The following is a 55272-nucleotide window of genomic DNA, read 5'->3' as shown; positions in this document are numbered from 1 at the left end:
CTATTCCAAGCTCGACCAGATCAACGCCAGCAACGTCAAGCAACTCCAGGTCGCCTGGACGTTCTCGACCGGCGTGCTGCGCGGCCATGAGGGCTCCCCGCTCGTCGTCGGCAACATGATGTACGTCCACACCCCCTTCCCGAACATCGTCTACGCCCTCGACCTCGACAAGGAAGGCGTGATCGTCTGGAAGTACGAGCCGAAGCAGGACCCGTCGGTCATTCCGGTCATGTGCTGTGACACGGTCAACCGTGGTCTCGCCTACGCCGATGGCAACATCATCCTGCACCAGGCCGACACCACCGTCGTCTCGCTCGACGCCAAGTCCGGCAAGGTGAACTGGTCCGTCGTCAACGGCGACCCCAAGAAGGGTGAGACCAACACCGCCACCGTTCTGCCCGTGAAGGACAAGATCATCGTCGGCATCTCCGGCGGCGAGTTCGGCGTGCAGTGCCACGTCACGGCCTACGATGCCAAGACCGGCAAGAAGGCCTGGCGCGGTTACTCCGTCGGCCCCGACGATCAGCTGATCGTCGATCCCGAGAAGACCACCTCGCTCGGCAAGCCGGTCGGCAAGGATTCCTCGCTGAAGAGCTGGGAAGGCGACCAGTGGAAGACCGGCGGCGGCTGCACCTGGGGCTGGTTCTCCTACGATCCGAAGCTGGACCTCGTTTACTACGGCTCGGGCAACCCCTCGACCTGGAACCCCAAGCAGCGTCCGGGCGACAACAAGTGGTCCATGACCATCTGGGCACGTAACCCGGATACCGGCATGACCAAGTGGGTCTACCAGATGACCCCGCACGACGAGTGGGACTACGACGGCATCAACGAGATGATCCTCACGGATCAGAAGGTCGACGGCAAGGATCGTCCGCTCCTCACCCACTTCGACCGTAACGGCTTCGGCTACACCCTCGATCGCGCCACCGGCGAGCTCCTTGTCGCCGAGAAGTTCGATCCGGTGGTGAACTGGGCCTCCAAGGTCGACATGGACAAGGGCTCGAAGACCTACGGTCGTCCGCTCGTCCAGGCCAAGTACTCCACCGAGCAGAACGGTGAGGATACCAACTCCAAGGGTATCTGCCCCGCCGCTCTCGGCACCAAGGACCAGCAGCCTGCGGCGTTCTCGCCGAAGACCCAGCTGTTCTACGTGCCCACCAACCACGTCTGCATGGACTACGAGCCGTTCCGGGTGTCCTACACCCCCGGTCAGCCCTACGTCGGCGCGACGCTGGCCATGTACCCGGCCCCCAACAGCCACGGCGGCATGGGCAACTTCATCGCCTGGGACAACATCGCGGGTAAGATCAAGTGGTCGAACTCCGAGCAGTTCTCGGTCTGGTCTGGCGCTCTTGCCACCGCCGGTGACGTGGTGTTCTACGGCACCCTCGAGGGCTACCTGAAGGCCGTCGACGCCAAGACCGGCAAGGAGCTCTACAAGTTCAAGACCCCGTCGGGCATCATCGGCAACGTGATGACCTACCAGCACAAGGGCAAGCAGTTCGTCGGCATCCTGTCGGGTGTCGGTGGCTGGGCTGGCATCGGCCTCGCGGCCGGCCTGACCGACCCGAACGCCGGTCTCGGCGCGGTGGGTGGCTACGCCGCCCTCTCGAACTACACCAACCTCGGCGGTCAGCTGACCGTGTTCGCGCTCCCGAACTAATCGGTCGCACGAAGCTTTGAAGGTTAGGGTGCCGGCGCGGGTTTCCGCGCCGGCACCTTTATGATTAGGTCATTATCAAGAACAATTCGAACATCGGTCGAACGGGCCGATGGATGCTCCTGGGAGAAACGTCGTTGCAGTACCAAAGCAAAGCCGCCATCCGTCCGCTCGTGGCCGCCCTCGTTCTCGCGCTCGCATCCACTGCCGCCGTCCAGGCGCAGGACGCCAAGCCGGCTGATGCCAAGACCGCGGACGCCAAGACCGCGGACGCCAAGCCCACCGATGCGGCCCTGGTCAACCAACTCGATCCCAATGCGCCCGAGAAGGACGCCAAGCTGCTCGACAAGTATCAGGCGGTGAAGGTCGAGGACGGCAAGTATTTCGACAAGGACGGCGCTCCGACCTATCACATCAGCAACGATGGCAAGAAGTTCGACTGGTACGCCTATTCCGGCTACCGCCGCTATCACGCCGAGTGCCACGTCTGCCACGGCCCCGACGCCATGGGCTCGACCTACGCGCCCGCCCTCAAGGACTCGCTCAAGCGCCTGTCGTACGAGGAGTTCATCGGCGTCATCGCTGGCGGCAAACAGGATGTCAGCGCGGCCGGCACCAACGTCATGCCTGCCTTCGGCGACAACAAGAACGTCATGTGCTACGCCGACGATCTCTACACCTACCTGAAGGCCCGTGCCTCCGGCGCCATGCCGCGCGTCCGCCCGACGGACAAGGAAGAGAAGCCCGAGGCCGCCAAGAAGGCCGAGAAGGAGTGCCTGGGCGGCTGATGACCCGCACAGGCTCGACCACCGGCCTCGTCCTCGCGCTCCTGCTCGCCGCAGCAGGGGCGCGACCCGCGTTGGCGCAATCGCTGCCCGACCTCGTCACCACGGACACCCTTCGGGTCTGCGGCGATCCAGGCAACATGCCGTTCTCCCAGCGCAAGGAGGACGGGTTCGAGAACCGTATCGCGGCGATCATCGCCGAGGAGCTGAAGGTCAAGGTCCGCTACTACTGGCTGACGCAGGGACCCGGCTTCGTGCGCAACACCCTGGGCACCGGCCTGTGCGACCTCATCATGGGGTCGGCGTCCGGCGGCGAACTCGTGCAGCACACCAACCCGTACTACCGCTCGGCCTACACCCTGGTCACCCGCAAGGGCGACCTCGACGGGGTGACGCGCCTCGACGATCCGCGCCTCAAGGGCAAGGCCATCGGCGTCATCGGCGGCACGCCCCCGGTGAACCGCATGGGTGAACTCGGCCTCGTCAGCACCATGAAGGCCTACGCGCCCTACCAGCTCGACCCGGCGCGCAAACACCAGACCATCGCGGCCGAGGTGATCGCGGATCTCGCCGAGAAGCGGATCGACGCGGCGATCCTGTGGGGGCCGGCCGCCGGCTGGCTGGCGAAACAGAGCGGCGTGCCCATGGCGGTGGTGCCGCTGCTGGAAGAGCCCGACCGGCCACCGCTCACCTTCCGCATCGCCCTCGGCGTGCGGATGGAGGAGAACGACTGGAAGCGCAGCCTCAACACCATCCTGCGCAAGCGGCGCACCGACATCGAGAAGGTCCTGCGGGACTTCGACGTGCCGCTGCTGGAGGAAGAGGGCAACAAGCTCCTCGCCCCGGCATCCCCTTGAGATGACGGACGCACGTCCGCCCCGGACCCGGCGATGGTGGCTCGCCGCCGCCGTCGTCGTGGGTCTCGGGACGGTCGCCGTCGTCGCAGACCGGCAGCAATGGACTCGCGTCGAGCCGGACCTCGTGCCAGTCTCGGACCGGGCCGACGCCGTCCTCGTCGAGAAGGCCGCGCGGCGCCTGACCCTCCTGCGGGAGGGACGGGTGCTCGCCACTTATCCGGTCTCCCTCGGCTTCGCGCCCGTCGGCCAGAAGGCCCGCGAGGGCGATGGGCGCACGCCGGAGGGGCTCTATGCGATCGCGTATCGCAACCCGCGCAGCGTCGCCTACCTGTCGCTCAAGGTGTCCTATCCGACGCCGGAGCAGGCGGCCGTGGCGGCGGCGGAGGGCCGGGAGCCCGGCGGCGATATCATGATCCACGGCCTGCTCAACGGCTTCTCGTGGTTCGGCCCCCTGCACCGCTTCGTCGACTGGACCAACGGCTGCGTCGGCGTGACCAATGGCGAGATGGCGGACATCTACGCCCGGGTCGATGTCGGCACGCCCGTGGAGATCCGTCCCTGATCAGACCGGCTCGATGCCCGCGGTGTCGAGCTTGGCGAGCGCCTGCGCCACGGTCTCGGGGCCGATGACCAGGTCGGGGGCGATCTCGGCCAGCGGCACGAGCACGAAGGCGCGCTCGCGGACGAACCGGTGCGGCAGGACCAAGCGGGCGTCGTCGATGGTGGCGCCGGCATAGTGCAGCACGTCGATGTCGATGACCCGCGGCCCCCAGCGGCGCTCGCGCACCCGGCCCATGGCGGTCTCGATGGCGAGGCCCGCCTCCAAGAGGTCGTGCGGCGACAGGCTCGTCTCCAGCCCCAGGGCCGCGTTGAGGAACCAGTCCTGATCGGTGTCGCCCCAGGGCGGGGTGCGGTAATCGGCCGAGCGCGCGGTGATGCGGATGCCCGGCGTCACGGCGAGGCGCGCCACCGCCTCGGCGAGGGTCGCGGCCTTGTCGCCGATGTTGGAGCCGAGGCCGAGATAGGCGGCGTTCACGACGCGTCTCCGGCCCGGTGGCGGACGATCTCGATGGCGACGCCCTCGATCACCGCCGGTACCGGCGCGCTCGGCTTGTCGACCCGCACGCTCACGGACCGGATGGGTTCGTGCGCCGACAGGATCTCGGCCGCGATGGCCTCGGCCAGGGCCTCGATGAGGGCGAAGCGCCGCTGGGTCGCGATCCGGGTGACGATCTCGGTGAGGTCCGCGTAGCTCACCGTGTGGGCGACCTCGTCGGAGCGGCCCGCCGGCGCCAGGTCGAGGCGGCATTCGAGGGAGATGTAGAAGCGCTGGCCGAGGCGCGCCTCTTCCTCGAGGAGCCCGTGATAGGCGAAGACCGCGATGCGCTGGACGAGGATGCGGTCGCCGGGATGGGGCAGGGTCATCGCTCCGGCCTCATCACGGCATCCACCACCCGGAGGGCATCGACATGGGGCGCGACGTCGTGGACGCGCACGATCCCGGCGCCGAGGGTCGCGGCCAGCACGTGGCTCGCCAGCGAGCCGAACAGGCGGTCGACGGGCTTCGTCTCGGTGTTGTGCAGGCGCCCCAGCAGGGACTTTCGCGAGACGCCGACGAGGACGGGAAAGCCGAGGGCGACGATCTCGGGCAGCCGCCGCAGGGCGTCCAGGTGCTGCTCCCAGCTCTTGCCGAAGCCGATGCCCGGATCGAGGACGATGTCGGCGTCGCGGATGCCGGCCTGCCGAGCGATGGCGAGGGAGCGCTCGAAGAAGCGCAGCATGTCGGCGACGATGTCGATCCCGGGCTCGATGGTCTCGCGGTTGTGCATCACCATCACGGGCGCGCCGTGATCGGCGGCGACGTGGGCGATGTCGGGCTCGCGCTGCAGGCCCCAGACGTCGTTGACGATGCGCGCACCCGCCTCCAGGGCGACACGGGCGGTGGCGGCCTTGTAGGTGTCGACGGAGATCGGCACGGGCAGGCGGGACGCGAGGTCGCGGATCACCGGCAGGATGCGGGCCTGCTCCTCCTCGGCCGAGACGGGGGTATGCCCCGGCCGGGTCGATTCCCCGCCGATGTCGATCAGCGCCGCCCCCTCGGCCACCAGGGTCTCGGCCTGGGCGCGGGCGGGCCCGGGATCGGCGAAGCGCCCCCCGTCGGAGAACGAATCCGGCGTGACGTTGAGGATGCCCATCACGAGCACGCGTTGCCCGAGATCGGGCAGCAGGGTCTGCAGCTTCGAGGGAGGAGGGGGCACGGGGGCTCTGTCGGATGGGATGACGGTTCGGACTGCTTTGGCGCGATTACGCCCGGGGAGCAACGCCTGCCCGGCCGGTCTGCGTCGCCGTCAAGGCCCGGGGACGAGGAGGCGGGACACCTCGGCCGCGAGATCGCCGGATTCGAAGGGCTTGCGCAGCACCGGCAGGTCGGCCGGGATCGGGATCGCCTCGGCGTGACCCGTGAGGATGAGCACCGGCACGCCGGCCCATCGCGCGCGCACGATGGCGGCGAGTTCGACGCCGGTCATGCCCGGCATGGCCAGATCCGCCACCACGAGGTCGAAGCGGTCCCGTTCCAGCAGGGTCACGGCCGAGGGCCCGTCCGGCGCCTCGCTCTCGGCGTAGCCGAAGGTGGCGAGGAACGAGGCCGTCACGTGACGCACCTCGGGGTCGTCGTCCACCACGAGGATGCGTGCGGCCTGGACGGGCGCCGCCGGGGCCGGCTCGGGTGCGGCCTCCCCCACGATCTCGGCCTCGGTGCGGGGCAGCAGCAGTTCGACGCGGGTGCCCTCGCCGACCTCGCTGGCGATGCGCAGGCGCCCGGCCGATTGCTGGGCGAGGCCGAACACCATGGCGAGGCCGAGCCCCGTGCCCTGGCCGACGGCCTTGGTGGTGAAGAACGGCTCGCACACCCGTTGCAGGATCGCCGGCGGGATGCCGGTGCCGGTGTCCGCAACCTCGATGGCGGCGTAGTCGCCATCCGGCAGGTCGGGATCGTCCCGCAGGGCCAGGATCCGGGTCGAGACGGTGATGCTCCCCCCCTCCGGCATGGCGTCGCGGCTGTTGATGCACAGGTTGAGCACCGCGAGTTCGAGCTGATCGGGATCGACCCGGGCGGCGGGTGCGGCCGGGTCGAGCCGCAGGGTCAGCCCCACGAGGCCGCCGAGGCTCCCCCCCAGCAACTCGCCCATGCCGGCGATGACGTGGTTGAGGTCGACGGCCCGGGGCCGGAGGTCGCGCGAGCGGCTGAAGCCGAGGAGGCGCTTCGTCAGGGTCGCCCCGCGCTGGGCCGCCTGCGTCGCGTTGGTGACGAGGCGCAGCACGCGGGGCTGGTCCGCGATCTTGGGGGTCGCGAGTTCGAGGCTGCCGAGAATCGCCGTGAGGAGGTTGTTGAAGTCGTGGGCGATGCCGCCCGCGAGGGTGCCCAGCGCCTGCATCTTGTCCGATTGGCGCAGGCGCGCTTCGAGAAGCCGGTGCTCGGTCACGTCGCGCTCGATGGTGGCGAGATGCACCACCGCGCCCGAGGCGCCGCGGATCGGCACCCGGGCGACGTGGCTCCAGCGCTCCGCCCCCTCCGGCCCCTCGGTGATCTCGGTCTCCGTCGGCCGGCCCGCCGCGATGGCCTGGGCGTCGGCCTCCGCCGCCCCGTCGGTTTCGGTGCCGGCGTGGTCCGTGCTCGCGGGATCGCCCCGGAGCGCCGCCTCCGTGCGCCCGAGGCACTCGGCGGTCGTTCGCCCGAGGCGCTCGGCCTTGCGGGCATTGAGGCGGACGAACCGGCCCTGTCCGTCCTTGAACGAGATCGCATCCTCGGAGTGATCCAGGAGGCCCATGAGCAGGGCGCGCTCCGTGGCGAGTTCGCGCCCGAGGCGGTGGCGCTCGTAGGCCTGGCGCACGGCGCCGCGCAGGAGATCGGCGTCCCAGGGCTTGGTGGCGTAGCCGGTGATGCCGCCCTGGTTGAGGGCACTGATGACGGCGCTCATGTCGGCGTAGCCCGTGAGCAGGATCGCCTGGGCGTCGTGCAGGCCGCGGGCCTGGGCCAGCATGGCGTCGCCGGTCATCCCCGGCATGCGCTGGTCCGACACGATGACGGCGATGTCGGGCTCGGCCGCCAGGATCTCCAGGGCCTCGGCCGGACGGCTGGTGGTCAGGACCCGGTACTCGTCCTCGAACAGGTCCTCGAGGGCGATGAGGATGTCGGGTTCGTCGTCGACGGCGAGGATCGTAGCTTTGGACATGCTCACCGCGCCTGCCGGGGGATGCCGATGATGAAACAGGCTCCGCCGCCCGGGGCGGCCTCGACCGTGAGCGTGCCGCTATGCGCCTGTACCACCGAGTAGGCAATCGCGAGACCGAGGCCGGTGCCCGCGCCGACAGGTTTCGTCGTGAAGAACGGCTCGAAGATCCGCTCGCGCAATGGTTCGGGAATGCCCGGCCCGGTATCCGAGATGCGGATCTCGTCGATCTCGTCGGTACTGGCGGTGAGGATCGTGATGGTGCCGGCCTCCGGCATGGCATCGGCGGCGTTGCCGAGGATGTTCATCACCACCTGGTTGAGGAGCGCCGGGGTGCAGTGGATTTCCGGCCGGCCGGAAAAGTCGCGCACCACCCCGATCCGGTCGCCGAGCTTGTGCTGGATCAGGGCCAGCACCGTCTCGATGGCGTCGGGCACGTTGACGAGGGCGCGCTCGCCCTCGTCGAGGCGCGAGAATTTTCTCAGATTCAGGACGAGGTCCTGGATCCGGGTCAGGCCCATCCGCATGGCGCCGACGCGGTCGCCGCATTTCTTCAGGAGGCGCGGGGCGTCGGCGGGGGCGGGGTCCGCGACGACCTCGTTCAGCAGGCGCTCCACGGTGCCCTGGTGGGCGAGGATGAAGGCAAGCGGGTTGTTGATCTCGTGGGCGATGCCGGCGACGAGTTCGCCCAGCGAGGCCATCTTGGCGGCCTGCACCAGCTTGGCCTGGGCATCCGTGAGCTTGCGGTTGGCGGTGGCGAGATCCGAATTCGCCTGCTCCAGGGCACCCGCGAGGGCGGCGCGGGCCTCCGCCGCCTCGGCCTCGGCCCGGGCCCGTTCCAGGGCGCGTTCGCGGGCGCCGAACTCGCCGGCGATGCGACGGTTGTCCTCCTCCAGGAGCTTGCGCCGCACCAGGCTGCGCACCCGCATCACCAGCACGTCGCCGTCGACCTTGGACACCACGTCGTCGGCACCGGCCGCGAAGGCCTGGACGAGGAAATCCTTGGCCGGCGTGCTGCCCGCGATGCCGACCACGTGGAAGGTGGGCGTGCCGGCCTCGCGGGCGGCGATGTCGGCGGCCCGGCGGGCGTCGACGGCCCGGCACAGGCCGAGGCCGTCATAGGCGGTGCCGAGGAGATCGATGGTGACGCAGTCGAAGGCGGCGCCGTCGGCGTCGAGGGCGGCGAGGGTGGCCTCGGCGGTGTCGGCGACGCTGACGAGGTGGCCCTCGTGGGCCAGCAGCCCGGCGAGGAAGGTGCGGTAGGTGGCGCTTCCGTCAACGACGAGGACGCGCCCGCGCCGGAACCCCGAGGCGCCGGGCGCCTCCGAGCCGCCGCCCAGGCGCTCGCGCAGGAGGGCGCGGATGCGCAGGATCAGGATGTCGCGGTCGGCGGATTTGGCCACGTAGGCGTCGGCGCCGCTCTCCAAACCCTGGCGCTCGCCGTCGCGCGCCCCCGTCAGCATGAGAAGCGGGAGGGCGCGGGTGCGCAGGGACAGGCGGAGCTGGCGGGCGAACTCGTCGCCGTTCATGCCGGGCAGGTGGTGGTCGGCCACCACGAGGTCGGGCAGGCGGGTGTTGAGGTGGTCGAGGGCCGCTTCCGCGGTGGCGCAGCGCTCGACGGAGAAGCCGTGCCCTTCGAGCAGCAGCCGCAATTCGAGGGCCTGGGTCTCGGAATCCTCGACGAGCAGAAGGCGGGCCGGCTCGCTCACGGCATGCCCCCGCCGGCGACGATCCTGGCGAGATGGGAAGCCACCCGGTCCAGCGGCAGCACCGTGCCGGCGCCTCCCATCCGGATCGCGGCGGCCGGCATGCCGAACACCACCGCGGTGCTCTCGTCCTCCGCGATGGTGGCGCCCCCGGCACGGCGCATGTCGAGGAGCCCGACGGCGCCGTCCTCGCCCATGCCGGTCAGCAGCACGCCGACCCCGCGCGGACCGGCATGGCGGGCGAGGGAGCGGAACAGGGCGGTGGCGGCCGGGCGCTGCCCGCCCACGGGGTCGGCGTCGGTCAGGCGCAGGCCCCCGCCGGGCGCCAGTTCGAGGTGGCGGTCGCCGGGCGCGACGTAGACCCGGCCGGGGGCCGCGCGCTCGCCGTCGCGCGCCACGGCGACGGGCAGGGCGACGACGCCGTTCAGCCAGGCGGCGAAGCCTTCCATGAAGGCCGCACCCATGTGCTGGACCACGAGGACCGGCAGGGGGAAATCTTCGGGCAGCGCCCCGATGACCCGGGCGAGGGCCGGAGGGCCGCCCGTGGACGCCGCGATGGCGACCACGCTCGGTGCCTCGGACGCGATGGCGGGGATCAGGGCACGCAGGTCGCGGGGCCGGCCCGCCCATTCCGCGCCGATGGGCCGGCGGCGGATCACCGGCACGGCGGCCATGATGCGCAGCTGCGTGCAGATCTCCGTGGCCACGGTCTCGTAGCCCGCATGGGTGGTGGCCACCGGCTTCTCCACCACCGAGAGGGCGCCGGCCCGCAGGGCGTTCATGGAAATGCGCAGGGACGAATCCTCGATGGCGTCGGCCACCACCACGATGGGCGTCGGCCGCTCGGCCATGATCCGGCGGGTGGTCTCCAGGCCGTCGATGCCCGGCAGGCGGATGTCCATGGAAATGACGTCGGGCCGGGCGGACGCGAGGGTGGCGAGCGCCTCCTCGCCCGAGGCGACGGCGGCCACGACCTCGAGGCGCGGATCGCGCCCGACGATGTGGATGAGGAGCTGGCGCACGACGAGGGAATCCTCGACGAGCATCACCCGCACGCGGGGCGTGTCGGGGGTCGCGGGTCCGGTCACAGCAATTGCCCGATGGTCTCGAGGAGACGGCGCTGGTCGAAGCTCTGCTTGGTCAGGTAGGCGTCGGCCCCGAGGTCGAGGCCGCGCGCCACGTCCTCGGGATCGCCCCGCGAGGTCATCAGGATGACCGGCAGGCGCGCGACGGATTCCTCCGCCCGGATGGCCTTCAGCAGGCCGAACCCGTCGAGGCGCGGCATCTCGACATCGGCCAGCACCAGCCGGATGGGCTCGATCCCGGCGCGCAGGCGCTCGATGGCGTCCTGCCCGTCGACGCAGACGACGACGCGGTAACCGGCCGCTTCCAAGATGCCCTTCTCCAGGGTGCGGGTGGTGATGGAATCGTCGACGACCAGGATGGTCGCCGGGGTGGCGGCGATGTTGTTCGCGAGGTTGTTCGAACGTGAGGCCGAACCGATCGTTCCGCGCTCCGCCCCTGGGAGGAGCGCGGCATCCGGTCCGGCCTGAAATCCGGCCTCCGCCGCCCGGGCGACGAGGCCGTCCGGTTCGAGGACGAGGACGGGGCGGTCGCCCAGGATCACCGTGCCGGAGACGAGGCGCGGGTCGGCGCCGATGGGCGGCGCCGGCAGGACGAGGTGGGTGCGGACCTCGCGCAGGGTCTCGACGACGAGGACCACGCGCCGGCCCCCGGCCCGCAGGACGACGGCGGCCCCCGCCTCGGGCGACCGGCCGCCGGGACGACCGAGCAGATCGGCCAGCGCCAGGACCGGCAGGGTGGCGCCTGCGCCGCCCTCCGACACGACCCTGAGGACCGGCCGGCCCATGGCCCGGTCGAGGTCGCGCGGATCGAACCGGATCACCCGCTCCACGGCGGCGCTCGGCACGGCGTAGGTCGCCTGCCCCGCTTCGACGAGGAGCATCGCACGCCGCGCCGCCTGCAGGGGCAGGGTCATGGCGAGCTCGGTGCCCCAGGGCGCTCGGGGACTCAGGCGGACCTGGCCGCCGAGGCGGCGGACGGCGTCGGCCACCACGGACAGGCCGATGCCGCGCCCCGACAGGGTGTCGACCTCGGTCGCCGTCGAGAGCCCCGCCTCGAACACCAGGGCGAGGAGCGCCTCGGGATCATCCTCCGTCGCCGCCAGCCCCCGCCGCCGCGCGGCCTCGGCGATGGCACGCAGATCCGGCCCGCGCCCGTCGTCGTGGACCGTGACGACGAGGCGCCCGGTCCGGACGGCGACGTCGAGGCCGATGGCGAGGGCCGGCGGCTTGCCGCTGCGGGCGCGCGCCTCCGGGGCTTCGGCCCCGTGGCTCAGGGCGTTGCGCAGGGCATGCAGCACCGGGTCCTTGAGGGCCTGGAGCATCGAGCGCTCCACCGGAAGATCGAGGCCGGTGGTCTGGACGGCGATCTCCTGCCCGCCCTCGCGGGCGAGTTCGCGCAGGGCGCGGGGAAACCCGCCGAACACCGTCTCGGCCGGCATCAGGGCGAGGCGCTCGGCGTGCTCGGCCACCCGGGCCGCGGCCGCCTCGACGGCGGAGGCGACGGTGAGGCGCACCCGCAACAGGTCGGCGGCCTCGCGGGCCAGGGCGAGCAGACCGGTCTCGAGGTCGCGCAGGGACGTCGCGGCCGTCGCCGTCCCGCGCAACCGCTCGGCCATGAGGCCGAGGTCGCCCGCCCGCCGGGTCAATCGGGCGAGCCCCTCGGCCAGGACCACCTCGCCCCCGAGGGCACTCGCGAGCTCGTGACTCGCCCGGGTCAGGGCATCGATGGCCTCGGCCGGGACGCGCAGCAGCGCGCCGGCCTCGGGCGCCGGATCCGGCGCGGTCGGCGCAGGGGCGGCGGGTGGAACGGCCGGCGGCGCTTCGGCCGACCGGAGCGCCGGATCCGGCGCGGCTGCCACGGGGGATCCGGGGTCGAGGCAGCGGTCGAGGGCCTGCAGCGCATCGTCCGGCATCGGCGCGCCGACCCCGTCGGTAAGACCGCCGACATAGGCCTCGATCCGGTCGAGCGCGAGCTGGACCGCGGCCTCCGCCCCCCGGTCGAGGGTGCCGCCGCCTTCGACGATGCGGTCGAACAGGGTCTCCAACCGATGGGCCACGGCCTCCACCGCGGGCAGGTCGACGGCCCGCGACGCCCCCTTCAGGCTGTGCGCCCGGCGGAACACGTCGTTCCAGTCGCGGGACTCCGCCGCCCCGGCCAGGGCCGCGCGGATGGCGTCGATATGCTCGCGATGTTCGACCTCGAAGGCCGCGAGGAGGAGTTGGCGAATGTCCATCCGGTTCGGCTCGCCGCTCAGGCCCGCTTCCGCAGGTGCGAACGCACGTGCGGAAGCGGGCCCGGGCCCTTCGGGAAGCGGGTTCGTTTCATGGCCTCGGCCTCCCGCGTCTCAGAGTGCCTCACAAAACTCCCGGTCATCATCGGTTCTCGCCTCGAATACGGCGTTGCAGCGGGAGTTTTGTGAGAGACACTCAGTGCCGGTAGCGCTCGGCCAGGGTCATCAGGGCCTGGGCCAGCTCGGTGAGATTGGCCGAGGCGGCCTCGACCTCGCGGGTGCCGGCTGCCGTCTGCTGGCTCGCCTGGCGGATGTTCTGGAGGGCGCCCATCACCTGCTCGATGCCGAGCTGCTGCTGGTTGGTCGAGGCGACGATCTGCTGGAAGGTCTGGACGCTCTCCTCGACCCTCGCGGTGATCTCCTCGATGGTCCGCTGGGTGGTGTCCGAGCGGGCCTTGCCGGCGGCGGCGCGCTTGACCGCCTCCTCGGTCAGCATCACCGAGGTGTTGATGCCGCGCTGGATCTCGCCCAGGATCGTGCGGACCTGCCCCGTCGCCGCCTTGGCCTGATCGGCGAGCAGCTTCATCTCCGAGGCGACGACGGCGAAGCTCCGCCCGCTGTCGCCCGCCGCCGCCGCCTCGATGGCGGCGTTCAGCGCCAGGAGGTGGGTGCGCTCCGAGATGTCGTTGACGGTGGTGATGATGTCGCCGATGGCCTGGGTCTTCTCGGACAGGGCGACGATGTTGCCCGCCACCGCCTCGGCCTGCTCGCGGATCGCCTCCATGGCCTTGGCGGTGTCGGCCACCGCGCGCAGGCCCGCCCGCGAGGTCTGGGCGGTGGATTGCGCCGTGGCGATGACCTCGCCGGCGCGCTTGCCGATCTGGGCGCCCGAATGGGTGATCTCGTCGACGGTGGCGGCGGTCTCCTGGACGGCGGCGAACTGCTCCTCGACGGAGGCCGCCTGCTCCTGGGCCGAGGCACGGATCTCCGCCGCCGCCGCGTTGAGATCCGCCGTCGCGGCGCGGTTGGTGCGCGCCAGATCGGCGAGCCCCGCCACCATGCCGTTGAGGGTGCGCCCGAGCCGGGCGATCTCGTCGTCGCCCTTCGTCGCCAGGGTGCCGGACAGGTCGCCGCCGCCGACGCGTTCGGCGAATTGCATCACGTCCTCCAAGGGCTTGACCACGCCCCGCCGGATGAGGGCGGTGATGAGAATGCTGAGCAGCACGCTGGCGGCCAGGGTCAGGATGACGGACCACAGGCTGCGGTCGTAGATTTCCGCGGCGCGCTGCTGGCCGGCGGCGATCCCGGCGTCGAGGGCCTCGCGGGTGCGCTCGATGTCGGCCAGGAGCACCTCCTGCATCCGGTTGATCGGCTCGTTGCGCGCCTCGATGGCCTCGGCGTCCCTGGCCGCGATGGCGGTGAATTGCGGCTCGCTGACCGCGCGCAACTGCCGGAAGTCGCCGGCCGCCGCCTCGGCGGTCTCGGCGAGTTTCTTCCAGGCCGCGGCGCGCGCCGGAGCCGGCGCCGTGGCGGAATACCCGTTGGCCGTCCGGACCACCTCGCCGAAGAGCGCATCGGCCTCCTGGCCCATGCGCCGCCAGGTCTCGACGATCTGGATCAGCTCCGCCTCCGGGCGGTTGCGCATGAGCGCCGCCATTACGGCGTTGCGCCGCAAGAGCCCCATGTCGCGGGCCTTGTTGCCGAGGTCGTCGAGCTGGCGCGCCACCGTCAGGTCCCGCTTGACGATGGTGTTCATGTTGTCGCGCACGGCGCTGATCTGGTCGAGGGCGTAGAGGCCCAGCGCCACGATCACCACGGTGATGGCGACGAAGCCGAGGAGGATGCGTTTTCCGATGGAGATCGACACAGGCTGGCTCAAGGCTCCACGAAACCGACGCACACCGGGCAGGTGGCGCCGGAGTGCCTTCAGGAACGCCCGATCACCGTCGGCTCTCGTTCCGAGCGCGACGGTGCGGCGGGCGTTCTCCGAGGGACACTCAGGACAGGTAGCGCCTGAGGAGGCGCGGCAGATCGACGGCGACGAAGCCGTCGCCCCCATGGGTTCCCGCCGGGGCATAGCCCGAAACCGCCCCGGGACCCAATCCCGCGACGGCCGGATCGAGGAGGCTTTCGGTGGCGTTCGGAAGGTCCGGGTCGGACGCCGCGATGGCGACGACGCCTTCCACCCGGTCCACGGCCAGGGCCACGGCCGCCGCACCACCGCGCAGGACCACGATATGACCGGCTCCGGGCTCGGCGGCACCGGGGCGTCCCAGCGCACGCGCAAGCCCGAGCAGGCTCACCACCCGGCCCGACAGGGCGACGACGCCGAGGAGGGCATCGGGCGCGTCCGGCACCGCCGTGACGGGGCGAGCGGGCAGGACCTGGGCGACCTGGGCGAGGGGCAGGCCGTAGCGATCCTCGCCGCACGCGCACACGAGGAACGAGCGCAGGGTCACCCGCTGCCCCGCGGCCCGATCCCGCCCCGCGAGGGCGCGCGTGCGGGCCTCCCGCAGGGCCCGTCGGCGGGCGGCTTCGGCAGCTCCGTTCATGGGGTGGCGTTCATGGCGGACGTTCTTGGGATGGCCTTCATTCGGCAAGATCCTCCAGGGTGGAACGCGCAAGGGCCGCGCTCTGCGCCAGTTCCCGCGGGCCGATCCCGTCGGCTTCGGCGAGATGCGCCACGGCCGGCAGGGTCTCGCCGAGGCGGATGGCATTGTCGAGGAACCGGCAGCCCTCCGCCGGCCGCGTCATGGCGATCAGAAGCAGGCCGAGCTGATAATGCGCCATGACGAAGCCGGGATCGAGGTAGAGAGCCCGTCGCAGCGCCGCTTCGGCCTCCGCGTCGCGCCCGAGGGTCCGGGCGAGGAGCCCATCGTAATAGTGCAGGACCGCCGCCATCGGAGCGGCACGAAGGGCCGCCCGGACCTTGCGCCAAGCCTGGCCGGTCTCGCCGGCATCGCTCAGGGTGCGGATCCAAGTGAGATCGTCGTCGAGGGTCTCCGGTGGAGCGGTGTCGTTCCGAGGACGAGCGTCCCGCCCCGCCCCGTCCGCATCTGCCCCCACCTCCAGCGTCCCACCGGTCGGGCAGACCGGCAACGGGTCCGCCACGCTCCGAAGATCGGTTGCGCTCGCCCCTTCGCCGATCCAGGGAAGGGTGGGTTCCCACGGGGCGGAGGGGACGGGCGGCTGCACCATCACCGGCTCGCCGGCCCCCCGGGGGCGGTAGGCCACGGTGCCGGGCAGGTTCACCGGTTCGAGGGTCTGGGCGAAGGCGGGATTGGGCTCGGCGTGGCCGATGAGAAGCCAACCGTCCGGCAGCAGGCGCCGCCCGAGACCGCGCACGATCCCCAGCACGATTTCGGCCTCGAAGTAGATCAGCACGTTGCGGCACAGGATTAGATCGAAGTCGGCGAGGTGCGGCGGCGCGGTGCCGTCGACGAGCTCCATCAGGTTGCGGCGCTCGAAGCGGACCATCCGGCGGTAGTCGGTGCGCAGGGTGTAGGTCCCCTCCCGGCCCGGACCCGGCAGGACCGGGCCGGACGTGAAGTAGCGCAGCCGCTCCTCGGGCGGCAGGGTTCGAAGGGCCCAGCGGCCGTAGAGGCCGGCCCGCGCCGTCGCCAGGGCCGCGGTGCTGATGTCGGTGCCGGTGATGGCGATGCGCCAATCGGGCAGGGCGGGACCGAGGAGCTCGTTGAGGAGAATCGCGAGGGAATACGGCTCGGCCCCCGTCGAGCAGCCGGCGCTCCAGATCTTCAGGGAACGCTCATGCGCCCGCGCCGCGATCAGGCCGGGCAGAATGGTGCCGCGCAGGGCGGCGAACTGCTCGGCGTAGCGGAAGAAGAAGGTCTCGCCGATGGTGATCTCGGCCTCGAGGGCCGCCCATTCGGCCTCGCCCAGGGCCCTGTCGTTCAACAGAGCCGCGTAGGCGGCGCAGTCGGGCAGGCCGTTGGCCTTGAACCGCTTGCGCAGGCGATCCAGCAGGAGGTCGTCCTTGTCGGCGTAGTAGTGGTGGCCGGTTCGCGCGATGATCCGAGCCTTGAGGGCCGGGAAGGCCGGGTCGGATTGCGGACCGAACCGGTCGGGCCGCTTCATGCAGGGATCCGCCCGAATGCGGCGAGGCGTCCGGCCGCGGCGCGGGTGAGGTCGTCCAGGCGCTGGCGCTCTTCGGCGGTGAGCAGACGGGCCAGGTCCAGGACATGCACCATGCGGTCGCCGAGGGTGATCTCGGCCGTGACGCAGCCGTTGAGGGTGCGGGTCTCGGCCACGGTCTGGATCGCCGTGCTCGGAACGACGACGAGATCCTCGACCCGATCCACCAGGAAGGCCGCGGTCGCGTCCGCCGCGAGGACGAGGTGGCGATAGGGGTCGTCCGCTTCCGCGCCGTCCCGGGCCGGGAGGCCGAGGAGACGGGCGAGATCGACCACCGGCACAGGCACGCCGCCGAGGTCGAGGAAGCCCGCCAGTGGACCGCCCGTCGCCGGGGGTGCATGCAGGTCCGGCAGAGGCAGCACCTCGCGCACGGAGGTCCGCACCAGGGCGCAGGGACTTCCGGCGACGTCGAGGAGGAGCAGGGCCGTTGTGGTCGACAGGGAATTTTCCGATGATGGCATCGCGGGCGGGGCGAGGTTCGACGCGCTGGCATTCAGCACGTCCCAGATAGGACGGCCAGGGCCGGGCGGGCAAACACTTCAGGCCCGAGGTCGTGTGTTTTCGAGGTCCCCACGCCCCCGAACGCCACCAGCCTGGAGCCGCGCTCTTTTCCGCCGAACCGGCATCCACTTCGGCGGAGAGCGCCCTAGATGGGTCGTGCGTCGGACGGGGACGCGCTCCCACACCGGACAGGATCTCGCATGCGACGGATCACGCGCCTCACCCTCATGGTGGCCCTCGCCCTCGGCCCCCGCGTCGCCTTCGCGGAGACGCCGGGTGCGGATTGGCTCACGCCGGCACAGACCAAGCAGGCCCTGAAGGCCGCCGGCTATTCGGAGATCATCAAGCTCGAAGCCGACGATGGCCATTGGGACGGCGAGGGCATCAAGGACGGGCGCCGGATGAAGTTCGATGCCGATCCGAGAACCGGCGCCGTCCTGGGCGAAGTTCCTGCCGAGTAGATCCGCGTTGACCCTGAGGGGCGGATCGGCTACGACACGCGACACGAAATTCGATCCGTCGGTTCGGCGGGTGAAGAGATCAGACGGTCATTCCGATGCGTGCCATCCTCATCGTAACGAAAGCGCCACCGACGGGGCGGTCCTGACACCAGGGACCGCGATCCGGATGGTGGCGCATGCAGGGTCCTTCGGGGCCCTTTTTTGTTGCCGCGACGAGAGACGACACGGATTTCAGAACAGAGTTCGAGGAGCAGGACGATGGGCGGCGAGGTCATGACTGGGGCCGAAATGGTCATCCGGGCGTTTCAGGATCAGGGTGTCGACACCCTGTTCGGATATCCCGGCGGCGCGGTGCTGCCGATCTACGACGCGCTCTACCATCAGGACACCCTGAAGCACGTTCTCGTGCGCCACGAGCAGGGCGCGGTCCACGCGGCGGAAGGTTACGCACGCTCGTCCGGCAAGGTCGGGTGCGTCCTCGTCACCTCGGGACCGGGCGCCACCAACATCATCACCGGCCTCACCGACGCCCTGCTGGACTCGATCCCGCTGGTCTGCATCACCGGACAGGTGCCGACGCACCTCATCGGCACCGATGCGTTCCAAGAGTGCGACACGGTCGGCATCACGCGCCACTGCACGAAGCACAACTACCTGGTCAAATCCATCGCCGACCTGCCGCGCATCCTGCACGAGGCGTTCTACGTCGCCTCGCACGGGCGGCCGGGCCCCGTCGTCGTCGACCTGCCGAAGGACATCCAGTTCGCCAGCGGACTCTACGAGCGTCCGACCCAGAACGGCCACAAGACCTACAAGCCCGCCTTCAAGGGTGACGCAGGCCAGATCCAGGCGGCCGTCGAGCTGATGGCGAACGCGCGCCGGCCGATCCTCTATACCGGCGGCGGCGTCATCAACGCCGGCCCGCACGCCTCGACCCTGCTGCGCGAACTCGCGGCCGAGACCGGATTCCCCGTGACCTCGACCCTGATGGGTCTCGGCGCCTTCCCGGCCTCGGACGAGAACTTCCTCGGCATGCTCGGCATGCACGGGACCTACGAGGCCAACCTCGCCATGCACGAGTGCGACGTGATGGTCTGCGTCGGTGCCCGCTTCGACGACCGGATCACCGGGCGCCTGGATGCGTTCTCGCCGTTCTCCAAGAAGATCCACATCGACATCGATGCCTCCTCGATCAACAAGGTCGTCAAGGTCGATGTCGGGATCGTCGGCGATTGCGGCTCGGTGCTGGAAGACATGCTCGCCGCCTGGAAGGCCCTGCCGACCCGGCCGGACCCAGAGCGCTTCGACGCCTGGATGGGCAAGATCCGCACCTGGAAGGCGCGCGACTGCCTCGCCTACTGGCCGTCGGGCACGATCATCAAGCCGCAATACGCGGTGCAGCGTCTCTACGAGGCGTGCAAGGACCGCGAGACCTACGTCACCACCGAGGTCGGCCAGCACCAGATGTGGGCGGCGCAGTACTTCAAGTTCGAGGAGCCGAACCGCTGGATGACCTCGGGCGGCCTTGGCACCATGGGCTACGGCCTGCCCGCCGCCATCGGGACGCAGCTCGCCCATCCGGACGGGCTCGTCATCGACATCGCCGGCGAGGCGTCGATCCTGATGAACATCCAGGAGATGTCCACGGCGGTGCAGTATCGCCTGCCGGTCAAGATCTTCATCCTGAACAACGAGTACATGGGCATGGTGCGCCAGTGGCAGGAGCTGCTGCACGGCTCGCGCTACTCGCAGAGCTACTCCGAGAGCCTGCCGGACTTCGTGAAGCTGGCGGAAGCCTACGGGGCCAAGGGCATCCGCTGCGAGAAGCCCGGCGACCTCGACGCGGCGATCCAGGAGATGCTGGACTACGACGGCCCGGTGATCTTCGACTGCGTCGTCGACAAGAAGGAAAACTGCTTCCCCATGATCCCGTCGGGCAAGGCGCACAACGAGATGATCCTGTCGGATTACCTCGGTGAGACCGGCGCCGAGATCGGCGACATCATCTCGGAAGAGGGCAAGATGCTGGTCTGACCCGCATCCCGCCGGGCGTCTCCCGTGTCCCGGTCCCTAGCGCGGGTCGCCGAGGCGGCGCGCGCTGGACAGGCGGCTGCGCCAGCCCGGCGCGGCCGGACGCGGGGCCGGCCGATCGGACCGAGGGGTGAACGCCGCTCGCTTGGCCGGGGCGAGTCCTTCGCATTTGCGAAGCAGCGCGAAGAACTCGATCTCGCCGGGCTGCGTCGGCGTGAACTCGGCGAAGGCGAACGGCACCAGACCGATGGCGATCACCTCGCCGAGGACGGACACGAAGCTGTCGGGGGTGAAGACACTGCAATGCACATCGATCGTGCCGCCCGCCTCGTGGATACGCCGCGCATGCTCCAGGCCGGCCTCGGGCCCGTGTCCCGTGAACAGGGGGAAGCGGGTTTCGCGTCCCGACCAGACGGCCTTGGCATCCACCTGCACCGCGCGGGAAAAATGCTCGTAGACCTGGGCCGGGCTCGGGCCCGTGGGGCGGGTGAGGGAGGCCCCGACGAGGTCGCCGACGGAGGTGAGCGTGCGGCCGCGATCGAAGGTGAAGCGCATATCCGGGACGGCCAGGAACAGGAGGCCATCCTCGTGCAGGGCCTCGGCGCAATCCCTCAGCCAACCGACGGGGTCGGGCAGATGCTCGATGACGTGCGAGGCGACGATGTAGTCCACGGGACCACGGTCTCCGAGGGCTTGGGCGAGGGTCTGGCGGTCGAGGACGAGATCGACCTCCACCAGGGCGCCGCGGGCCCGCGGGCCGGCGGCGGCATGGCCGGCGTATTTCCGGGCGAGGTCGTCCGTCGAAAGATGGTCGGCGTAGAGGATGTCGCCGTCGCCGCGGTGCACGAGGGGCCGGTCGAGGGGACCGAGTTCGACGCCGGTCCGGCCGTGGGGCCTCACGGCGGCGAGCGTGCGCTGGCGACTGTCCATGGCGGCGCGGTATCATGACGTCTGGAACGGGTCCAGCATGGACCCGGATGGGCGAAGAAGCGAAGAGTTGGAACTGGGGCAAGCCATGAATGCGATGAACACCCACTACCCCGACGCCGGCCGGGTCGAGCCCATCAACCGGCACACCCTCGCGGTCATCGTCGACAACGAGCCCGGCGTGCTCGCCCGCATCTCGGGCATGTTCTCGGGTCGCGGCTACAACATCGAGAGCCTGACCGTCTCGGAGACCGAGGTCGCGCGCCACATCTCGCGCATCACCATCGTCACCACGGGCACCGATGCGGTGATCCAGCAGATCAAGTCACAGCTCGACCGCCTCGTCCCCGTGCACCGCGTGGTCGACCTGACGCTTCAGGGCCAGTCCCTCGAGCGCGAACTCTGCCTCGTGAAGGTGGCCGGGACCGGCGAGCACCGCACGGAATCCCTGACCCTCGCGGCCGCCTTCGGGGCCAAGACCCTCGACGCGACCCTGAATTCCTTCGTGTTCGAGGTCACCGGCACCACCGAGGAAATCGACCGCTTCATCGGCCTGATGACGGTGATCGGCCTCGTCGAGATTTCGCGCACGGGCATCGCCGCCATGGGACGTGGGTCGGAGGCGATGTGAGGCTTTTCTCTCGACGGTGGTACTGTCCTGCCACCGGAGGAAGGGGCTCTCGTCATGAAGGCCAAGCTCAACCAGACAGGGGATGAGTTCGTGATCCGGATTCCCGCGAAGGTGGATCGCGAGAACGGATTGAGCGATGGGCAGATCGTAGAGATCAGCCTACGCGGCCGTGTCCCCACACTCGACGAGATGTTGGCGGAGATGGATCGTCTCGGCCCGACCAATCTGCCGGAGCTGGTTGATTGGGGGCCGGACGTCGGCACGGAGATCATCCATGACGATTGGAGCCGCTGAGGCGGCCCTGCCGGATGCCCGGGATCTCGTCTGGGTCGACCTGCGCCCGACTCTGGGCCGCGAGCAATCCGGTGTGCGGCCGGCGCTCGTTCTCACCAACCGGGGCTTCCACCAGCGAAACGCCACCGCGATCATCTGTGCGGTGACGTCGAATGTGGCTCCCTGGCCGACCAAAGTCATCCTGCCGAACGGACTCGCCGTGAGCGGCGCCGTGTTGTGCGATCAGATCCGTTGCGTGGATCGCACGATGCGTGGCTTCCGACCGATCGGGAAAGTCCCCGCGGATGTCCTGAAGGATGTCCGAGGCACGGTCGCAAACCTTCTTGGTCTGCACCTCGATCTCTGAATGCGTGGAAACGAACATCGGCATGACCACCCTCTACTACGCCCCCGGCGCCTGCTCGCTGGCCTCGCACATCGCCCTGGAGGAGACCGGCACGCCGTTCGAGACCGTTCGGCTCGATCTGGCCAAGGGCGATCAGCGTGCGGCGGAGTACCTCGCCGTCAACGAGCGCGGGCGCGTGCCGGCCCTCGTGCAGGGGGGCTTGCAAGGGGGCTTGCAGGAGGGCTGGGTGCTGACCGAGAACACGGCGATCCTGCGCCACGTCGCGCGCCTCCATCCGGAGGCGGGCCTATGGCCGGAGGATTCGCGCGATCAGGCACGCGCCGACGAATGGCTCGCATGGCTCTCGACGAACCATCACATCGCCTACGCCCATGTCCGGCGGCCGGAGCGCTACACCGCCGACGAGGATGCGTTTCCGGCCATCGCGGCCAAGGGCGCCGATACGTGTGGCGACCTGTTCACCATGACGGACGTGAAGCTCTCGAACGGCGGCTGGGCCTTGGGGCACCGCTACAGCGTGGTCGATCCCTACCTGCTGCTGTTCTGGACCTGGGGCCGTGGCCCGGCCCTCGGCTTCGACATGGCGGAGCGCTTTCCCCACTGGACGGCGCATGCCCGCGCCATGGCGGCGCGCCCCGCCGTGCGGGCCGTCTTTGCCCGCGAAGGTCTGCGCCTGCCCGCGTAAAGAGCTGCGCCTGCCCGCGTAAGGCCCGTAGAACGCCGCTCGGATGACGATTCCCCTTTCGTCAAGGGAATCGTCTCGCTAAAAGCTGCCCGGATCGCACGGCCGCGCGGATGCTGTTTCAGATGAGGGCGCCGGAGCGCACTCATGCTCAATCGAGAGAAAAGAGAAGGTACCGCCATGCGGGTCTATTACGATCGTGACGCCGACCTGAACCTGATCAAGGGCAAGAAGGTCGTCATCGTCGGCTACGGCAGCCAGGGCCATGCCCACGCGCTCAACCTGCGCGATTCCGGCGTGCAGGGCATCGTCATCGCCCTGCGCGAGGGCTCGGCCACCGCCAAGAAGGCGGAGCACGAGGGCTTCACGGTGATGAACGTCGCCGACGCCGCCAAGCAGGCCGACGTCGTCATGATGCTCACCCCGGACGAACTCCAGGGCGACATCTACAAGGAGTCCCTGGAGCCGAACATGAAGCAGGGCGCCGCCCTCCTGTTCGCCCACGGCCTCAACGTGCACTTCAACCTCATCGAGCCCCGCAAGGACCTCGACGTGCTCATGGTCGCCCCCAAGGGCCCCGGCCACACCGTGCGCGGCGAGTACCTCAAGGGCGGCGGCGTGCCGACCCTGATCGCCATCGCGCAGGACGCCTCCGGCAACGCCCACGACCTCGGCCTGTCCTATGCCTCGGCCAATGGCGGCGGCCGCGCCGGCATCATCGAGACCACCTTCAAGGAGGAGTGCGAGACCGACCTGTTCGGCGAGCAGGCCGTCCTCTGCGGCGGCCTCGTCGAGCTGATCAAGGCCGGCTTCGAGACCCTGGTCGAGGGCGGCTACGCTCCCGAGATGGCCTATTTCGAGTGCCTCCACGAGGTGAAGCTCATCGTCGACCTCATCTACGAGGGCGGCATCGCCAACATGAACTACTCGATCTCCAACACCGCCGAGTACGGCGAGTACGTCACCGGCCCGCGCATCGTGACGCCGGAGACCAAGGCCGAGATGAAGCGCGTCCTCAACGACATCCAGTCGGGCAAGTTCACCCGCGACTGGATGCTGGAGAACAAGGTCGGCCAGACCTCGTTCAAGGCCACCCGCGCCAAGCTCGCCGCCCACCCCATCGAGGAAGTCGGCGCCAAGCTGCGCGGCATGATGCCGTGGATCTCCGAGAAGGCCCTCGTCGACAAGGCCAAGAACTGATTCTTTTCGGGATGGCGCAGCCGTGCTCTGCTCGGCTGCGCCCCATGTATGAAGCCGGCGTCGCGACAGCGGCGCCGGCTTTTTCGTGCGCGAAACCCTCCCCCCTTCGTGGGGGAGGGTGGTCGCGGAGCGACCGGGAGAGGAGCAGCGCCACGTTCGCCATCGTAGCCCCCCTCGTCCGACCCGCTTCGCGGGCCACCTTCTCCCGCGGAGGGGAGAAGGGCGCGCCCCGCTGTTGTGATCTACCGAAAATCCCGGCAATCATCTCCGTAACGGCCGCCCACCTCGAGAGCGGCCGACACACGGAGGACACCCATGGCATCGCTCTACTACGACGCGCATCGCGCGCTTCAGGAAGAGTACAACACCGTCAAGCTCGCCGAGCGCCTCGACACCGGCTGGGTGCATGACGGGATCGGCAAGGACGAGGCCGCCTTCATCAACAGCCGGGACATGTTCTTCCTATCCACCGTCGATCCGGACGGCATGCCCACCGTTTCCTACAAGGGCGGCAGCCCTGGCTTCGTGAAGGTGCTGGACGACAATACCCTCGTCTTCCCGGGCTTCGACGGAAACGGCATGTGGTACTCAATGGGCAACATCGAGGGTCAGTCCAAGGTCGGCCTGCTGTTCATCGACTTCGAGACCCCGCATCGGGTCCGCGTCCAGGGTCATGCCCGGATGCTGCGCGACGATCCCCTGATGGCCGAGTACACCGAGGCCAAGTATCTCGTGCGGGTCGAGGTCACCAAGGCGTGGGTCAACTGCCCGCGCTACATCCACAAGTACCAGAAGGTGGCACAGAACAAGTACGTGCCGACGCCCGACAAGGAGACGCCGCTGGCCCTCTGGAAGCGCCTCGACATGGTGGCCGACGTGATCCCCGAGGAAGACAAGGCGCGCGTCGCCAAGGAAGGCCAGATCGAGTTGCCGGAATACGAAGCCCGGGTGGCGCGCGGCGAGAGCTGAACCACTCAGGAGAACGCCCCGTGGACCGACTGGTAGGGGTCCACGGGGCGTATCTGGGGGCAGGCTCGCGTTAATGCCCGGGACGGCGGCGATCCCCATGGATGGCGTCGGGTCCGGGCGTTCCCGCTGTGTGGATCGTCAGGCGCCGCCGCGGTAGCAGCGGATCTCGGCCTCGGCCTGCGCCCGGCGGAGCTCGGCGACCTTGTCGTCGAAGACCTTGGTCGACTTGAACTCGTTGGCGCGCTGACCGATGCCCTGACGCATGGACAGCACGGTGCTGGCCTGGACGTAACGGTCGTAGGGCAGGATCGACGCCAGGGCATCGAGGGAGCACGAGCAGCGCGACAGGGATTCGCGGGACTGCCCGTTCGCCGCCATGCAGCCGAAGATGTAATCGGCCCGGGTCTCAGTCGGATAGTCGTTCTCTAGCTCCGCCGCCTGCAACGGACCGGCGAGGCCGGCGACGAGAAGGGCGGGGAGGGCGAGACGCTCAACCAGCGTTCGGAACATAGGTCAGGTTCTCTTCCAGGAGTTCGCCACCCTCGGCGTTCTTCGACTGCGCCTCGATGGAGACGAGTTCGCCGGGCACGGAATCGGACGTCACGAAAGTATAGCGGATGTTCTCCATCCCGCGCATGCGCTCCTTCATCCGATCGTCCAGAAAAGGCTGCGTCTCGATGCGCCAAGCGGACACGGTCCGCCCCTTGTAGTCGATGGTGGTCGGCGTCACCGTCGCGTTGTCGCGAAGCCCCTTGCGGATGGCATTCTTGATGTAGCGGGGGTTGGCCGAAAGCACCCGTGCCATGTCGATGAGGTGATGCTCCAGGAACAGGGTCATCACGGGGTTGCCCGGCATGTTCTCGAACGGGCCGGCGGGAAAGCGGTTGGCACCCGAGAACATCTCGACCCGGATATCACGGCTGTCCGCGCTCTGTCCGGCCTCGACGCCCAGCTTGATCGTATCGTCCAGGGGCGGCCCGAACGGGCCCTTCGAGATCCCGCTGCGGCGGATGTAGCCGTAGGTGAGCTTCGTGCCGGGGGGCACGTTCTGCATCTGCGGCCGCTCGAACAGCAGGTCGGAGGCGTTCGGAGCGCCCGTGCTGGCCTTGGCGACGGCTGGAGCCTCGGTCGGGGGCGTGCTCTGGGCCAGGGCGGAGGTGGCCGCCAGCATCAGCAGTGCGGCAAGGGTCGCAGACTTCAAAGGGACACGTCCTCGTTGAGCGGCGTACGCACGTTGGGCTGCACGTTACTGCCGATGGTCCGGTAGGTGTAGTCGGGCGGGGTCTCGGCCGCTTCTTCCGTGGCGAGATCACGCACCTTGGCGTGGAGCGGCGAGAGCGAGCAGGCCGGGTCGGTGGCGGCGGCGTCGCCGGCGAGCGCCAACGCCTGGCAGCGGCAGCCGCCCCAATCCTTCTCGCGCCGGTCGCACGAGCGACAGGGCTCCTGCATCCAGTCGGTGCCGCGATAGGCGGTGAAGGCCGGCGAGTTCGCCCAGATGTCGCCGAGCGAGTGGTCGGTGACGTACCAGAACTCGAGCTGCTTGATGGTCTCGGCGGCGTGGCACGGCAGCACCTTGCCGGCCGGCGTCACGTTCATGAGCTTGCGTCCCCAGCCGCCGGCGCAGGCCTTGGGGTACTTCGCGTAGTAGTCCGGCACCACGAGGTCGATGACGAGCTGGCCCTTGAGGCGCTCGCGCGCCGCCTCGACGATGCGGATCGAGCGATCGACCTCGGCCTTGTTCGGCATCAGAGCGGCGCGGTTGACGTAGGCCCAGCCGTAATACTGGGTGTGGGCCACCTCCAGGCGCTTGGCCCCGAGTTTGACGGCGAGATCGATGAAGCCCTCGACCTCGTGGATGTTGCCGCGATGGATGACGGAATTGAGCGTCAGCGGCAGGCCGAGCTGGGTCACCCGCTCGGCGAAGGCGAATTTCTGGGGTTGTGCGTTCTTCAACCCGCCGATCTTCTCGGCATTCGCGGCATCGACGCCCTGCACCGAGAGCTGCACGTGGTCGAGGCCGACGTCGTAGAGCGCGTCGAGCTTGGCAAGCGCGCCGCCGACGCCCGAGGTGATGAGGTTCGAGTACAGGCCGAGCTTCGCGCAGGTCTGGGTGATCTCGACGATGTCGTTGCGGGCCGTCGGCTCGCCGCCGGAGAGGTGGACGTGGAGTACGCCCAAAGCCGCCGCCTCCGTCAGCACGCGCTGCCAGGTTGCCGTATCGAGTTCGCCCGAGCGCCGGTCGAGTTCGAGCGGGTTCGAGCAGTACGGACAGCGCAGGGGGCAGCGATGCGTCAGTTCGGCCAGGAGCCCGACGGGCGCCGGCAGGACGGGGGCGGTCGGCGTGATCGCGTTCATCGCTCAAGAACCCGTTTGGTGGCGAGGTCGTTCAGCATGACGAGGATATCGGCCTCGATTACCGCGCGGTCGGCGGTGAATTTCTCCGCCAGCAGGCCGGCGATGTCGCGCACGGTGCGGGTCCCATCGACGAATTCGAGCACCGCCACGGCGTTGGCATCGAGGTCGAAGGTGCGCTCGGGGGCGAGCAGCACGTGCTCGCCGCGCACGGTGTCGTGGCGCAGGCGCACGCCGCGCGGCAGGCGCGGCACGTCGTGCGGACCCAGCGTGCCGGTACCGGCCGCCTGCGCGGTCACGGTCTCGGGGACGAGACCGGTGCCGGGGGTCCAGGCGTCGGGCGGGGTGAGGCCTGGGGCGACATAGGCGAAATACAGGGCGTCGAGCTGCGTCCACAGAACGTTGCACTTGAAGGTCAGCGCCGCCATCGCCTGTCGCTGCAACTCGGGGGTGGTGGCGTGCTTCTGCACGTAGTCGAGGGCGAAGTCGGCGTCGCGGGGCGCTTGGGTGAGGCGCTTGTCGAAGTAGGCCAGGGTGTCCTTGGTGATGAAGTCGTAGTTCTTCAGCATCCCGGCGACGCGCTCGGAAATGATGGTCGGCGAGAACATCTCGGTGAGCGAGGAGGCGATGGCCTCCAGCAGCGAGCGCTCCTTCACGAAGTGGACGTAGGCGTCCACGGAGAACCGGGTCGCCGAGAGGATGCCTTCGGTCGATTCCACATAGGCTCGCGAAAAACCGACGCCCTCGGCGAGCTTGAGCCAACGCTCGATGCCGCCGTCACCGGGCGCATCACCGTCGTGATCGACGATGCGCTGGCGCCAGATCCGGCGAAGACTCGCATCCTCCATCCGCGCCAGCACGGCCGCGTCCTTGATGGGGATCATGGCTTGGTAATAGTAGCGGTTGAGCGCCCAGGCGCGGACCTGATCCTTGTTCAATTCGCCATCGTGCAGCAGGCGGTGGAACGGATGCAGGTTGTGGTAGCGCTTCGCGCCGATGTCGCGCAGGGCCGCCGCGAGTTCCTCGGAGCTCAGGAGGCGCTGGGTCTCATCGGCGACGGGCGTGGGGAAAGGCGCGGTCATGGGCGTTGTCCGGCTCCAACGGTGGGCGTTTCCTGGGCGCTTCTTCTAGATGGTACCGTGATCCCTGTCAGGCCAACGACACCACGAACGCAATTATATTGCGCACTACATAGGTGCTGGGGTAGTAAATTGCCAGCGTGTCACACTCGACAATCGGTGCGACCGGGTCACGTGAAGGCCGCCGCGGGCCGTCAGAGGGACAGGCTCAGACCGTCGTGGGCCACGGTCCAGCCCTCGACTTCGACGGAGGCGCGCTCGGCCGAATCCTCGACCAGCACCGGATTGGTGTTGTTGATGTGCACGAAGACGCGATGGCCAATTTCGATGTCGGCGAGCGCCGCGATGGAGCCGTTCTCGCCCGTCATCGGCACATGGCCCATGCGCCAGCCGGTCTTGGTGCCGACGCCGGCGCGGATCATGTCGTCGTCGAGCAGAACGGTGCCGTCGAACAACAGGGCCTCGACGCCCGTGATCTGGGCCTTGAGGCGGTCGGTGACGCGGGCGCAGCCGGGAATGTAGGCGAGCCGCTTGCCCCCCGCCTCGATCATCGCGCCGACGGTGGTCTCGGTCTCGGCGCCGAGGTCCACGGTCTCCCCCTCGAGCCAGAGGGGCACCTTGCCGGGCACGGAGAACAGGGTGACGGTGAGCCCGGGCACCGGCTCGAAGGCCGCATCGAGGCCGATGGATTCGCGCGCGACGACCCCGTCGGCCATCACGTCGAACACCCGGTTGGCGTTCACCGAATCGAGGATGCCGGCCGTCCCGTAGAGGGTGAAGGGCTGGCCCTCGCGCAGGGTCAGCAGGCCGGCGACGTGATCGACGTCGCCGTTGGTGAGCAGCACGGCATGGATCGGCGAGTGGCGCAGGCCCTCGCGCGGGTGCAGCACCGGAGTGTCGAACAGCTGCTGGCGGATATCGGGGGAGGCGTTCACCAAGAGCCAGCGATCCCCATCGGGGGACACGGCGATGCTCGACTGGGTCCGCGGCCTCACGCGGGTGGAATCCTCGCGGGCGAGGGAGCAGATGGGGCAGCGGCAATTCCACTGGGGAAGGCCGCCGCCCGCGGCGGAGCCGAGGATGACGACATGCATGGCTGAACCGACGCTGTCCCGCTCCTCAGGCTCGCTCCGACAACCTTAGTTGAAGGTATCGATCTCAGCCGACTCGTAGCTCGTGACTTCCATGCCAACGCAGATCTCGGAAACGACGGGGGCAGCCCAGGTCATGGTGTTTCTCCAGAGTTTCTTTTGAACAGCAGCGCCCCGATCGACCTTAAGAAGATCGTAAGACACTGACGGCGCAGTGGTTTCTGTCGCGGGAGCTATATCGACAATTCCGCCCGGCAGGGCAAGCGTTAAATTGCCGGTTTCTCCCGCTATCCTCTCAGAAAGCGCTTACGCGGCGCGCCCTCAGTGCCGGAAATCCTGTCCCTTGAGGTCCAGCATGAAGCCGCGTCCGCGGACCGTCACGATGACCGGGCCGCCCAAGCGAACGAAGTCCGACAGCTTGGTGCGCAGGTAACCCACGTAGACATCGACGACATTCAGCGACAGGCCACCCTGGCCCGCCCAGAGCTTGTCGAAGATGTCGCCGCGCGACACCGGCTGGTTGGCCTTGTCCATGAGGAGCGCCAGGAGCTCGGCCTCGCGCGGGGTGAGGCGCGCCGTCGCATCCGCAAAGCCGACCTGCCGGATGTTGAGGTCGAGGACGAGGCGGCCGGCGGTGACGATGGTGCGGGGCTCGTCAGATTCCTTGCGGCGCAGGAGATGGGTCTGCAGGCGGGCGAGGAGCTCGTCGAACACGAATGGCTTGACGATGTAGTCGTCGGCGCCCAGCGCCAGGCCTTCGGCGCGGTCGCGGACCTCGTCGCGGGCAGACAGGAACAGGATCGGACCGGGGTAGCCGCCTTCGCGGAGCGAGCGGCAGACATCGTGGCCCGAGCCGTCCGGCAGGGTGATGTCGAGGACGACTGCCTCCGGCGCCGAGTCGCGCGCCGCGATGAGGGCATCGTCGACGCAGCCGGCGACCCCCACGGAGAACCCTTCCGCCTCGAGGCCACGCGCGAGCATGGCGCGAATGTCGCTGTCATCCTCGACGATCAAGACCCGCGTCATGCCGTGGTTTCCTTCTCTGTCCGATGGGAGGCCGACGCTGCTTCGTCGGAAACGGGAAGTGCGAGGGCGACCTGCGCCCCGCGATCCTGAGGCCCGGCCCCCAAGCGGATCGCACCATCATGCCGCTCCACGACCCAGCGCGCCAGGGCCAGGCCGATGCCGAACCCGCTCTCGCCGGACGGGCTTTCGCGGCGGAAACGCTCGAACAGGGCGTCGCCGGTCTCCGGAAAGCCGGGGCCGTCATCCGTGACGGTGACGGTCGCCACGCCGTCGAGGGAAACCGAAAGCGCGAGGGTGACGCGGGTCAGGCCGCGGGCATGCCGCAGCGCGTTGTCGACCAGGCTTTCCAGAACCTGACGGAGCCATTCCCGGTCGGCCAGGAGAACCGCATCGGTGGCGATGGGTTCCAGGACGAGGCCGACGCGGCGGCGGGCCGCCTCGGAGGCCATGCCCTCGACGGCGTCGGCGAGGATCGCCGAGGCGAGGACCGGCCTCCGGTCGAGCTCGATCTGACCGGATTCCGAACGGGCCACCCGGAGCAGATCCTCGACCCGGCGCTGAAGCCGCAGGGCACGCTTGCGGATGGTGGAGAACACCGGCGCGTAGTCGATGCCGGGGCGTCCGGCCGATCGGGCGGCGATGTCGCATTCGCCCAGGATCACGGTGAGCGGCGTGCGCAGCTCGTGGCTGACATCGGCGAAGAACCGCCGGCGCGAACGGTCCACGGCCTCCAGGCGCGCGTTGGCGGCGCGCAGGTCCGTGGTGCGGGCCGCGACCGTATCCTCCAGGGCAGCCCGGTCGGCGGCGAGGCGTCCCTCGCGCCGGGCGAGCCGGGCGGCCATGCGGTTGAAGTTCGCGACGAGCAGGCCGAGCTCGTCCCGGGTCGCGACGGACAGGCGGGTGTCGAGTTCGCCCCGGCCGACGGCGCTCGCCGCCTGACGCACCGCCGCGATGCGCGCGAGCGTCGGGCGCGTCACCGCCCGGTACAGTCCGAACACGATGGCCAGCGCCGCCGCCACCGCCGCCAGGGACGCCACCCGCAGGGTCGCGGACAGGTCGCGCGCGGCATCCGACCCCGCGATCATCGAACGGCGCTCCACTTCGATGAGGAAGGAGAGGGGCTGGCCGGTCATGGCGCCGAAGCCGTTGAGGGCGCCGCGGATCGCGCCCTTGCGCTGCTCGTCCTCGGACCGGCGCAAGATCTGGGCGACCTGCCGGTCAAGGACGGCACGAGCCGAGCGGAGCTGCGCCAGGGGGCGCGAACGGGCGGCGTACTGCGTCCGGTCGAGGGGATCGTCGCTGACCGCGATGCTGCGTCCCAGGGCCTCGTCGACGGCGACCAGGGCGCGATCGACGTTGGTGCGGGCAACCGACAGGCCTTCCGGCTGCGCGTCCGGATTGCTCACCGCCTCCAGGGCGGCGAGACCGTACTGGGTCATGCGGCCCGACAATTCGACCAAGAGTTCGAGACGCCCCTGTGCCGCCAGGGTCCGGTCGATGGTGCGCTCCGCCGCCCCGATCGACCACAGCACGCCGAGGGCCGCCAGGACGACGAGCAGGGCCGTGCTGCCGAGGAGCAGGGCGAACCGAACCTTCAGCGAGCGCATTGTTCGGCCAATTCTTGCCACTTCCTCCCATGCACGACAGATGATCCGCAGATCATCGTCGCGCATGGCGGATGTCTAGGCGCAGAAAGCCAGTTTTCGCAAGTGCAGCGGCTCAGCCGGCGAGGGACGGGGTTCGCGACGCGATCACAGATCGCGCGGAACGGTCCCCCGTACGGCGCAGCGCCAGCGGTTCACCTGCCATTCCGGATGCTCCGCCTGCCATTTGGCCAGCGCGCTCTGGGAGTTGCGCAGACACACGGCTGGGCTGCGGGCCTCGAACGAGAGATCGATCCGGTCCTCGCGGCAACGTGTCGGCTCGGACAGGAGACAGATCGAGAGCAGGATGAGCATCGGCTGCGCCTTGGAATGCGTCGGACTGGACGCGCGGGCCAGCACGATGATGCTTCCCGGCGGGACGGAAAGGTCGCCCGCACGGGAGATTTACGCAATATAGTAGCCCTCGTTCCGGGGTGGAACGACTGTCGCAGCCGCCGTCAGGCGGCCGATACCCAGAGCTCCCCCTTGCCCAGGGTCGCGAGATCGCCCGAGTACCGGGTGAGCGCCCCGGCGGCGAGGTCGGCGTGGGCCGGGCTCAGGGGCCGCAGCGACCGGGCGAGGAGGCGCAGGAACACGAGGTCGTGGGTCCCGGTCTCGACGAAGCTCGGGCTGAGGGCACCGACGCCGCCCGTGAGGATCGTGCCGCGCCGCATGCCGAAGCCCGGGTGGTCGCCCACGGAGGCCGCCGCGATGGTGCCGGCGATCATCCGCGAGCCCGCATGGGCCCCGGCCGCCCCGACGAGGATGAGGCCGCGCCGCATGCGGTCTCCGAGGTGATCCCCCGCCGCGCCCTTGATGATCAGGGTGGCGCCGTCGAGACCGGCCTTGGCGGCGTAGACCGCCCCGCCGGCATGGTCGCCCGCATCGCCCTCGATGGTGATGGTGCCGCCGGTGGCCCCCGACCCCGCGAACGGACCGGCCGAGCCGGTGACCGTGACAGTGCCGTTCCGCATGCCCGCGCCGAGGCGCTGGCCGACATCGCCGACGACCCGGATGCTGCCGCCGTCCAGCGAAGCGCCGACCCGGTCGAGGCGCGACGAACCACCCTCGATGACGAGATCCTCGGAGCCGTCGAGGCTGATGGTGAAGCAGTCGCCGAGGGTCAGGCCCCGGCGGCTGGTGCCGACGGGGAGCTTCGCCGCCTCGGTCTCGCTGAGTCCGCTGAGGGAGAGGGGGGTGACGTGCAGGAAATCGAGCCGCTCCAGCGGCTCCTGGCGCAGGGTGAGGGTGCTCATGCCGCTCCAGCCTCGCTCGCCGGCTCCTTCGAGAGCAGGTCCTTCAAGTGGTAGTGATGGCGGCCGAGATTGCCGCCGTAATTGCCGGCCGTGACCGCCACGAGCCCGTGGGCCGCGCCGGCCTCGGTGGCCGCGTGCAGGGCCGCGCGCATGGATTCGGCGACCCCGTGCGAGGTCAGGGCGTCGATGACGATCTCCAGCACCACGCCGACGTCGGCCGAGAGTTCGGTGCCGGCCCGACCCTTCAGGGTCGGGCAATAGGCGTCGTTGGTCGAGGCCATCATGCCCTTGGTGCGTGCGCCGACCTTCGAGCCCGAGCGGACGATGCCGCCGGGGAAGGGCAGGATCGCGCCCGAGACCGTGCGGGCGGCATCGACGGCGATCTCGGCGACCTTCAGGGTCTCGGCGTGGTTGCGGCCGAGGAACAGCAGGTTGCCGCCGCCGACCGCCCCGTCCACGGCGCGAACGAAGTCCTCGCACAGGAACTCGCCGTCCATGACCGGGATGCGCCAGTAGCGGCGCGACTGGCCGGTGATGGGATCGGGCAGGCGCTTGGCCACGGCGAACCCGTCGCCGAAGTAGCGAATGGCGCCGCCGAGTTTTATTTTCGTGGGGCCGTCGACGCCGGCGTAGCAGGCGGTGCCCGGGCAGGTGAGGATGCACTGGCCGACGCGCTTGAGGAGCTGGTCCTTCAGGCCGTTCGGTTCGAAGCCGAACAGCAGGACGCGCACGCCGGGGCGCCCGTCCGGCGTCTCCTCGGGCGACAGTTCGCAATCGATGCCGGCCTCGGCGCCACAGCCGATCACGGACGTGGCGAACCCCGTCATGGTGACGGCGGCGATCATCGCCCACTTCGCCGTATCGTTGGTGATGATGATCGCCGTGCCGGCGACGTCGAACGCCTCGGCGAAGGTGTCGATCACCGGGATCCCGTTGAGGGTGAGTTCCGTCATGTCAGCCACCGGTCCTCACGCGACGCCCATCCTTCAAGCCGGACATGTCCTTCAAGCCAGACATGCGACCTCCTCGAACACGTCCGCCTTCGGGAAGGCCTCGTCCGGCACCTCGAAGGAGCTCAGGCCCGCGCCGAAGCGGTCCTGCAGGTAGGTCTCCGAGAGGGCGACCATGGCCTTGTCGGACTCGACGGTGAGTTCGAGGGTGTGCCCGGAGGTCCAGGCCACGACCTCGCCGTCCTCGACGATGGTCACCCCGTCCTTGAGCACGTACTTCGCCCGGGCGAACATCGCCGTGCGATCCCGATCGTCGCGATAGATGGCGACGTCGGCCCGCGCGCCCTCGCGCAGGTGGCCGCGATCCGTCAGCCCGAGGAGCTTGGCCGGGCCCGAGCGGGTGAGCTGCGCGATCTCGGAGAAGCTGTACTCGCGCTCGATGGCGCACAGGCCCGAGCGCTCGCCAATGACTTTATGGAGGCCGGCGATCTCGCGGTCGCGCTTCTCCTTGTCCATCAGCAGGTGGATGATGTGCGGGTAATCCGTGAACGGACCGCCATTGGGATGGTCCGTCGTCAGGATCGTGCGCTCCGGCTCCTTGGAGAGCAGCATGAGCTCCAGGCCGATGGCCCATTGCAGGGAGCTGACGGCGCCGCGCGGCTTGTAGAGGAACGGCACGACGCCGCCGCCTTCCGCGTCCCCCGCCGTGAGGATCCATTTCTTCGGATTGGCACCCTTGCGGCCCGCGAACTGGCGCAGGATGTCGAGCGAGATGGTCACGGTCTGGCCGAAGGCGACCTGGCCGACGTCGAAGGTGGCGTTGGGGTGCTTCTCCATCGCCTCGGTGATGCGCTCGGCCGCCGAGCGGAATCCACCGGTGGCCGGATTCTCGGGATCGGCGACGCCGTAGGCGTAGAACTGGGCGTGGGCGAAGTGGATGCGCCGGCCTTCCGCCGCTTCGAGGGTGTCCACGAACGACTCGTCGGCGCCCGGAATGCCGAGGTTGTTGCAATGGACGTGCAGCGGGTGCGGCACGCCGATCTCCTCGACCGCATCGAGCAGGGCCGTCATGATCTTGCGGGTGGACAGGCCGTAGACGGGAATCTCCTCGTCGAGGCTGAGCTTCAGCATCCCGTCCTTGAAGGCCGAGGCGCCGCCCGCGTTGATGCACTTGACGCCCAGCCCCCGCGAGGTGGCGACCGCAAGCGCGACGAGGTCGCGCACCGCCGCCTTGCCCTCGCGCTGGCGCAGGAGCTGGAGCAGGTGGTCGTCGTTGCCCATCACCGTGAGGGCGCCGCGATCGAGCAGCGGAATGTCGGCGAGTTCGAGCTGGGTCGAGAGGGCGCTCGCCGGCGGCATCGCCGGCTCGACCGCGATGGTGTAGCCCATCCGCGCATAGTTCGCGCCGATCCAGGCGGCCGAGCCGCCCGCATGCGCGAAGGGATGGCCCTCGGGGGCCGCCTCGCTGGTGTAGAGCTCCGGCAGGAGCAGGCGGCTCATCACCACGTTGCCGCCGGCTATGTGCGAATGGACCTCGACGCCGCCGGCCATCACCACGCAACCCGTGGCGTCGATGGTCTGGTCGGGCGTGCGCTCGGAGGCGGCGACGACCCGGCCGTTCTCGATCCAGACGTCGCCGACGGCGTCGCGTCCGGCCGTCGGATCGACGACCCGTCCCCCCTGGATGCGGATCAGCATGAGGCGGCCTTCATCTCTACGAGTCGGTCCTGGATGGCGCCGAGCACGCCGGCGGCCGTCAGTTCGGCCGACGGGCCCGTGGGCGGCGCGTACGTGACGGTGGCCCGGCGGTCGTTCCACAGGGCACCGCCGGCGCTCTCGCCCGGCACGCCGACGGCGATGACGATCTCGGCGGCGTCGCCCGTGGCCTCGGGGCTGCCCTCGCCGACGATGGCGATGGCGGGCAGGGTGCCCAGCCAGTCCGGCCGGGGCGCAGGGAGAGAGGCGAGCCACAGGGCGGCATCGGCCTCGCCGGCGGCGATCTGGCGGGCGCTGTCGAAGCGCCAGGGATCGTGCTCGGGCACGTGGCGGCCGAACCCGACGCGGGGGGCCTGGCCAGTGGTCCAGGCCGCGAGCTGGAGGAGGGCGCGGCCCTGGAACGGGTCGGAGACGGGCAGGGCGAAGAAGCGCGTGACCTCGTTGAGGTCCTTGACCATGCCCTGGAGCATCTCGACGCCGAGTTCGCCGAGCTCGGCCGCGTCGTACAGGACGACGCCGTACTGGGCGGCGGCGAGACGCTTGGCGAGATCGCCGTAGGCGGTCTCACCCGCGAGATGCCCCTTCAGGTAGGCGCGCAGATGCGCGACGGAGACCGCGAGACCACCGGCCTCGGCCGGGTAGGCCACGTGCCGGGTAGCGCCGTTGCCCGGACCGCCCAGGGACAGGAGGGTGCGCTCGGCCCCGGCGGCGCGTCCCCGCGTCGGCGCGGATTCGGCGATCTCCCCGACGATGGGCCGGTCCCACGGCGCGTTGCCGACGATGAGGACCGCATCCGCCCGGCCCGTGGTCTCGGCCGGTGTGGTCAGCATCCCGCCGGTCCGGCTCAGGGAGCCCAGTTCGGCGTAGAGGCTCGTGCCCGCCACGGGATCGACGGAAGCGCCGATGGCATCGGCAAGATGATAGGCCGCCCGCGCGGCGCTCAGCTCGGCACAGAGGCCCGCCACGATGGGCGTGCGCGCCGCAGCGAGGAGCGTCGCGGCGGCTTCCACCGCTGCATCCGCATCCGTCGCACCACCCTTCACCCAGGCCGCCATACTTTGCACCTTGGAAAATCGAGAGCCCGGCACACACCACGAAAACAGGGGTCGCGCACGGCGGGACTGAGCCAGTCCAGAACGATCGGGCGGCACGTTTGCATCGGGGCGACGCCCCAAGCAAGTCCCGGGGCCGACGCCGAACCGATTGAGGCTGGAATTTTTTTGGCTTGCCCGAGCTTTGACTTGCCCCAGCACCGAAAGTTCCGACGGACCCCGCGCGATGCAGGCCGGAGGATGGATGCGCTCGCGGCGCTTGCGAGGCGTCCGCGCTCCGTGGGAGAAGCCCGCTGCCGGGCAATCCGCTCCGCAGCGACGCGATTGACCGAGCCGTATGATGCGGCCCGCAGGATCGAGAGGGATCGACGTGACACAGATCCCGGATGGGGCAGGGGACGGGGCAGGGGACGACGTGGATAGGCGGGGCGTGCGGGTGCACGCGCCGGGCCGCCTGCATTTCGGCTTCCTCGACCTACACGGCGGGCTCGGTCGGCGCTTCGGCAGCCTCGGCCTCGCCCTCGACGCCCCGGCCGTCACCCTCACGGCGCGCGCAGCGACCAGCCTGACGGTGACGGGCCCGGAAGCCGCGCGGGCGCACGGCTACGCCCTGGCGGCGGCCGGCCATCTCGGGATCGAGGGCCACGCGGCGCTGACCGTCGAGGAGACGATGCCCGCCCATGCGGGCTTCGGCTCCGGCACGCAACTGGCGCTGGCCGTCGCGGCGGCCCTGGCCCGCCTCGCCCGCCGGGCCTTCGCGCCGGAGGCCTTCGCCGATGCCCTCGACCGGGGCAACCGCTCCGGCGTCGGCCTGGCGGCGTTCACGCAAGGGGGACTCATCGTCGACGGGGGCCGCGACGGCCTCGGCACGCCCCCACCCGTGATCGCGCGGCTCGACTATCCGGAGGCCTGGCGCGTCGTCCTCATCCTCGACACCGGCATGACCGGCGTCCACGGCACCCACGAGACCGAGGCCTTTCGCGATCTGCCGCGCTTTCCCGAGGCTCAGGCCGCCGAGATCTGCCGCCTCGTCCTCATGCAGGTGCTGCCCGCCGCCGCTACCACCGAGCCCGAAGGATTCGGCGCCGGCATCACCCGGATCCAGCGCCTCATCGGCGACCATTTCGCCCCCCACCAGGGGGGGCGCTACGCCAGCCCCGCCGTGGCCGAGGCGCTCTCCGCCGTCGCGGCGCAGGGGATCAGCGGCTATGGGCAGAGTTCGTGGGGTCCGACGGGCTTCGCCCTGGTGCCGTCGGAGGACGTGGCGCGCTGCCTCGTCGCGTCCCTGGAGCGGCCCGGCCCGTTGCGCTTCCTCATCGCACGCGGGCGAAACACCGGCGCCACGGTGACGCCGCTTTAAGGCGGGCGGCCTACTCCGATCCTTGACCGGCGTCGCAACGACCGGCTTTGACATTTCACCACCCCGGCGCACGCTCGGGGCAAGTCTTCTGGAACTGACTGCGACCGCACGGAGGGAAACCCGCCATGGCCCGCTCGATCCTGCACATGATCACGCCCCTCAAGCACATGAGCCCGTTCGACGTGAACATGGCCGTCGATGCCGGGTTCGAGACCATCGCGACCTACACGGGCGCGAGCCTGCCCGACGTCACGTCCCTGGTGCAGGATTCGATCTTTTCGCGCTCGCCCCAGGACGGGACGCGCACGGGCATCTTCATCGCCGGCAAGAACGCCGAGGAGGCCCTCGACATGGTCGACCGGGCCAAGAAGGCCCTGGTGCCGCCGTTCGCCAACCACATCTTCGCCGACCCGGCCGGCTCCTTTACCACTGGGGCGGCCATGGTCGCCGAGGTGACCCGCGCCCTGAAGGCGAAGTTCGACACGGAGCTCGCCGGCAAGCGCATCGTGATCTTCGGCGGGGCCGGCGTCGTCGCCTACGTGGCGGCGGTGATCGGGGCGCTCAACGGCGCCGAGACCACCATCGTCGGCCATGACGGCGAGGAGCGCGTCAGCAAGATCGCCCACACCATGCGCTGGCGCTTCGGCGTCGAGGTCGGGTCCGTGGACGGCTCCACCGTGGAGGCCCGGCGCGCCGCCATCACGAAGGCCGACGTGATCCTCTCGGCCGGCCCCGCCGGGGTCTCGATCCTCACGGCGGAGGATCTCGAATCCGCGCCGAACCTCCTCGTGGCCTCCGACGTCAACGCCGTCCCCCCGGCCGGCATAGCCGGGATCGACGTCAACGCCGTCGACGTGCCCCTGCCGGTGGGCAAGGGCGTCGGCATCGGCGCGCTGGCGGTGGGCAACGTGAAGTACCAGACCCAGTCGCGCCTGTTCCGCCGCATGCTCGAGGCCAAGGAGCCCCTCTGCCTCGATTTTCGCGATGCCTACACGGTGGCCGTCGAGGTCGCGGGCTAACCGGTTCGGCCCGTCCCCATCGGCGAGGCGCGCGCCCTGTCCGGTCCCGCAGGCGCTGCGACGGGCGGCACGCTCCTCGTCGCCGCCCAATCCGGTCGTGCCCTCGCTCAGGCGGCGCGACGGGCGGGGTTTCGCCCGCTGGTCCTCGACCTGTTCGGCGACGACGACACCCTCGACCTCGCCGAGCACCACCGCCGCGCATCGGGCCGGTTCGGCGACGGGCGCCTCGGCGGGCGAGATGTGAGCGCGGACCTCGATGCCCTGTCCGCCCTGGCCGACCGGCCACCGGTCGGGCTCGTCCTCGGCAGCGGTTTCGAGGGTACGCCCGATCTCATGGCCGCCCTCGCGGCGCGCTTCCGCCTCCTCGGCGCAGCGCCCGACACGGTCACGCGCCTCAAGGACCCGCTCGGCTTCGCGGGCCTGTGCGCCCGTCTCGGCGTGCCCCATCCCGCCGTCACCCGCGATCCCGTGCCCGACCGGGCCGGATGGCTCCTGAAGCGGGCCGGCGGCTCGGGCGGCACCCATATCCGGGCGGCGACCGCCGGGCCGGCGCCACCCGGCGCCTATTTCCAGGCCCGCGTACCGGGCCGGGCCCATGCCCTGGCCTTCCTGGCGGACGGCCGGAACATTGCAATCGTCGGCATAACCGAACAGTGGAGCGCGCCGTCGCCCCTGCGCCCGTTCCGCTATGCCGGCGCCGTGGAGCGTGCGCGCCACGAGGGGCCGGCCCTCGCCCCGCGCATGGTCGACCGGATCGCCGAGGCGGTCGAACGCATCGTCTCGGAAACCGGGCTGCGGGGCCTCGCCAGCGCCGACCTGCTCGTGTCCGATGAACACTGGTGGCTCACCGAGATCAACCCGCGCCCCGGCGCCACCCTCGACGTCCTCGACCGGCGCCCGACGCCGCTGCTCGCCCATCACATCGCGGCGAGCCTCGGCCGCCTGCCTGCCGTGGAGGAAGCGCCGGTGGATGCGGCGGCCACGGAAATCTGTTACGCGGCCACCGGCTACGCGCCGATGCCGCCGCTCGACTGGCCGGATTTCGTGCGCGATCGCCCAAGATCCGGCAGCACGGTGGCGCGCGACGCGCCCCTGTGTACCCTGTTCGCAACGGGGACGGACTCGGCCGCCACGAGAGAGATGTTGCGAGGCCGGGCTGCCCGATTGCGGACCCTGCTCGATCTGACGGAGGAACACCCATGACCACGCGTCCGACCGCGCCCAAAAGCCCCTATCCGAGCGTCAATGCGCTCACCGCTCCCCTGGTCGAGCGCCTCGTCGCCGATGCCGGCCTGCTGCGCCTCGCCGTGACCACGCAGGACGGCGCCCGCATGGTCGATGCCGGCGCCTCCGTGCGCGGCTCCATCGAGGCCGGCCGCCGCATCGCCGAGATCTGCCTCGGCGGCCTCGGCACCGTCACCATCGCGCCGTCCGGCCCCGTCGCGGCCTGGCCCTACTCCGTGGTGGTGCACTCGTCCGATCCGGTCATCGCCTGCCTCGGCAGCCAGTATGCGGGCTGGTCGCTCGCCGACGAGACCGGGGATTCCGGCTTCTTCGCCCTCGGCTCCGGCCCAGGCCGCGCCGTCGCCGTGGTGGAGGACCTCTACGCCGAGCTCGGCTACAAGGACACCGCCACCCAGACCGCCCTGGTGCTCGAAGCCGCCGGCGGCCCGCCGGCCTCCGTGATCGCCAAGGTGGCCGAGGCCACGGGCCTCAGCCCGGCGCAGCTCACCTTCATCTACGCCCCGACCCAGAGTCTCGCGGGCGCGACCCAGGTGGTCGCCCGCGTCCTCGAAGTGGCCCTGCACAAGGCTCACACCGTCGGGTTCGACCTGCACAAGATCGTCGACGGCCTCGGCTCGGCGCCGCTGTCGCCCCAGCACCCGGACTTCATCCAGGCCATGGGCCGCACCAACGACGCCATCATCTACGGCGGCCGGGTTCACCTCTACGTCGAGGCCGACGAGGCGGACGCCCGCCAACTCGCCGAGCAGCTGCCGTCGACCACCTCGGCCGACCACGGCGCGCCCTTCGCCGACATCTTCGGCCGGGTGAACGGCGATTTCTACAAGATAGACGGGGCCCTGTTCAGCCCGGCCGAGGTCATCGTCACCTCCGTCACCACGGGCAAGAGTTTTCGCGGCGGGCGGCTGATGCCGGAGCTGGTGGAAGCCTCGTTCGGCTGACGTGGATCACGGGGGCAGGGCGCCTGCCCCCTCTCCCCGCCGGGCGGGGAGAGGGCCGTATGGACCCCGGCGGCCAGCGACGGCGCCAGCCGAAGCGAGGGTGAGGGGGTGTCTCCGGACGAGACTCCTTCGCCGAACGCCCCCTCACCCTCGGCTGCCGCCTCGCCGTGACGACGACAGGATCGGCACGGCCCTCTCCCCGCAAGCGGGGCGAGGGGACTGCGCGGCAGCCCGGCCGGATCAATCCGGATATCGTGTGAGAACAAGACAATGCGGATCGGGCTCGCGGCCGACAACGGCAATTGGCACAAGGCGCGCTTGAAGGCCGCCCTGGAGCATCTCGGTGCGGAGCCGGTGCTGTTCTCCCTGGCCGACGTCGCCATTCGGACGGGCGGACGGGAGCCCCTGCGGGTGCCGGGTTTTCCCGACGCCCTGCCGGACGGCGTCCTGCTGCGGACCGTGGCCGGCGGCACCTTCGAGGCCACCACCATGCGGCTGGGCGTGCTCCACGCCCTCGTCGCCTCGGGCACCACCGTGTGGAACTCGCCCGCTTCCATCGAGCGCTCCGTCGACAAGGCGATGACGAGCCTGCTCATCGACCGCGCCGGCCTGCCGACGCCCGACACCTTCGTGGTCTCCAAGCGCGCGGCGGCGGCCGAGATCGTGGCCCGCGAGGCCGGTCCCGGCCGGCCCCTGGTGCTGAAGCCCCTGTTCGGCTCGCAAGGGGAGGGGCTCCAGCTCATCGAGACCCCCGACGATCTGCCGGGCGAGGACGCGGTGTCCCGGGTCTACTATCTCCAGCGCTACGTCGCCCGCAGCGACGGCCTGTGGCGCGACTACCGGGTGTTCGTCTGCGAGGGCCGCGCCATCGCGGCGATGATCCGCGAGGGCGACGGCTGGATCACCAATGTCCACCGCGGGGGTCGGCCGCTGCCCTGGACCATGCCGCCCGCGGCGGCCGAGCTCGCCGAGCGTGCCGCGGCGGCGGTGGGGGTCGACTACACGGGAATCGATCTCGTCGAGGACGGGGAGGGCGGCTTCCTCGTCCTCGAGGTCAACTCGATGCCGGCCTGGTCGGGCCTGCAGAAGGTCGTCGAGGTCGACATCGCGCTCGCGGTCGCGCGCGGCTTCCTCGCCGCCGTGCGGACGGCGCGGCCCCCGCGCCTCGTCTCGGCCCTGGGATGAGGGCTCCGGGAATAGGGCCGCGCGCATGACCCGCCTCACGGCCATCGGCGAAGCCTACCGGGCGAGCTGCCTCGCCGAGCTCGACGCCCTGAAACCCGGCAACGTCCATGCCTTCGCCGACGGCCATCGCATGGCCACCCGCGATTTCGTCATCAGTGCCGAGGTCTCGGCCCCGCATCTGGCACGAACCGGCACGCGGGTGGGACCACGGGTCCGCACCGCCATGGAGGCGACCCTGGCGGCGGTGGGCCAGAACACCAATCTGGGAATCCTGCTCCTCTGCGCGCCCCTGGCGCTGGCGGCCGAGGCCGGCACGCCGCTGCGCGCCGCCCTGGCCGGGGTGCTCGACGGCCTCGACGGACGGGACGCGGAGGAAGTCTACGCCGCCATCCGGCTGGCCAATCCCGGTGGCCTCGGCACGGTCGAGCGCCACGACGTGACCGGCTCCGGGACCCCGCCCGCCCTGCTGACGGGCATGGCGGAGGCGGCCCCGCGCGACGCCATCGCCCGCGCGTACGTCACCGGGTTCGCCGATCTCTTCGACATCGGCCTGCCGGCCCTGGCGGCGGCGCGGGCACGGGAGCTGTCGGCGCCGTGGACCACGACGGCCGTCTTCCTCGCCTACCTCGCCGGCGTGCCGGACAGTCACGTGGCGCGCAAGCACGGGCTGCCCGTCGCCGAGGCCCTGCGCGCGGAGGCCGTGGATCTCCTCGACCTCGATCTCGCGGTCCTGCCCGTGGACGCCCTGATGGCGAAGGACCGGGCCTGGAAGGCGGCCGGACTCAACCCCGGCACCAGCGCCGATTTCACCGTGGCGACCCTGTTCCTCGATCATCTGCTCGCCTGACCTGCGCCGACGAAACACTGACTGCGGATTCACCAACGTCAGCGTTTGTTCCGGCCCAGATCAAATAATTTGCCGGAAACCACGCTTCGCGCAGGGTTGTTCCGGGCAAACGCCCAGAGTAGGGTCCGCGCCGCGATCCGGGCTAACCGGTCCGCCCTTTCGGGGGCTGGACGCCGTGAACAAGGATAGCTTTCGGCCGCGCTCGTCTTCGAGGGCGGTCACGTCTTTTCAAGACTCCTGGGAGAAACCCCACATGGCGAAGATCAACAAGGTTCTGGTCGGCGAGGCCCTCGTCGGCGATGGCAACGAGGTCGCCCACATCGATCTCATCATCGGACCGCGCGGTTCGCCGGCCGAGACGGCTTTCTGCAACGGCCTCGTGAACAACAAGCACGGCTTCACCAGCCTGCTCGCGGTCATCGCGCCGAACCTGCCCTGCAAGCCGAACACCCTGATGTTCAACAAGGTCACCATCAACGACGCCCGTCAGGCCGTCCAGATGTTCGGCCCCGCCCAGCACGGCGTCGCCAAGGCCGTGCAGGACGCCGTCGCCGAGGGCATCATCCCCGCCGACGAGGCCGACGACCTGTTCATCCTGGTCGGCGTGTTCATTCACTGGGAAGCGGCCGACGACGCCAAGATCCAGAAGTACAACTACGACGCCGTCAAGCTGTCCATCCAGCGCGCCGTCAAGGGCGAGCCCACCGCCGCTCAGGCCACCGAGCAGCGCAACTCGGCTTCGCACCCCTTCGCGTCGAACGCTTAGATTGGGGGCAGTCCTGGGCAGAGTGAGCCTCCGCCCGCACCGCGGGGCCTGATCCAGCGACTGGCATCCATCTTCCTCGGACGATGAACTCTTCGGATGGGGCGGCTTCGGCCGCCCCTTCTTTTTGCACTACGCCCCGAGCGAACCATCGTGGATCGCGGAGGCGACGAGGGCGCCGGCGACGCCGATCCCCGCCAGGGCCGCCACATCCGCCGGACCGCGTACGCCCCCCGCCGCATAGAGGCGGGTCGCCGGGCTCGAAGCCCGCAGGGCGGCGAGCCGGTCGAGATCCGGCCCGGCCCCGGCACCGACCCGGCCCAGGGTCATCACGATCACGTCGCGCGGCCAGTGGGCCGGTTCGTCGTGAAGCGCATCCGGCCCGAGCCGCTCGCTCCCCCGCGTGTCGAGGGAGAACACGGCCCGCCCGCCGAGCGCCCGCACCAAGCCGGCATCCGTCTGGCTCTCGCTGCCGATCACCGGCCGCCCGAGGCCGGCGGCGAGAAACGCGTCCACCCCGGCGGCGTGCGAGAAGCCCGCATCGACCCAGAGCCGCGCATCCGGGCAGGCACACCGGATCGCCTCCAGGCTCGCCCGGTCGGGCGGGGTGCCGTCGATGATCGCATCGAGGTCGGCGACGTAGAGGCGGGTCGCGCGCACCGCTGCCATGAGTCCGCGCGCCACGGCCCCGGGCGACGATTCCTTTGCCAACGGCGTCACGATCGGGGCATAGGAGGCGCGCTCGCCGGCCCGTGCCCGCACCACCTGCCCGTGGCGCAGGTCGATCACCGGAATGATCTCGAATCCGTCCGCCATCCCGCTCTCCGTTCCCAGGCCCGCCTCCGTGTCAGCAGCATCCGCCCCCGCACAAACGCCCGTCATCGGCTGGGATCTCGGCGGGGTCCATGTCAAGGCGGCCCTTGTGTGCGGCGGCCGGGTCGAGACCGTGGTGCAGGCGCCGTGCCGCCTGTGGCGCGGCCTGCCGGCCCTCGACGAGACGTTCGCCCAGCTCCCCGACTGGGCGCGGGCTCCCGCCGACCACGTCGTCACCATGACGGGCGAACTCACCGACTGTTTTTCGGATCGGGCCGACGGCGTGGCGCAACTCGCCGGCTGGGCCGCCGCCCATCTCAAAGGGTCCGTACGGATCTACGGCGGCCGCGCCGGTCTCCTCGCGCCGGAATACGCCCGCACGGCCGCCGCCGACATCGCGTCGGCCAACTGGCACGCCACGGCCGCCCTGGTCGGCCGGCACCACGCCCACGCGCTCCTCGTGGATATCGGCTCCACCACCGCCGACCTGATCCCCGTCGTCGGGGGGACGCCGGCGGCATCGGGCTACAGCGATGCCGAGCGCCTGGAGACGGGCGAACTCGTCTACACGGGGGTGGTGCGCTCCCACCTCATCGCGCTTTGCGACCATGCCCCGTTCCGGGGCCGACGCACCCGGCTCATGGCCGAGACCTTCGCCACGATGGCGGATGTCTACCGCATCACCGGCGACCTGCCCGACGACGCCGATCAGCAGCAGAGCGCCGACGGCAAGGGCAAATCCCTGGCCGAGAGCGAGATCCGGCTGGCCCGCATCATCGGCCGCGACCACGGCGAGGGCGATCCCGCGGACTGGCGGGCGCTCGCCGCCCACTTCGCGGAGGCGCAGCTGCGCCCGCTCCACGATGCGGCGGCGCTGCTGCTGTCGCGCAGCGACCTGCCGGCGGACGCCCCCCTGGTGATCTGCGGCGCCGGGCGGTTCGTCGCCGAGCGTCTGGCGACCCGCCTCGGCCGTCCGGCCGTGGCGCTCACCGACGTCATCGCCGACCGGCTTCCTGCGACGGGGGCCGATTGGGCCTCCACCTGCGGCCCGGCCGTGGCCGTGGCCCTCCTCGTCCGATAACGCCTCACCCCCGGAGATCCCCATGAGCGCCACCCACCGCCTCGCCCGCATCCTCGCCGCCCGTTCGGGCGAGGACATCGAACTCGCCTTCGCGACGCAGGACGGCCAGACCCTCAAGGTCCTGGCGACGCCCGATCAGATCGATCGGCTCGTGGACGAACTCGAGGACATCCTGAATTCGCCGACGGGTCCGGAGGCCGACGAGCCGCCGGCCGTCGCGTAGCGGCGCGTCAGCGCCCCGTGCGCACCCGGGTCCAGGCCCGGGTGACGAAGCGCTGGGTCCGGTCGTCCCAGGCGGTGTTGACGAACAGGCGCTGCAGGGTGGCGTCGTCCGGGTAGATGCCGGGATTGCCCAGGATCTCCGCCTTGACGAACTTCTTCGCGGCCGCGTTGCCGCTGGCATAGGAGACGAAGTTGGTGTTGGCCGCCGCCACCTCGGGCCGCATCATGTAGTCGATGAAGGCGTGGGCCTCCGCCGCATGGGGGGCGTCCTTGGGGATCGCGAACGCGTCGAACCACATGAGCGACCCCTCGCGCGGCACGTAATAGGCGATTTCGACGTCGTTCTTGGCCTCTTCGGCGCGCTTCTTGGCCTGCATCACGTCGCCAGAATAGCCCACCGCGAAGCACAGGTCGCCGTTGGCGAGGCCGTTGATGTATTCCGACGAGTGGAACTTGCGCACGGCGCCGCGCACCTTGAACAGGGCGTCGGTGACCTGGGTGATGTCGTCCCAGCGCCGGGTGTCGGGCTTGAGGCCGTAGGCCGGCAGCAGGCTCGGGATCAGATCCTCGGGCGAATCGAGGAGCATGACCCCGCAATCCTTGAGCTTGTTCAGCAGGCCGCCGTTGAGGACGAGATTCCAGGTGTTGAGGGGCTGGGCCGCACCGAGGCGTTCGCGCACGAGGCCGAGATTCACCCCGATCCCGGTGGTGCCCCACATGTAGTCGACGGCGTAGGCGTTGCCGGGATCGTAGGCGGCGAGCCGTCCCGTGATCTCGGGCCAGGCGTGGACGAGGTTCGGGATCTTGGCCTTGTCGAGGGGCTGGAACACCCCCGCCCGGATCAGGCGCTGCAGGAACGGGCCCGACGGCACCACGAGGTCGTATCCGGAGCGGCCGGCCAGCAGCTTGGTCTCGAGAATCTCGTTGTTGTCGTAGGTGTCGTACACGACCTTGATGCCCGTCTCCTTCGTGAAGGCATCGAGCATCTTCGGGTCGATGTAGTCCGACCAGTTGTAGATGTTGATCACGCGCTCGGGGGGTGCGGTCTGCGCGCGCGCAGGACCGCCCCAGCCCGCCGCCAGGGCCATCAGCGCCCCGGCGACGAGGCTGCGGCGGGTGCGCGCGCGGATCACGCGGCGGCCTTGACGGCGACGACGACGATCTCGACGAGGTATTCGGGGCCGGCGAGGCGGGCTTCCACCGTGGCACGGGCCGGCTTGTCGTCGGGCGAGACCCAGGGCTCCCAGGCCGCGTTCATCTCCGCGAAGGTCGCGATGTCGGAGAGGTAGATCGTCGCCTGCAGGATGCGGCTCTTGTCGCTGCCGGCCAGCGCCAGGAGCCGGTCGATGTTGGAAAGGATCTCCTGGGTCTGCGCGGTGACGCCGGCGCCGACAGTGGTGTTGGCCGTCTGGCCGGCGAGATACACCATGTCGCCGTAGGTGACCGCCTGGCTCATGCGCGGGCCGGATTCGAAGCGCTGGATCGTCATGCTGAGCGAGATGCCTTGGCTGCCGGCCCATCCATCGCGGGCCACGGACCTGCGTTGTGCCGCGTCCCGGGGGCGACCGTAAAGGGGGCGACGGCCTCCGCACGGTCGCGTTGCGACAATCTTGCCACTCCCGGCGCAACCAGTGCTGCGGTGCGGCGTTTCATGATCACAGAACGGCCAAGTCTGGGCGTCGGCGTATCGAGGATCACACCATGGGTATCATCTGGACCATCATCATCGGCTTCGTCGCAGGTGTCGTCGCGAAGTTCATCATGCCGGGCGACAAGGAGCCCGCAGGCTTCATCATGACGACGATCCTCGGCATCGTCGGCGCCTTCGTCGCCACCTTCCTCGGCCAGGCGCTGGGCTGGTACGGCCCGAACCAGGGCGCAGGGTTCATCGGCGCCGTCGTCGGTGCCATCGTGGTGCTCGCCATCTACGGCTTCATCGCCGGCCGCCGCACCACCAACACGTTCTGATATCCGATCCTTACGGACCGGAACGTGGAAGGGGCGCCCTCGGGCGCCCCTTTTTTCGTTCAGGCCGTGTGGCTCAGCTGCTTGACCGGGCAATGGCCCGTGGCCCCACGGATGGCGAGGCCGGCGCCGATGATGAGGGCGGCGAGACTCAGGAACTTGTTCGGGCGCGGCTGGGCCGCGGCGGCGGCGATGCCGAGGCCGAGGACAACGGACACGGCCCGCTCGGTGGTGGTCAGGTTGGCTTCACCTTCGAAGAGGCTCGGGATCATCGGATCGGACATTCTGGAACGTGCTCCTGCGACGTGCTCATGGTGCGTCGCGAGGCGAACGCCGTGTGAGGGCTGGCGTTCCGCGCGAAGCGAATCGCCGTGCCCCGCCCACCCCCGTGCAGGACGCCGCGCCTCCGCGACGGCGCACACCTCCGCGACGGCGATTGTCTCACGCATGCGGCGGCCGGTTCACACGCCTTGATTGCGTCGACCTTGCCGAATTCCCGCCCTACGCCCACAACGTCTCCGCCGCCGGAGAACGCGGCAGGGGAGCGATTTCGATGAAGATCCTGGGCTCGTCCGTGGCGGTGCTGTGCGCCGCGGGCGTCGGCGCGTGCGGAAGCATCACGCGTGGCACCACCGAGAAGATGGCCTTCCTCTCCGAGCCTTCGGGGGCGGCGATGACCACCACCAAGGGCTATGCCTGCCCGGCGACCCCATGCTCCCTCGACGTGGAGCGTTCGGACGAGTTCGACGTCACCTTCGTCAAGCCGGGTTACCGGCCGGCGATGGTCCCCGTGCGGACCAAGGTGGCGGGCGCCGGAGCCGCCGGCATGGCCGGCAACCTCCTGGCCGGCGGCCTCATCGGCGTCGGTGTCGATGCCTATACGGGCGCGGCCATGGACCATACGCCCAACCCCGTCAGCGCGACGCTGGTGCCCGACGCCCTTCCGAGCGCGGAGCGGGTCCGCCGCAGGCGCGGGCAGCCGGGAGTCTGATCCGGGATCGGCCGGCGCAGACGAAAAAGGGCGCGGCTCCCGCTGAAGCCGCGCCCTTCGTTCGGTGACCGGATGCGCCGTGGCGCACCCGGGCGACGCTCGTTTACGCGTCCTGGCGCGGGGCGCGGGCGCGGTCCTGCTCGGCGTTGCGCTCGGCCTTGAGCTTCTCGGTGAGGTCCTCGCCGGTCTCCTGGTCGACGACCTTCATGGACAGGCGGATCTTGCCGCGATCGTCCGCGCCGAGGAACTTGACCTTCACCTTCTGGCCGTCCTTGACCACGTCGGTCACCTTGGCGACCCGCTGGGCGGCGAGCTCCGAGATGTGGACGAGGCCGTCCTTGGCGCCGAAGAAGTTCACGAAGGCACCGAACTCCATGCACTTCACGACGGTGCCGTCATAGATCATGCCGACTTCGGCTTCCGCCACGATCGACCGGATCCAGTTGTAGGCCGCCTTGATGGCCTTGCCGTCGGCGGAGGCGATCTTCACCGTACCGGTGTCGTCGATGTTGATCTTGGCGCCGGTCTTCTCGACGATCTCGCGGATCACCTTGCCGCCGGTGCCGATCACTTCCCGGATCTTGTCGGTGGGGATCTGCATGGTTTCGATGCGCGGCGCGTACTCGCCGAGCTCGGGACGGGCATCGGTCAGGGCCTTGGACATCTCGCTCAGGATGTGGACGCGGCCTTCCTGCGCCTGATGCAGGGCGACCTTCATGATCTCCTCGGTGATGCCCGCGATCTTGATGTCCATCTGCAGCGAGGTGATGCCGGCTTCCGTGCCCGCCACCTTGAAGTCCATGTCGCCCAAGTGATCCTCGTCGCCGAGGATGTCGGACAGCACGGCGTAGCGCTCACCCTCGAGGATGAGGCCCATGGCGATGCCCGCCACCGGACGGCGGAGCGGCACGCCGGCATCCATCAGCGACAGCGAGGCGCCGCAGACGGAGGCCATGGAGGACGAGCCGTTGGACTCGGTGATCTCGGACACGACGCGGATCGTGTACGGGAACTCGTGGGCCGGGGGCAGGATCGGGTGGATGGCGCGCCAGGCGAGCTTGCCGTGGCCGATCTCGCGGCGGCCCGGGGAGCCCATGCGGCCGGTCTCGCCCACCGAGTAGGGAGGGAAGTTGTAGTGCAGCAGGAAGGTCTCCTTGTAGGTGCCTTCCAGCGCGTCGATGAACTGCTCGTCCTCGCCGGTGCCGAGGGTGGCGACCACGAGGGCCTGGGTCTCGCCGCGGGTGAACAGCGACGAACCGTGGGCGCGGGGCAGCACGCCGACCTGGGACTCGATGGGGCGCACGGTGCGCACGTCGCGTCCGTCGATGCGCGAGCCGGTGTCGAGGATGTTCCAGCGCACGACCTTCGACTGCGCTTCCTTGAACGCGGCCTTGACCTTCTCGGGCGCAAACTTCTGCTCGCCGTCCGCCGGGCACAGGGCGGCGATCACCTTCGCCTTCACGGCGTCGACGGCGGCGTAGCGCTCCTGCTTGATGGTGTTCTTGTAGGCCTCGCGCAGCTCGGCCTCGCAGACGCCGAGCACGGCGGCCTCGACATCGCCGTTCTCGGGCGCGGAGAAGTTGCGCGGCTCCTTGGCGGCCTTCTCGGCGAGGCGCACGATGGCCTCGATGACCGGCTGGAAGTGCTTGTGGCCGAACATCACGGCGCCGAGCAGAACCTCTTCGCTCAGCTCCTTGGCCTCGGACTCGACCATCAGGACGGCGTCGGTGGTGCCGGCGACAACGAGGTCGAGGGAGGAGGCCTCGAGATCGGCCACCAGGGGGTTCAGGCTGTACTGGCCGTTGGCGTAGCCGACGCGGGCGGCGCCGATGGGGCCCATGAACGGCACGCCCGAGAGCGTGAGCGCCGCGGACGCCGCCACCATGGCGAGGATGTCGGGATCGTTCTCGAGGTCGTGGGTCAGGACGGTGACCACCACCTGGGTGTCGTTGCGCCAGCCCTCGACGAAGAGGGGGCGGATCGGGCGGTCGATGAGGCGGGAGACCAGGGTCTCCTTCTCGGAGGGCCGGCCCTCGCGCTTGAAGTAGCCGCCGGGAATGCGGCCGGCGGCGTAGGCACGCTCCTGGTAGTTCACGGTGAGCGGCAGGAAGTCGATACCGGCCTTGGGCTCCTTGCCCGAGACGACGGTGGCGAGCACCGAGGTCTCGCCGTACGTCGCCATCACGGCGCCGTCGGCCTGGCGGGCGACCTTGCCCGTCTCGAGGACGAGCTTGCGGTCGCCCCACATCAGCTCTTCGCGTTGTACGTCGAACATTCTTTTGTCCTTGCCATCATGCGGTCGGGCGGACCCGGCGCCGCCAGGGGCAAGATGGCGAGGGGCTTTCTCGGTGTCCGAAAAGCCCCTCGCGATCCTGTCCCCGGCCGGCACGCCTTCAAGTCACCCGGGTTTCGGGGGGCCGGACCCATTCCGGCATCCCGATCTATGGAAACGCGGCCCCGGGCCGGGCCCGGAACCGCGTGGAGAACGCCGGCTTAGCGGCGGATGCCGAGTCGCTCGATGAGGCTGCGGTAGCGGGCCTCGTCCTTGCCCTTGACGTAGTCGAGCAGCGAGCGGCGCTGCGAAACCATCTTCAGGAGGCCGCGGCGGGAATGGTTGTCCTTGCCGTGGGTCTTGAAGTGGCCGGTGAGGTTGGTGATCCGCTCGGTGAGGATCGCCACCTGGACCTCCGGAGATCCGGTGTCCTTGCCGCCGTTCGCGTATTCCTTGATGAGCGCGGTCTTGCGCTCTGCCGTGATCGACATCGCTATCCCTTTCGGTGGGTTTTTCGGATCGTGCGGGCCCCGGCGAACCAGGGGGCCGCGAACACTTGCGGGAGGCCGGTGCCGGGATGTCGTCCAGCACGGTCAGTCCACAAGCAGCTTGTGCCCCGGCCCCGTTCACACGGGTCGAAGCGCGCGCAACATACACGAAAGCGCAGGCCGTGCCACCCCTCGCCATACCCCCTGGATTCCCGACCCTGGCAGGCCACCCCGTGCAGGATGCCATCGTGGCCGCGTCGGGGTTGCGTCGCGCCGTTCCGGCGAGGGGATTCGGCCGCCTGCGCGATGAATACCGAACGAGGATGCCGCCCCCAATCCACTCATGGGAACCGCCCGCCAACAAGCCCGTTGACTGCCAGATTGGATCTGTTCTAATTCTCAACTGCAGGCAGCCACGCTGCCGATTTCGATCAGGAGCGACCGTCATGGCGAACGCCAAGTGTGAGAGCTGCAAGTTCTTCGACGAGCACAAGGTCAATGGCGCGGCTGCGGCCGCCGACGAGGGCCTGTGCCGGTTCAACCCCCCGGTGAGCCAGCCGGAGCCGCAGGGTCACGGCCTGTGGCCGGTGGTGGGCGCCGCCGATTGGTGCGGTCACTTCACCCCCGAGATGAGCGCGGCCGAGTAATACCTGACCTTGATGAGCCTGACTCATCGAGGTCTGTCCGCGCGACGGCGCGGCGGCGGTCGTCCGCCGGACCTCAGTGAGACCGACCTATGGGTCGGTCTCACTGAGAATTGGTATAAGCGACCGACTCGGTACGAGAACGAAGAAGGGCCAGCCGCGAGGCTGGCCCTTCTTCGTTGGCGCGCCTCAGGCCGCGCGTCGGCCGAGGCTCCGGATATCCTGCACGAGGGCGTCGACCCGTTCGGGGTCGGAATCCCAGGCGAACATGAACCGGGCGCCCCCGCCGATGAAGGTGTAGAAGCGCCAGCCCCTGGCGCGCAGCGCCTCCAACCGGTCGGCGGGCGCCCTGAGGAACACCGCGTTGGCCTCGACGGGGAACATCGCGGACCAGTCGGGAAGGCCGGACACCGCGGCGGCCAACCGCTGGGCGCAGACATTGGCGTGCCGGGCATGGACAAGCCAGGCGCCGCCTTCGAGCATCCCGACCCAGGGCGCGGACAGGAACCGCATCTTCGAGGCGAGCTGCCCCGCCTGCTTGCAGCGATAACCGAAATCTTCGGCCAGCACCGGATCGAAGAACAGGATCGCCTCGCCGGCGGCCATGCCGTTCTTGGTGCCGCCGAAGCACAGGAGATCGACGCCCGCCCGCCAGGTCATGTCGGCCGGTGCGCAGCCGAGGCTCGCGCAGGCGTTGGAGAAGCGCGCGCCGTCCATGTGGAGGCGCAGGCCGAGATCCCGGCAGGTGGCCGACAGGGCGCGGATCTCGGGAAGCGTATAGACCTGCCCCGTCTCGGTGGGCTGCGTGATGGTCACCACCCGGACCTTCGGGAAGTGGATGTCCGAGCGGCCGGTGGCGAGCGCACGCACGGCGGCCGGGGTGAGCTTGCCGTTCTCCGTGGGGGCGACGAGAAGCTTCGAGCCGTTCGAGAAGAATTCCGGCGCCCCGCACTCGTCGGTCTCGACATGGGCCGAGGCCGCGCAGATGACGCTGTGATACGACTGGCACAGGGAGGCCAGCGCCAGGGCGTTGGCGGCGGTGCCGTTGAAGGCGAAGAACACCTGGGCATCGGGCTTGTCGAACAAAGTCCGAAACGCGTCCGCCGCGCGGGCCGTCCAGGGGTCCTCGCCATAGGCCGGCATCGAACCGGCATTGGCGGCCTGCGTCGCCGCCCAGGCTTCCGGGCAGATGCCAGCGTAGTTGTCGCTCGCGAATTGCTGGGGCGACGCGGAGGGTGGATCGAGGGGCATCGCTGGATTCGCCTATCGTCGTTGAGGCCGCAGGGTGAGCGGGACGACGACGTGTGGCGAAACCCGTTTGTTGCCGGTCCGGCCACATCCCCTCCCGGATCGGGAGAGCGCCACCTTGCCCGGGAGCAGGTTGGCGTCAGGCGTCGGCCCGACTCTTGATGCGGATCGGAATTTAACAGAGCCGCGACCGCCCCACAACCTGGGCGGGACCTTCCGGCCTGCCCTCGGCCGAACAGCAGAACGGGCCGCACAGGACCCGTTCGATCGTCTCGTGTTGGTTGCGCTGCCCGGGTGACCGGGCGGACGCCTCAGATGGAGCGGCGGTTCGGCGCACCGGAATAGCGGCGACGGAGGTACGACACGAGCTTGGGCAGGAGGAAAGCGACGAGCAGCTTGCGCATGGGAACTCCGGGTTGGCCGCGCGGGCGCGGCATTTCGCAGGACCAATGCGCGTGAGACGGCTCCCGTTCCGTGGTTCGAGCCTAAAGCTCCAGGGTCAGGGTCACCGGCGCATGGTCGGAGGGACGTTCCCACCCACGCGCGTGCCGAGCCACGGTGAGATCGCGCACGGTTCCGGCGAGGTCGGGCGAGACCCAGGCGTGGTCGAGGCGCCGCCCCTTGTTCGCCGCGGCCCAATCGGGCGAGCGATAGCTCCACCACGTGTAGATCTTCTCGGGCTCGGGCACGAGCAGGCGGGCCGTGTCGATCCAGCCCGCCTCGCCCCGCAGGGTCTCGAAGGCTTCCGTCTCGATGGGTGTGTGGCTCACCACGTCGAGGAGTTGCTTGTGCGACCACACGTCGTGTTCGAGGGGGGCGACGTTGAGGTCGCCGACCAGGATCGCCGGACCGGACGGGCGCCGCCCGCCCCAGGCCCGCAGTTCGGCGAGGAAATCGAGCTTGTGGGCGAATTTCGGATTGAGGGCCCGGTCGGGCACGTCGCCGCCGGCCGGCACGTAGAAATCGTGCAGGACGATTCCCGCGGCCTTGCCGGCCTCCGGCCCCAGCGCCGCCGAGATGTGGCGCGCATCCGCGCGGTCGCAGAAGGCCATGCAGTCGCGGGTGATCAGGGGAAACCGCGACAGGATCGCGACGCCGTTGTAGCCCTTCTGCCCGGCGAAGACAGCGTTCTCGTAGCCCGACCCGCGCAGGGCCTTGAGGGGGAAGGCGTCATCGGGACACTTCGTCTCCTGCAGGCACAGGACATCGGGCTGCACTTCGGCGAGGAAGCGCAGGACGAGGTCGATGCGCAGGCGCACCGAGTTGATGT

Annotated in this window: 57 protein-coding genes and 1 riboswitch (2 of these 58 cut by a window edge); of the genes, 24 read left to right on the top strand and 33 right to left on the bottom strand. The window is 69.9% G+C overall.

The features are described from left to right. The 4 genes from xoxF1 to ASG60_RS17415 all read left to right on the top strand — a co-directional run. Positions 1-1666, top strand: partial view of a lanthanide-dependent methanol dehydrogenase XoxF1 gene (xoxF1, locus tag ASG60_RS17430; RefSeq protein WP_056175264.1) — the 3' portion only. 137 nt of this gene lie to the left of the window's left edge; only the last 1666 of its 1803 coding nucleotides appear in the window; its start codon lies beyond the left edge, outside the window; its stop codon occupies positions 1664-1666. A gap of 134 nt (positions 1667-1800) precedes the next feature. After that, entirely contained in the window at positions 1801-2451 is a 651-nt protein-coding gene (locus ASG60_RS17425) for a c-type cytochrome, methanol metabolism-related (protein ID WP_056261624.1), read from the top strand. Continuing rightward, entirely contained in the window at positions 2451-3305 is an 855-nt protein-coding gene (xoxJ, locus tag ASG60_RS17420; protein ID WP_056175262.1) for a rare earth element methanol dehydrogenase accessory protein XoxJ, read from the top strand. The genes ASG60_RS17425 and xoxJ overlap by 1 nt, the downstream gene beginning before the upstream one ends. Position 3306: 1 nt before the next feature. Then, positions 3307-3867, top strand: a complete 561-nt coding sequence (locus ASG60_RS17415) for a L,D-transpeptidase family protein (RefSeq protein WP_082531816.1) — start codon at positions 3307-3309, stop codon at positions 3865-3867. Here ASG60_RS17415 and folK read toward each other — a convergent pair whose 3' ends face one another. The 11 genes from folK to ASG60_RS17360 form a co-directional block, all read right to left on the bottom strand. Beyond that, positions 3868-4341: a 2-amino-4-hydroxy-6-hydroxymethyldihydropteridine diphosphokinase gene (folK, locus tag ASG60_RS17410; protein WP_056305150.1), complete on the bottom strand. Its 474-nt coding sequence runs from the start codon at positions 4339-4341 to the stop codon at positions 3868-3870. It abuts the gene before it with no gap. Next, a complete protein-coding gene (folB, locus tag ASG60_RS17405; RefSeq protein ID WP_056386860.1) occupies positions 4338-4730 on the bottom strand; it encodes a dihydroneopterin aldolase in 393 nt (130 codons plus the stop codon). The genes folK and folB overlap by 4 nt, the downstream gene beginning before the upstream one ends. Beyond that, positions 4727-5500: a dihydropteroate synthase gene (folP, locus tag ASG60_RS17400; protein WP_200927302.1), complete on the bottom strand. Its 774-nt coding sequence runs from the start codon at positions 5498-5500 to the stop codon at positions 4727-4729. The genes folB and folP overlap by 4 nt, the downstream gene beginning before the upstream one ends. 153 nt (positions 5501-5653) lie before the next feature. Then, a complete protein-coding gene (locus ASG60_RS17395) occupies positions 5654-7540 on the bottom strand; it encodes a response regulator (protein ID WP_056175248.1) in 1887 nt (628 codons plus the stop codon). Positions 7541-7542: 2 nt separating this feature from the next. Beyond that, the gene (locus tag ASG60_RS17390) at positions 7543-9246 is read right to left on the bottom strand and encodes a response regulator (RefSeq protein WP_056175245.1); all 1704 of its coding nucleotides are present in this window, start codon (positions 9244-9246) and stop codon (positions 7543-7545) included. Next, the gene (cheB, locus tag ASG60_RS17385; protein ID WP_056175643.1) at positions 9243-10289 is read right to left on the bottom strand and encodes a chemotaxis-specific protein-glutamate methyltransferase CheB; all 1047 of its coding nucleotides are present in this window, start codon (positions 10287-10289) and stop codon (positions 9243-9245) included. Before cheB ends, ASG60_RS17390 begins: the two co-directional genes overlap by 4 nt. Before the next feature lie 38 nt (positions 10290-10327). Beyond that, positions 10328-12562 (bottom strand): response regulator, encoded by a 2235-nt coding sequence (locus tag ASG60_RS17380; protein ID WP_056386858.1) that lies wholly within the window; start codon positions 12560-12562, stop codon positions 10328-10330. Positions 12563-12755: 193 nt separating this feature from the next. Then, entirely contained in the window at positions 12756-14426 is a 1671-nt protein-coding gene (locus tag ASG60_RS17375; RefSeq protein ID WP_056175240.1) for a methyl-accepting chemotaxis protein, read from the bottom strand. 130 nt (positions 14427-14556) lie between these two features. Continuing rightward, positions 14557-15111, bottom strand: a complete 555-nt coding sequence (locus tag ASG60_RS17370) for a chemotaxis protein CheW (RefSeq protein WP_056361386.1) — start codon at positions 15109-15111, stop codon at positions 14557-14559. 37 nt (positions 15112-15148) lie between these two features. Further along, positions 15149-16654: a protein-glutamate O-methyltransferase CheR gene (locus ASG60_RS17365; protein ID WP_056386856.1), complete on the bottom strand. Its 1506-nt coding sequence runs from the start codon at positions 16652-16654 to the stop codon at positions 15149-15151. Continuing rightward, positions 16651-17172, bottom strand: coding sequence for a chemotaxis protein CheW (locus ASG60_RS17360; protein ID WP_056386854.1), 522 nt, complete (start codon positions 17170-17172; stop codon positions 16651-16653). The genes ASG60_RS17365 and ASG60_RS17360 overlap by 4 nt, the downstream gene beginning before the upstream one ends. A gap of 240 nt (positions 17173-17412) precedes the next feature. On the opposite strand from ASG60_RS17360, the gene ASG60_RS17355 reads away from it, so the two are divergent. Next, positions 17413-17673: a PepSY domain-containing protein gene (locus ASG60_RS17355; RefSeq protein ID WP_056386851.1), complete on the top strand. Its 261-nt coding sequence runs from the start codon at positions 17413-17415 to the stop codon at positions 17671-17673. 258 nt (positions 17674-17931) lie between these two features. Further along, the gene (locus tag ASG60_RS17350) at positions 17932-19707 is read left to right on the top strand and encodes an acetolactate synthase 3 large subunit (protein WP_056261420.1); all 1776 of its coding nucleotides are present in this window, start codon (positions 17932-17934) and stop codon (positions 19705-19707) included. A 36-nt stretch (positions 19708-19743) separates the two neighbouring features. On the opposite strand, the gene ASG60_RS17345 is transcribed toward ASG60_RS17350, so the two are convergent. Next, entirely contained in the window at positions 19744-20634 is an 891-nt protein-coding gene (locus ASG60_RS17345) for a methyltransferase domain-containing protein (protein WP_056386849.1), read from the bottom strand. 85 nt (positions 20635-20719) lie between these two features. Here ASG60_RS17345 and ilvN point away from each other — a divergent pair, with 85 nt between their 5' ends. The 6 genes from ilvN (at position 20720) to ASG60_RS17315 (ending at position 24753) form a co-directional block, all read left to right on the top strand. Continuing rightward, complete coding sequence (gene ilvN, locus ASG60_RS17340; RefSeq protein ID WP_056175221.1) at positions 20720-21262, top strand: acetolactate synthase small subunit; 543 nt, start codon at positions 20720-20722, stop codon at positions 21260-21262. A 54-nt stretch (positions 21263-21316) separates the two neighbouring features. Further along, positions 21317-21556, top strand: coding sequence for a hypothetical protein (locus ASG60_RS17335; RefSeq protein ID WP_056386847.1), 240 nt, complete (start codon positions 21317-21319; stop codon positions 21554-21556). Next, positions 21537-21902 (top strand): type II toxin-antitoxin system PemK/MazF family toxin, encoded by a 366-nt coding sequence (locus tag ASG60_RS17330; protein WP_056386845.1) that lies wholly within the window; start codon positions 21537-21539, stop codon positions 21900-21902. The genes ASG60_RS17335 and ASG60_RS17330 overlap by 20 nt, the downstream gene beginning before the upstream one ends. 22 nt (positions 21903-21924) lie before the next feature. Further along, positions 21925-22587, top strand: coding sequence for a glutathione S-transferase N-terminal domain-containing protein (locus ASG60_RS17325; RefSeq protein WP_056386993.1), 663 nt, complete (start codon positions 21925-21927; stop codon positions 22585-22587). 177 nt (positions 22588-22764) lie between these two features. Further along, complete coding sequence (ilvC, locus tag ASG60_RS17320) at positions 22765-23784, top strand: ketol-acid reductoisomerase (RefSeq protein WP_056175215.1); 1020 nt, start codon at positions 22765-22767, stop codon at positions 23782-23784. A 315-nt stretch (positions 23785-24099) separates the two neighbouring features. After that, positions 24100-24753, top strand: a complete 654-nt coding sequence (locus ASG60_RS17315) for a pyridoxamine 5'-phosphate oxidase family protein (protein WP_056175212.1) — start codon at positions 24100-24102, stop codon at positions 24751-24753. 138 nt (positions 24754-24891) lie between these two features. Here ASG60_RS17315 and ASG60_RS17310 read toward each other — a convergent pair whose 3' ends face one another. The 13 genes from ASG60_RS17310 to ASG60_RS17250 all read right to left on the bottom strand — a co-directional run bounded on the left by ASG60_RS17310 (position 24892) and on the right by ASG60_RS17250 (position 36921). Next, on the bottom strand, positions 24892-25263 hold the full coding sequence (locus ASG60_RS17310; protein WP_056305168.1) for a hypothetical protein: 372 nt from the start codon (positions 25261-25263) through the stop codon (positions 24892-24894). Further along, the gene (locus ASG60_RS17305; RefSeq protein WP_244474190.1) at positions 25244-25954 is read right to left on the bottom strand and encodes a hypothetical protein; all 711 of its coding nucleotides are present in this window, start codon (positions 25952-25954) and stop codon (positions 25244-25246) included. The genes ASG60_RS17310 and ASG60_RS17305 overlap by 20 nt, the downstream gene beginning before the upstream one ends. Beyond that, positions 25951-27108, bottom strand: a complete 1158-nt coding sequence (pqqE, locus tag ASG60_RS17300) for a pyrroloquinoline quinone biosynthesis protein PqqE (RefSeq protein ID WP_056386843.1) — start codon at positions 27106-27108, stop codon at positions 25951-25953. Before pqqE ends, ASG60_RS17305 begins: the two co-directional genes overlap by 4 nt. After that, entirely contained in the window at positions 27105-28187 is a 1083-nt protein-coding gene (gene pqqC / locus ASG60_RS17295; RefSeq protein WP_056386842.1) for a pyrroloquinoline-quinone synthase PqqC, read from the bottom strand. Before pqqC ends, pqqE begins: the two co-directional genes overlap by 4 nt. A gap of 191 nt (positions 28188-28378) precedes the next feature. After that, positions 28379-29278: a pyrroloquinoline quinone biosynthesis protein PqqB gene (gene pqqB, locus ASG60_RS17290; protein ID WP_056386839.1), complete on the bottom strand. Its 900-nt coding sequence runs from the start codon at positions 29276-29278 to the stop codon at positions 28379-28381. Positions 29279-29323: 45 nt separating this feature from the next. Continuing rightward, positions 29324-29413: a pyrroloquinoline quinone precursor peptide PqqA gene (gene pqqA, locus ASG60_RS17285; RefSeq protein WP_018043604.1), complete on the bottom strand. Its 90-nt coding sequence runs from the start codon at positions 29411-29413 to the stop codon at positions 29324-29326. Between the two features lie 183 nt (positions 29414-29596). Next, entirely contained in the window at positions 29597-30301 is a 705-nt protein-coding gene (locus tag ASG60_RS17280; RefSeq protein WP_056095386.1) for a response regulator transcription factor, read from the bottom strand. Next, positions 30298-31908 carry a HAMP domain-containing sensor histidine kinase gene (locus ASG60_RS17275; RefSeq protein ID WP_056175193.1) on the bottom strand — a complete coding sequence of 537 codons (1611 nt, stop codon included), beginning with the start codon at positions 31906-31908 and terminating at the stop codon, positions 30298-30300. Before ASG60_RS17275 ends, ASG60_RS17280 begins: the two co-directional genes overlap by 4 nt. Positions 31909-32052: 144 nt before the next feature. Beyond that, on the bottom strand, positions 32053-32304 hold the full coding sequence (locus ASG60_RS17270) for a hypothetical protein (protein WP_244473867.1): 252 nt from the start codon (positions 32302-32304) through the stop codon (positions 32053-32055). A 98-nt stretch (positions 32305-32402) separates the two neighbouring features. Then, the gene (locus ASG60_RS17265) at positions 32403-33200 is read right to left on the bottom strand and encodes a formylmethanofuran dehydrogenase subunit C (protein WP_056386837.1); all 798 of its coding nucleotides are present in this window, start codon (positions 33198-33200) and stop codon (positions 32403-32405) included. Continuing rightward, positions 33197-34153 (bottom strand): formylmethanofuran--tetrahydromethanopterin N-formyltransferase, encoded by a 957-nt coding sequence (gene fhcD, locus ASG60_RS17260; protein WP_056175188.1) that lies wholly within the window; start codon positions 34151-34153, stop codon positions 33197-33199. The genes ASG60_RS17265 and fhcD overlap by 4 nt, the downstream gene beginning before the upstream one ends. A gap of 51 nt (positions 34154-34204) precedes the next feature. Beyond that, positions 34205-35848 carry a formylmethanofuran dehydrogenase subunit A gene (locus tag ASG60_RS17255; RefSeq protein ID WP_056386836.1) on the bottom strand — a complete coding sequence of 548 codons (1644 nt, stop codon included), beginning with the start codon at positions 35846-35848 and terminating at the stop codon, positions 34205-34207. Beyond that, a complete protein-coding gene (locus ASG60_RS17250; protein WP_056386834.1) occupies positions 35842-36921 on the bottom strand; it encodes a hypothetical protein in 1080 nt (359 codons plus the stop codon). Before ASG60_RS17250 ends, ASG60_RS17255 begins: the two co-directional genes overlap by 7 nt. A 367-nt stretch (positions 36922-37288) precedes the next feature. On the opposite strand from ASG60_RS17250, the gene ASG60_RS17245 reads away from it, so the two are divergent. The 7 genes from ASG60_RS17245 to fae all read left to right on the top strand — a co-directional run bounded on the left by ASG60_RS17245 (position 37289) and on the right by fae (position 44281). Continuing rightward, positions 37289-38278, top strand: coding sequence for a beta-ribofuranosylaminobenzene 5'-phosphate synthase family protein (locus ASG60_RS17245; RefSeq protein WP_056386832.1), 990 nt, complete (start codon positions 37289-37291; stop codon positions 38276-38278). 125 nt (positions 38279-38403) lie between these two features. Further along, complete coding sequence (locus ASG60_RS17240) at positions 38404-39297, top strand: NAD(P)-dependent methylenetetrahydromethanopterin dehydrogenase (protein WP_056175176.1); 894 nt, start codon at positions 38404-38406, stop codon at positions 39295-39297. Positions 39298-39333: 36 nt separating this feature from the next. Further along, positions 39334-40500 (top strand): ATP-grasp domain-containing protein, encoded by a 1167-nt coding sequence (locus tag ASG60_RS17235; protein WP_056386830.1) that lies wholly within the window; start codon positions 39334-39336, stop codon positions 40498-40500. After that, the gene (gene mch, locus ASG60_RS17230; protein WP_056175171.1) at positions 40497-41483 is read left to right on the top strand and encodes a methenyltetrahydromethanopterin cyclohydrolase; all 987 of its coding nucleotides are present in this window, start codon (positions 40497-40499) and stop codon (positions 41481-41483) included. The genes ASG60_RS17235 and mch overlap by 4 nt, the downstream gene beginning before the upstream one ends. A 270-nt stretch (positions 41484-41753) precedes the next feature. Beyond that, on the top strand, positions 41754-42668 hold the full coding sequence (locus ASG60_RS17225; protein ID WP_056175168.1) for a RimK family alpha-L-glutamate ligase: 915 nt from the start codon (positions 41754-41756) through the stop codon (positions 42666-42668). A gap of 25 nt (positions 42669-42693) precedes the next feature. Further along, positions 42694-43515, top strand: a complete 822-nt coding sequence (locus tag ASG60_RS17220) for a triphosphoribosyl-dephospho-CoA synthase (protein WP_056386828.1) — start codon at positions 42694-42696, stop codon at positions 43513-43515. 253 nt (positions 43516-43768) lie between these two features. After that, positions 43769-44281 (top strand): formaldehyde-activating enzyme, encoded by a 513-nt coding sequence (gene fae, locus ASG60_RS17215; protein ID WP_056175161.1) that lies wholly within the window; start codon positions 43769-43771, stop codon positions 44279-44281. 129 nt (positions 44282-44410) lie between these two features. On the opposite strand, the gene ASG60_RS17210 is transcribed toward fae, so the two are convergent. Then, entirely contained in the window at positions 44411-45094 is a 684-nt protein-coding gene (locus tag ASG60_RS17210; RefSeq protein ID WP_056386826.1) for a HisA/HisF-related TIM barrel protein, read from the bottom strand. Between the two features lie 28 nt (positions 45095-45122). Here ASG60_RS17210 and ASG60_RS17205 point away from each other — a divergent pair, with 28 nt between their 5' ends. Both ASG60_RS17205 and ASG60_RS17200 read left to right on the top strand, forming a co-directional pair. Next, positions 45123-46172 carry a hydantoinase/oxoprolinase family protein gene (locus ASG60_RS17205; protein WP_056386824.1) on the top strand — a complete coding sequence of 350 codons (1050 nt, stop codon included), beginning with the start codon at positions 45123-45125 and terminating at the stop codon, positions 46170-46172. Positions 46173-46194: 22 nt separating this feature from the next. Continuing rightward, on the top strand, positions 46195-46395 hold the full coding sequence (locus ASG60_RS17200) for a hypothetical protein (RefSeq protein ID WP_056175151.1): 201 nt from the start codon (positions 46195-46197) through the stop codon (positions 46393-46395). Positions 46396-46402: 7 nt separating this feature from the next. On the opposite strand, the gene ASG60_RS17195 is transcribed toward ASG60_RS17200, so the two are convergent. Continuing rightward, on the bottom strand, positions 46403-47482 hold the full coding sequence (locus tag ASG60_RS17195; RefSeq protein WP_056175633.1) for a polyamine ABC transporter substrate-binding protein: 1080 nt from the start codon (positions 47480-47482) through the stop codon (positions 46403-46405). A gap of 41 nt (positions 47483-47523) precedes the next feature. Beyond that, entirely contained in the window at positions 47524-47883 is a 360-nt protein-coding gene (locus ASG60_RS17190; RefSeq protein WP_056175150.1) for a RidA family protein, read from the bottom strand. Positions 47884-48095: 212 nt separating this feature from the next. Between ASG60_RS17190 and ASG60_RS17185 the strand changes: the two genes are divergently transcribed. Then, a complete protein-coding gene (locus ASG60_RS17185; RefSeq protein ID WP_056175147.1) occupies positions 48096-48362 on the top strand; it encodes a GlsB/YeaQ/YmgE family stress response membrane protein in 267 nt (88 codons plus the stop codon). Between the two features lie 59 nt (positions 48363-48421). Here ASG60_RS17185 and ASG60_RS17180 read toward each other — a convergent pair whose 3' ends face one another. Beyond that, positions 48422-48643: a DUF2892 domain-containing protein gene (locus tag ASG60_RS17180; RefSeq protein ID WP_056175146.1), complete on the bottom strand. Its 222-nt coding sequence runs from the start codon at positions 48641-48643 to the stop codon at positions 48422-48424. A gap of 269 nt (positions 48644-48912) precedes the next feature. Between ASG60_RS17180 and ASG60_RS17175 the strand changes: the two genes are divergently transcribed. Further along, complete coding sequence (locus tag ASG60_RS17175; protein WP_056386823.1) at positions 48913-49350, top strand: hypothetical protein; 438 nt, start codon at positions 48913-48915, stop codon at positions 49348-49350. Positions 49351-49453: 103 nt separating this feature from the next. Here the strand turns inward: ASG60_RS17175 and pnp are convergent, their stop codons facing one another. Both pnp and rpsO read right to left on the bottom strand, forming a co-directional pair. Beyond that, complete coding sequence (gene pnp / locus ASG60_RS17170; RefSeq protein ID WP_056386821.1) at positions 49454-51625, bottom strand: polyribonucleotide nucleotidyltransferase; 2172 nt, start codon at positions 51623-51625, stop codon at positions 49454-49456. 218 nt (positions 51626-51843) lie between these two features. Next, a complete protein-coding gene (gene rpsO / locus ASG60_RS17165) occupies positions 51844-52113 on the bottom strand; it encodes a 30S ribosomal protein S15 (protein ID WP_056175138.1) in 270 nt (89 codons plus the stop codon). 443 nt (positions 52114-52556) lie between these two features. On the opposite strand from rpsO, the gene ASG60_RS17160 reads away from it, so the two are divergent. Continuing rightward, positions 52557-52757, top strand: coding sequence for a hypothetical protein (locus tag ASG60_RS17160; RefSeq protein ID WP_056175135.1), 201 nt, complete (start codon positions 52557-52559; stop codon positions 52755-52757). 186 nt (positions 52758-52943) lie between these two features. Here the strand turns inward: ASG60_RS17160 and ASG60_RS17155 are convergent, their stop codons facing one another. Beyond that, the gene (locus ASG60_RS17155) at positions 52944-54005 is read right to left on the bottom strand and encodes a low specificity L-threonine aldolase (protein WP_056386818.1); all 1062 of its coding nucleotides are present in this window, start codon (positions 54003-54005) and stop codon (positions 52944-52946) included. Positions 54006-54061: 56 nt separating this feature from the next. Further along, a riboswitch (SAM-I-IV-variant riboswitch) is annotated at positions 54062-54172 on the bottom strand. A 315-nt stretch (positions 54173-54487) separates the two neighbouring features. After that, positions 54488-55272, bottom strand: the 3' portion of a protein-coding gene (locus ASG60_RS17150; protein ID WP_056175127.1) for an exodeoxyribonuclease III. It continues 25 nt past the right edge of the window; 785 of the gene's 810 nt are visible here — the last part of the coding sequence; its start codon lies off the right edge, out of view; the stop codon is at positions 54488-54490.

The sequence above is a fragment of the Methylobacterium sp. Leaf469 genome, from assembly GCF_001424745.1.
In the GTDB taxonomy this organism is placed as follows: domain Bacteria; phylum Pseudomonadota; class Alphaproteobacteria; order Rhizobiales; family Beijerinckiaceae; genus Methylobacterium.
Note: the sequence above shows the minus strand (reverse complement) of the source record. Positions and strands in the feature narration are given on the sequence as shown.

Coding starts and splice junctions, on each gene's coding strand:
- ASG60_RS17220 (WP_056386828.1), top strand. CDS start 42,694: ATGACCCGCCTCACGGCCATCGGCGAAGCCTACCGGGCGAGCTGCCTC.
- ASG60_RS17350 (WP_056261420.1), top strand. CDS start 17,932: ATGGGCGGCGAGGTCATGACTGGGGCCGAAATGGTCATCCGGGCGTTT.
- ASG60_RS17310 (WP_056305168.1), bottom strand. CDS start 25,263: ATGTTCCGAACGCTGGTTGAGCGTCTCGCCCTCCCCGCCCTTCTCGTC.
- ASG60_RS17355 (WP_056386851.1), top strand. CDS start 17,413: ATGCGACGGATCACGCGCCTCACCCTCATGGTGGCCCTCGCCCTCGGC.
- ASG60_RS17155 (WP_056386818.1), bottom strand. CDS start 54,005: ATGCCCCTCGATCCACCCTCCGCGTCGCCCCAGCAATTCGCGAGCGAC.
- fhcD (WP_056175188.1), bottom strand. CDS start 34,153: ATGACGGAACTCACCCTCAACGGGATCCCGGTGATCGACACCTTCGCC.
- ASG60_RS17225 (WP_056175168.1), top strand. CDS start 41,754: ATGCGGATCGGGCTCGCGGCCGACAACGGCAATTGGCACAAGGCGCGC.
- pqqB (WP_056386839.1), bottom strand. CDS start 29,278: ATGCATGTCGTCATCCTCGGCTCCGCCGCGGGCGGCGGCCTTCCCCAG.
- ASG60_RS17275 (WP_056175193.1), bottom strand. CDS start 31,908: ATGCGCTCGCTGAAGGTTCGGTTCGCCCTGCTCCTCGGCAGCACGGCC.
- ASG60_RS17370 (WP_056361386.1), bottom strand. CDS start 15,111: ATGAACGGAGCTGCCGAAGCCGCCCGCCGACGGGCCCTGCGGGAGGCC.
- ASG60_RS17265 (WP_056386837.1), bottom strand. CDS start 33,200: ATGAGCACCCTCACCCTGCGCCAGGAGCCGCTGGAGCGGCTCGATTTC.
- mch (WP_056175171.1), top strand. CDS start 40,497: ATGACCACGCGTCCGACCGCGCCCAAAAGCCCCTATCCGAGCGTCAAT.
- ASG60_RS17255 (WP_056386836.1), bottom strand. CDS start 35,848: ATGCTGATCCGCATCCAGGGGGGACGGGTCGTCGATCCGACGGCCGGA.
- ilvC (WP_056175215.1), top strand. CDS start 22,765: ATGCGGGTCTATTACGATCGTGACGCCGACCTGAACCTGATCAAGGGC.
- ASG60_RS17345 (WP_056386849.1), bottom strand. CDS start 20,634: ATGGACAGTCGCCAGCGCACGCTCGCCGCCGTGAGGCCCCACGGCCGG.
- xoxJ (WP_056175262.1), top strand. CDS start 2,451: ATGACCCGCACAGGCTCGACCACCGGCCTCGTCCTCGCGCTCCTGCTC.
- ASG60_RS17190 (WP_056175150.1), bottom strand. CDS start 47,883: ATGACGATCCAGCGCTTCGAATCCGGCCCGCGCATGAGCCAGGCGGTC.
- ASG60_RS17335 (WP_056386847.1), top strand. CDS start 21,317: ATGAAGGCCAAGCTCAACCAGACAGGGGATGAGTTCGTGATCCGGATT.
- ilvN (WP_056175221.1), top strand. CDS start 20,720: ATGAATGCGATGAACACCCACTACCCCGACGCCGGCCGGGTCGAGCCC.
- cheB (WP_056175643.1), bottom strand. CDS start 10,289: ATGCTCGTCGAGGATTCCCTCGTCGTGCGCCAGCTCCTCATCCACATC.
- ASG60_RS17175 (WP_056386823.1), top strand. CDS start 48,913: ATGAAGATCCTGGGCTCGTCCGTGGCGGTGCTGTGCGCCGCGGGCGTC.
- ASG60_RS17180 (WP_056175146.1), bottom strand. CDS start 48,643: ATGTCCGATCCGATGATCCCGAGCCTCTTCGAAGGTGAAGCCAACCTG.
- ASG60_RS17210 (WP_056386826.1), bottom strand. CDS start 45,094: ATGGCGGACGGATTCGAGATCATTCCGGTGATCGACCTGCGCCACGGG.
- ASG60_RS17415 (WP_082531816.1), top strand. CDS start 3,307: ATGACGGACGCACGTCCGCCCCGGACCCGGCGATGGTGGCTCGCCGCC.
- folP (WP_200927302.1), bottom strand. CDS start 5,500: ATGGGCATCCTCAACGTCACGCCGGATTCGTTCTCCGACGGGGGGCGC.
- fae (WP_056175161.1), top strand. CDS start 43,769: ATGGCGAAGATCAACAAGGTTCTGGTCGGCGAGGCCCTCGTCGGCGAT.
- ASG60_RS17325 (WP_056386993.1), top strand. CDS start 21,925: ATGACCACCCTCTACTACGCCCCCGGCGCCTGCTCGCTGGCCTCGCAC.
- pqqC (WP_056386842.1), bottom strand. CDS start 28,187: ATGACCGCGCCTTTCCCCACGCCCGTCGCCGATGAGACCCAGCGCCTC.
- folB (WP_056386860.1), bottom strand. CDS start 4,730: ATGACCCTGCCCCATCCCGGCGACCGCATCCTCGTCCAGCGCATCGCG.
- ASG60_RS17365 (WP_056386856.1), bottom strand. CDS start 16,654: ATGAAGCGGCCCGACCGGTTCGGTCCGCAATCCGACCCGGCCTTCCCG.
- ASG60_RS17315 (WP_056175212.1), top strand. CDS start 24,100: ATGGCATCGCTCTACTACGACGCGCATCGCGCGCTTCAGGAAGAGTAC.
- ASG60_RS17360 (WP_056386854.1), bottom strand. CDS start 17,172: ATGCCATCATCGGAAAATTCCCTGTCGACCACAACGGCCCTGCTCCTC.
- ASG60_RS17240 (WP_056175176.1), top strand. CDS start 38,404: ATGGCCCGCTCGATCCTGCACATGATCACGCCCCTCAAGCACATGAGC.
- ASG60_RS17395 (WP_056175248.1), bottom strand. CDS start 7,540: ATGTCCAAAGCTACGATCCTCGCCGTCGACGACGAACCCGACATCCTC.
- rpsO (WP_056175138.1), bottom strand. CDS start 52,113: ATGTCGATCACGGCAGAGCGCAAGACCGCGCTCATCAAGGAATACGCG.
- ASG60_RS17195 (WP_056175633.1), bottom strand. CDS start 47,482: ATGGCCCTGGCGGCGGGCTGGGGCGGTCCTGCGCGCGCGCAGACCGCA.
- ASG60_RS17330 (WP_056386845.1), top strand. CDS start 21,537: ATGACGATTGGAGCCGCTGAGGCGGCCCTGCCGGATGCCCGGGATCTC.
- ASG60_RS17200 (WP_056175151.1), top strand. CDS start 46,195: ATGAGCGCCACCCACCGCCTCGCCCGCATCCTCGCCGCCCGTTCGGGC.
- ASG60_RS17280 (WP_056095386.1), bottom strand. CDS start 30,301: ATGACGCGGGTCTTGATCGTCGAGGATGACAGCGACATTCGCGCCATG.
- pnp (WP_056386821.1), bottom strand. CDS start 51,625: ATGTTCGACGTACAACGCGAAGAGCTGATGTGGGGCGACCGCAAGCTC.
- ASG60_RS17160 (WP_056175135.1), top strand. CDS start 52,557: ATGGCGAACGCCAAGTGTGAGAGCTGCAAGTTCTTCGACGAGCACAAG.
- pqqA (WP_018043604.1), bottom strand. CDS start 29,413: ATGACCTGGGCTGCCCCCGTCGTTTCCGAGATCTGCGTTGGCATGGAA.
- pqqE (WP_056386843.1), bottom strand. CDS start 27,108: ATGAACGCGATCACGCCGACCGCCCCCGTCCTGCCGGCGCCCGTCGGG.
- ASG60_RS17250 (WP_056386834.1), bottom strand. CDS start 36,921: ATGGCGGCCTGGGTGAAGGGTGGTGCGACGGATGCGGATGCAGCGGTG.
- ASG60_RS17185 (WP_056175147.1), top strand. CDS start 48,096: ATGGGTATCATCTGGACCATCATCATCGGCTTCGTCGCAGGTGTCGTC.
- ASG60_RS17380 (WP_056386858.1), bottom strand. CDS start 12,562: ATGGACATTCGCCAACTCCTCCTCGCGGCCTTCGAGGTCGAACATCGC.